Consider the following 56,981-nt stretch of genomic DNA (forward strand, 5'->3'; position numbering starts at 1 on the left):
CTTCAAACCCTGACCCGAAGGCCCTTGCCGAAGCGAGCCGCCTACTTTAGCAGGCTTTTCGTTTCCGTCAACACCTTTTTGAGGAGGTTGTTGCCGTCACTGTGGGCGGGGGTCACCGGAGTGGCCGGCGCCGTGCAGCGAGGGAGCGAATTCTAGACATCTTTGTGAAAAGCGCAATCGTTTTTTCCACTTCCCTGCGAAAACACCGCTTGCGGCCGCAATTGGCAAAGTCCAGGCCATTCCACATGCCGATACGAGACCTGTTGAAGGCTACCCGACCCACAGCCAGCCGCCGCGCGCCGTACACCTCCAGCCTTCAGGTGATGTCCGCAGGTGCCAGATGCAGGACGCGGGGAATACGGCCGGTTCGGGGCGCGCCACGTGCGCTTGCGGTCAGCCACAATGTGGATGGATCCCTTCCTGCCCGCCCGATGACCGATTCCTCTGCACGTTCCTTCTTCAAGGATCTCTCATTGCCGGCGGTGGTCGCCGGATTCATCACCGTCCTGGTGGGCTTTGCCAGTTCCGCGGTGATCGTGTTCCAGGCGGCGCAGACCATGGGCGCCGGGCAGGCCGAAATCGCATCATGGATGTGGGCACTGGGGCTCGGCATGGGCGTGACCTGCATCGGCCTGTCGTTGCGCTACCGGATGCCGGTGGTGACGGCCTGGTCGACGCCCGGCGCGGCGATGTTGGTGGTCAGTGCGGCAGCCCTGCCGCTGTCCGATGCGATCGGTGCATTTGTCATGGCGGCATTGCTGGCGGTGGTCGCCGGATTTTCCGGTGTCTTTGAACGGGCCATGCGGCGCATTCCGGTATCACTGGCTTCGGGCATGCTGGCCGGCGTGCTGCTGCGCTTCGGGCTGGACGTATTCGTGTCGGCGCAGACACAGCTGCCGCTGGTGCTGGCGATGTTCGCCACCTACCTGCTGGGGCGGCGGCTGTTGCCGCGCTATGCGGTGATCGCCACGTTGCTGGTGGGAATAGCAATGACCGCCGGCCAGGGATTGATGCAGCTGGAGCAGGTACAGCTGCAGTTGGCACGCCCGGTGTTCACGATGCCGACCCTGTCGTGGGCGGCGATGTTCGGCATCGCCCTGCCCTTGTTCATCGTGACCATGGCCTCGCAGAACGTGCCGGGCGTGGCGGTGCTGAAGGCTTCCGGCTATGCCGCGCCGGTGTCGCCGGTGGTCGGCTGGATCGGCACCGTCAATGTGCTGCTGGCGCCTTTTGGTGCGTATGCGCTGAACCTGGCGGCGATCACCGCGGCGATCTGCATGGGCCGTGATGTGGATGCGGACCCGGCGCGGCGTTACACCGCCGCGGTGAGCGCCGGCGTGTTCTATATCGTGATCGGCCTGTTCGGCGCGACGGTGGCGGCGGTCTTCGCCGCATTCCCGAAAGAACTGGTGGCCGCGCTGGCCGGTATCGCGCTGCTGGGCACCATCGGCAACAGTCTGGCGGTGGCGCTGAATGCGGAGGCCGAACGTGAGCCGGCACTGGTGACGTTCCTGGTCACCGCGTCGGGACTGTCGCTGGCCGGAATTGGATCTGCGTTCTGGGGGCTGGTGGCCGGTGTGCTGACCTTGCTGGTGCTGCGCCGCTGATGCTCTGGCGGTCAAGGCTGCGGCGCTGTTGAAGAGCTGCCGGTTCCGCCTGCCCGCTCCCCACCCCCTCTCCCGGCGGGAGAGGGGCTTCACGGCTTACAGCGGTTTGACCTCGAATACCTGCTTGAGGCTGTGACGGCCACCGGGCGCCAGTTCGATCACGTCCGGACCTGCGTTGGCCGCCTCCACGCAGACGTAGTTGCGCCACGCTGCACCGATGTCATCCATCTTCGCCGCGGCCACTTCACCGGCATTCCAGACCACGGCGGTGCGGCTGCCGCTGGTGCTGATGTCGATGGCGCGCTTGAAGCCCGGGTCACGCAGCACGTAATGGCCACCGGCCTGGGTGTAGAGACGGTCGCTTCGGCCCGGGTCACGCGGATCACGCAGGTTCCAGTCGCCCTGCTGCACGTGGGCTTTGCCGTTATCGAGCTTGTCCAGGTAGGTCAGGCCGTCCAGCCCGGTGACATCCACCTGCAACGCATCGCTGACATTGAAATAGTTGTGCAGCGCCTGGGTGAAGCTGACCGGCTGGCTGCCGGTGTTCTCGGTGACCAGCTCCTGCTCCAGCGTGCGGCCGATGCGCAGCACCATCTTCAACCGCAGGTCCAGGGTGTCGATCACCGGCGGCGCCAGCGTCAGCACCATGCTGCCATCGGCTTCGCGGCGGGCCTCGCGCAGCTCCCACGGCACGGTACGGACGAAGCCGTGCGCGGGCACCTCGTTGCTCTGCCCCTGCCTGGAGAAATACGGCCAGCACACCGGCGCGCCGCCGCGGATCGGCGTAGGCGGCTGCTTGGCACTGGGCGAGAGCCACATCACATCCTGTCCGCCGCTGGGTACGAACGACAGCAGCTGGCCACCGAACACGCTGATGGCGGCGGTGGAGAACGGGGTTTCCACCTTCCACGCGGTGAAGCCGTTGAAATCGCCTGTGCTCAGGCCCTGCACATCCTTCATTGAAACACTTCTCCGTACGATCGGTGACTGGACAAGTTGCGGGTAATCGACTGGCAGCCGGAACGCCGTCGGTACTGCCGGCCGGGCATCGCGCAACGCCTGCAGGATGCGGCGGCCGGCGCGGCCATCGGCGTCCTTCCAGCCCAGCCGCTGCTGTTCGAGCTGGATCGCGCGGCGGGTGGCGGTGCCGACCATGCCGTCGGCCGTGCCGATGGCGTGGCCGCGGGCCAGCAGCAGGGTCTGCAGTTCACGGCGCTCGTCACGACCGATGCCCGGGTCGTCGGTCGGCCAGGCGGCTTGCAGGCCGCTGCCGCCGCGCAGGTGGTCGGCCAGCGTGGCGATGGCCAGCGCGTAGCTCTCGGCGGCGTTGTAGGAATAGATCGCGTCGTAATTGCGGAACACCAGCAAGGCCGGCCCCTTGGCGCCGGCTGGCAGCAGCAGCGCGGCATTGGCCTCGTCGGCGATCGCCGGCACCTGCAGCGGCGTGCCATCGACGCCGGTGATGCCCAGCACGCGCCAGTCGGCCAGCGGCTTGCGCCTGGTGCGGCCGGCCAGCGCCGCATTGAAGCCGGCGGGGATGCGCACTTCCACGCCCCACGGCTGGCCCGTCCGCCAGCCGGCCTGCTTGAGGTAGTTGGCGGTGGAGGCCAGCGCATCGGGGATGCTGGCGACCAGGTCGCGGCGGCCATCGCCATCCCCATCCACGGCGATGCGCGCGTAGGTGGAGGGCATGAATTGGGTATGGCCGAACGCGCCGGCCCACGAGCCGGTCAGACCGTCAGCCTGCAGATCGCCCTTGTCGATCAGCTTGAGCAGGGCCAGCAGTTCGCTTTTGAAAAACGCCTGGCGGCGGCCGTTGCACGACAACGTGGCCAGCGACTGCAGCAGCGGGCGCTTGCCGAACACGCGGCCGTAGTCGCTCTCCACGCCCCATACCGCAACGATGGTGGCCGCATCGACACCGTACCGGGCCGAGACCTGCTCCAGCAGTGCGCGATGCGCGGCCAGGCGTGCGCGGCCATCGGCAATGCGCTGGTTGTCCACCAGCGCGGCCAGGTAATCCCAGATCGGCGTGCTGAACTCGGGTTGCGCATCGAGCAGCGGCAGCACGCTCATGTCCGGGGTGATGCCGGCGAACACCTGTTCCACCCGCTCGCCACCGATACCCTGCGCCAGTGCTGCGCTTTTCAGTCCCGCGCCGCAGCTGCCGAAATCGGTGATGGCCGCCGCGGCAGGTGTGGCCATCGCCCACACGCCCAGTCCCAGCACTACCGCAAACGCTCGCATCGCCACTTCCTGACAGGGGGGCTGCCGATGATAAACGCGACACGGCGGCGCCGCGGCTTCATTGCCATTGCAACAACCGCAGGCCGTAGCTGCAGGGCTGCGCGGTCCATTGCCCGGCCACGCGCAGGCCGGCAGCGGCGGCCAATGCAGCAAAGCCGGCGTCGGTGTACTTGTGGCTGTACTCGACCTGGATCGCCTCGCCTTCGGCGAAGTCGAACTCATGCCCGGCCACGCGTACCCGTTGCGCACACTGGCTGACCAGGTCGGTCTGGATGCGCTGGCGGGTGTTGTCGTAGACAGCGCGGTGGCGGAAGCGCTCCAGGTCGAAATCGCTGCCGATCTCGCGGTTGAGGCGTTCAAGCAGATTCAGGGTGAAAGCGGCGGTGATGCCGGCGGCATCGTTGTAGGCGGCCTCGATCAGTGCCGGCGCCTTGACCAGATCGATACCCACCAGCGCCAGCCCGGTCGCACCCATGGTGTGGCGCATGCCGCGCAGCAGCCGTACCGCCTCCGGCTCGGTGAAGTTGCCCAGGGTGGAGCCGGGGAAGAACAGCAGCGTGCGCCGGGCCGGGAATTGCGGCGGTGGCAGGGTTACCGCCTCGGTGAAGTCGGCGCACACCGGCAGCATTTCCACGCTGGGGAAATCCCCGGCCAAGGCGTGGATGCTGGCCACCAGCGCCGCGCGTGCGATTTCGACCGGGGTGTAGGCCACCACCTCGGGCAGCGCGGCCAGCAGCAGGCGGGTCTTGCGGCCACTGCCGCTGCCGTATTCGACCACCCGCGCCCGCGCGCCCACCTGCTGCGCGATGGCCGGCAGCTCCTGCTGCAGCAGTGCCAGTTCGGTACGGGTGAGGTAGTACTCCGGCTGCCGGGTGATCTGCTCGAACAGTGCCGAGCCGCGTGCGTCATAAAAGTATTTCGACGGCAGGGTCCGCGGTCGCTGGGCCAGCCCGGCCAGCACCTGCGCAGTGATCGTGGCGCGATCGGGCCTGCAGTCGGCCAGCGCGGCCAATGCCGCTTCGACGGTGCTCATGCCGCGTCCCGGGCCAGCCGCAGCCCGGCGAACTGCCAGCGTGCCGATGGGGCGAAGAAGTTGCGGTAGCTGGCGCGCACATGGCCACGTGGCGTGGCACAGCTGCCACCGCGCAGTACGTACTGGCCACACATGAACTTGCCGTTGTACTCGCCCAGGCTGCCCGGCAGCGGCTGGAATCCCGGATACGGCGCATAGGCACTGCTGGTCCACTCCCAGACATCGCCGAACAGCTGCGCCATCCCGCCCGCGGCTGCGGCGCCACAGGGATGCAGGTGGTCGTCATCGGCGAAGTGGCCATCCAGCGGCACGCCAGCGGTCGCGGCCTCCCATTCGAACTCGGTCGGCAGCCGCGCCCCGGCCCAGCGCGCATAGGCATCGGCCTCGTAATAGCCCAGGTGGCAGACCGGCGCATGCGGGTCCAGCGCGCGCCAGCCGCCGAGGGTGAACTCGCGCTGGCACTGCGCATCCCAGTACAGCGGCTGCCGCCAGCCTTCGGCCTGGCACAGCTCCCAGCCCTGGCTCAGCCACCAGCGCGGCTCACGGTAGCCACCGGCTTCGATGAAGCCGCGGTACTCGTGGTTGTTGACCGGGCGGTTGGCCAGCCGGTGCGCGGGAACCAGCACCCGGTGCCGCGGCGATTCGTTGTCGTAGGCGAACTGCGCATGCTGCGGCCACGCCCCGGCTCCCACCTCGACAATGCGTTCGGCGCTGTCGATCCAGCCCAGCGGCAGCGCCGTACTGGCCGGGACCTGCAGCTCACGGTAGGCCGGCTGCAGCGGATTGCACCACAGGGCATGCTTGATGTCGGTGAGCAGCAGTTCCTGGTGCTGCTGTTCATGCTGCAGGCCCAGAATCAGATGGCGACGCGCCTCGGCATCCATGGTCCCGGCCGCAAAGCGCGCGGCGATGCGTTCATCGACCGCGGCGCGGTAGTCGAGCACCTGCGCCAGCGACGGCCGTGACAGCAGTCCGCGCCGTGCCCGTGCGTGCGCCGGACCGACACTGGTGTAGTAACTGTTGAACAGCAACTGCCAGTCCGCGTGCAGCGGCCGGTAGCCGGGCTGCGGAGCCAGCACGAAATGCTCGAAAAACCAGCTGGTGTGCGCCAGATGCCATTTGGCCGGACTGGCGTCGGGCATGCTCTGCACCATCGCGTCTTCGGCCGACAACGGCGCGGCCAGCGCCACGCTGCGCGCGCGCACGGCGGAAAAACGCTGGGCGAGGCTGGCCGGAGCGGTGCGGGCGGTGGTCGATCGCAGCAGTGCGGCAGTGGAAATATGCATTCACCCGAGCATACGGATGCGCGGTTAGCACGGTGTCATCGCCGCCACTGCCGGCGCACAACGCTCAGCCCACCGCGTCCAGGTAGTACCAGCGCCCGTCGATGCGACGGAAGCGGCTGTGTTCGGCCATCTTCACCGCACTGCCACCGCCGACCTTGTAACGAGCGACGAACTGGACCTCGGCGCTGTCCTGCCCGGTGACCGCGTGGCGCTTCACGCTCAATCCCAGCCACTGCGTGCGCTGGCCCGGCGCGTCCTGCAGCGACAGCGTTTGCGGCCGCGTCTGCGGATCCCAGCTGGCCAGCAGGTAATCGGCGTCCTGCAACACATAGGCGCTGTAGCGCGAGCGCATCAGCGCTTCGGCATCGGGGGCGGGCTGGCCGGCGTGATAGCGGCCACAGCAGTGGCTGTAGGCGGGGCCGCGGCCGCACGGGCACGGCGTGGTCGGAGAGATCTGCATGCGGGGCATTTTCCCATCCGGCCACGGCCGGCTCCAGCGGCGCGTACCGGCCCGCACTGCGCGTATCCTGTCGCGCCGTGTCCAGGAAAAGCCATGCTGGAGTTGCTGCCGCCGGAGTTGCCATGGCTGCTGGTGATCGCTTTCACCGCCGGGCTGGTGGATGCGGCCGTTGGCGGCGGTGGCCTGATCCAGTTGCCGGGGCTGTTCACCGTCCTGCCGCAACACACCCCTGCCGCGTTGCTGGGGACCAACAAATTCAGTTCGATGTTCGGCACCGGCGCCGCCGCCTGGCGGTATGCCCGCTCGGTGCGGTTCCCGTGGCGTCCGGTGTTGCTGGCGGCAACGGCGGCATTCGCCTGTTCGTTCCTCGGCGCCACCGCGGTGAGCCTGTTGTCCAAGGAGGCGGTGCGGCCGCTGGTGCTGGCACTGCTGATCGTGATGCTGGGCTACACCCTGGTCAAGAAGGACTTCGGTGCGCTGCACCGGCCGCGGGTGATCGGTCGCAGGGAGCTGGCCATCGCCCTGCTGATGGGCGGGGTGATCGGCTTTTACGACGGCTTTTTCGGACCGGGGACCGGCAGCTTCCTGATTTTCCTGTTCATCCGTTTCTTCGGCCTGGATTTCCTGCGCGCCTCGGCCGCCTCCAAGGTAGTGAACCTGGCCACCAACGTGGCGGCACTGGTGTTCTTCGTGCCCAGCGGCAACGTGCTGCTGGCGCTGGCGGTGCCGATGGCCGCGGCCAATGTCGGCGGCGCGGTGGTGGGGACGCGGATGGCACTGCGCGGGCGGACGCCACTGATCCGCCGGTTTTTCCTGATCCTGGTGGTGGTGCTGATTTCGCGCATGGCCTGGGATACCTTCACAGGCGCATGAAGCCCGTTGCCCAAGACTGCGACTGCTAGCCGCACGCCCGCTCCCCCCTGCCCAAGGCGCTCTTTTGAACAGCCGCTACCGGATTGCCGCAGTGCTACTCCTGGCTGGCGCACTGCTGGCGTGCGTGCCGGTGCTGTATTCCCTGCACCGGGCACGCGAGCAGGCGATGCAGGAAAAGTTCGCCATGCTCGACGGACTGGCGATCAGCCTCGAGCAGCAGGTACAGGCGGCCATCAACCTGCTGGAGCAGCTGCGCACGGAAATGCGCAACAGCGGTGAGGACCCGTGCAGTCCCGCCGGTATCGCACGGCTGCAACGCTTCGGGGTCGGTTCGCAGATCGTGGAGGCATCGCTGTACCTGTCCGGGCGACGGGTGAAGTGCTCCTCCAGCGGCCTGCTGATGCGCAATCTGCTGCTTGGCCCTTCCCGCCCGCTGACGGAGGGCGGCACACGGGTATACACGCAGGTGGCAGTGCCCGGCATCCTCGACAAACAGTATGTGGTGATCGAAGGCGGCGGCTACGCGCTGCTGGTCTATCCCGACGGGCTGGTTTCGCCGTATGCGCGCGATGATGTGGCCCTGGGCCTGTTCGGCCAGTACAACCAGCGCTTTTCCGCCCGCCACGGTGAAGTCAGCAACAACTGGGCGCGTCCGTTCCCGGCAGGCCAGCGTTACGAGCGGTTCGTGGACCGCAAGGCCGGTTATCTGGTGGTGCGCCGTCTGGTGGCGGCCAGTGGCACCGGTGTGGTCGCCGCCACCCCGCTGGCAACCACCCACGCACGCATGAGCCAGTTCGCCCGGTGGTTCGTTCCACTGGGGGTACTGGCCAGTGTGGTGATCCTCGTGCTCACCCTGGTGTTGACCCGGCACCACTTCTCGACCCGCACACAACTGCTGCGGGCCCTGCATAAAGGCCAGTTCTTCCTCGTCTACCAGCCGATCATCGATCTGCACGATGGCACCTGCACCGGTGCCGAGGTGCTGCTGCGCTGGCGCCTTGAAGACGGCACGATGATCGCGCCGGACCGTTTCATTCCCTTTGCCGAGGACGCCGGACTGATCCCGCTGGTCACCCGCCGTGTACTGGAGCTGCTGGTACAGGACCTGCGCGGCTTCCTGCGCAGCAATCCGCAGTTCCACCTTGGCATCAACCTGTCCGCACACGACCTGGAATCACCGCAGATTCTCGAGCAGCTGCAACAGCTGCTGCAGGACATCGGCCCCGGCTGCGGCCAGCTGGTGATCGAGGTCACCGAGCGCAGCCTGCTGGAAGAAAGCAGTGCGATGGAAATGGTGCATGCCATCCACGCGATGGGGGTGATGGTCGCCATCGACGATTTCGGCACCGGTTATTCCAGCCTGGCCTCGCTGGCGACCTATCCCTACGACATCCTCAAGATCGACAAGAGTTTCACTTCCACCGCCTGTACCGACGAGGCCACCCGGCAGGTGGTGCTGCACATCATCGAACTGGCGCGCACGCTGAACATGAAAACCATCGTGGAAGGCATCGAGACGCCCGGGCAGGCCGAGCTGTTCCGCGACCAGGGCGTGATGTACGCCCAGGGCTTTCTGTACAGCCGACCGCTGTCGGCCGCGGAACTGCTGGCATTCGTGACGCTGCACGCGGCCCCGCCGCAACCCGGCCGCTGAACCGGCGGCCTGTTTTGATCCGGCTCAATGCACGCGCATGCGGCCGCGCGCACGCTGGAGGAATCGCGGAGGTTCCGCACAGTGGAGGGTTTGACCATGTCCCTGGATTTTTCCGGAAAGATCGCCGTCGTCACCGGTGCCGCCTCGGGTATCGGTGAGGCGGTGGTGCGGCAGCTGGCGCAGGCTGGTGCACAGGTGCTGGCAGCCGATATCGACGGTGATGCCGCCGCCGCGGTGGCCAGCGCGCTGGGCCCGCAGGTGCAGCCCTTCAGCGTGGATGTCAGCGATCCCGATGGCGTGCGCCACATGGTGCGGCACTGCGTGGAACACTTCGGCGGCCTGCATCTGGCGGTCAACAACGCCGGCATCGGCGGTGCCAGCCTGGAAACGGCCGACTATCCGCTGGACGAATGGCACCGCGTGCTCGGGGTCAACCTGCACGGCGTGTTCTATTCGATGAAGTACGAGATCCCGGCGATCCTCGCCGCCGGCGGCGGTGCCATCGTCAACATGGCCTCGATCCTGGGCAGCAACGGCTGGGCCGGCTCGGCCGCCTACGTCGCCGCCAAACACGCGCTGGTGGGCATGACCAAGAGCGCGGCGCTGGAATACTCCGCGCGGGGCCTGCGCATCAACGCGGTCGGCCCGGGCTTCATCGACACCCCACTGCTGGAGGGCATGGACCGCCAGGCCTACGACGGGCTGGTCGCGCTGCATCCGGCCGGACGCCTGGGTACGGCCGATGAAGTCGCCGCGCTGACCTGCTTCCTGCTGTCGGACAAAGCCTCGTTCATCACCGGCAGCTACCACCTGGTCGATGGCGGTTTCTCGGCCCGCTGATCGCCGCCGCCGCCTCAATTCACCTTTGTCATGGCCAAGTGATTGATATGGCGGAATTTCCACGGCCGACAGAACAACGCACGCAGAAGGCATGGCCACCCCTTGTCCACCGCTAACGGAACGTTTACAAGTGGCGCACGCCCGTCGTCCCGACCGGCGAGATAGTCCGGCTATCAGAGGAGCTTCCCGATGACGTCGTTATCGTTGCGCCCGCACCGCCTGACCCACGCAGTCCGTTTCTCCCTGCTGTGCCTGCTGCCCGCCGTCGCGCTGGCGCAGGAATCCCCGCCGGCCGGCCCGGCGCGCACCCTGGACACCATCCAGGTCACCGGTACCCGCATCAAGAAGGCCGACCTGGAGACCCAGGTGCCGGTGCAGGTGCTCACCCGCGAAGCCATCGACCGCACCGGTTACAGCTCGGTGGCTGACGTGGTGCAGCACCTGACCGCCAGCGGCGCCTCGCTTAGCACCAAGCTCAACTCCAGCGGCAACTTCGGTTTCCCGCCCGATGGTGGCGGCGTCGGTGCCGGTGCGGCCACGGTGGACCTGCGCCACCTCGGTCCCAAGCGCGTGCTGGTGCTGGTGGACGGCATCCGCTGGGTCAACGAGTCCTCCGGCTCCGGCGTCGGTTCCTCGGTGGACCTGAACACCATTCCGCTGGCGCTGGTGGACCGCATCGAGGTGCTCGAAGACGGCGCCTCCTCGATCTACGGCTCCGACGCGATCGCCGGCGTGGTCAACATCATCACCAAGAAGAACGTCGATGGCGGCCATGTCGAGGTGCAGTACGGCGACTACAACCTCAAGGGCGGCGACACCACCAGCGTGGATTTCAGCTTCGGCCGCAGCGGCGAGCGCGCGCAGTGGATTGTTGGTGGTTCGTGGTTCAAGCAGAAAGAGATCGGCTCGTCCGAATACCGCTGGGCCACCGAGCCGGTGCCCGGCACTGGCTTGGCCAACGGCAGCTCGGCCACGCCCGGCGGGCGCACCGTGTTCGCTCCGGTCGATGGCAACAACACCTACGGCGGGCTGTGTCCGCTGGCACGCGACGCCGATGGCACGCCTATCCCGGGCTCGGCCACCTGCAACCTCACCTTGCCCAACGATGCCAGCTTCGCCGGCGGCGCCCGTTTTCCCGACGATTTCATCCGCTTCGGTACTGCCAACCGCTTCAACTTCGCCCCGTACAACCTGCTGCTGACCCCGAACGAGCGCAAATCGGTGTTCGGCCAGGTGCGCTTCGAGTTCACCCCGGCCGTCAGCGCCTGGGCCCGCGGCCTGTACAGCGAGCGCGAATCGGCCAACCAGGCCGCGCCGGAGCCGATCTTCCTGGGCACCGATGCCGGCGTCTACAACGACTGGGCCGAGACGAAACTGGTGATCGCGGCCAACAACCCGTACAACCCGTTCGGTTTCGACCTGACCACGATGGGTGCCAACCCCAACCTGTTCCTGCTCGGCCGCCGACCGGTGGAAGGCGGCCCGCGCCGCTACGAGCAGGACGTGAAAACCTGGTATGCCGCGGCCGGCCTGGACGGCATCTTCGAGGTCAACCAGCGCACCTGGAACTGGGACATCAACGTGATGACCAGTGAAAGCAAGGCCACCCAGACCAATACCGGCAGCTACAACATCAAGCACATCAACCAGGCGCTGGGCGATCCGGCGGCCTGCGCGGCGATCGCCGGCTGCGTGCCGCTGAACCTGTTCGGCGGGCCGGGCACGATCACCCCGGAGATGCTGGCGTGGATCTCGCCGATCGTGCGCGACCGCAGCAAGAACACCCTGAGTCAGGCCTCGGCCAACCTCACCGGCGAGCTGTTCGACAACTGGGCCGGGCCGCTGTCCTTCGCCGCCGGTGCCGAGTGGCGCCGCTACAAGGGCGATTACCACCCCGACCCGATCACCATCGCCGGCGAGTACAACGGCGTGCCGTCGGGGGTGACCATCGGCAGCTATTCGGTGAAGGAGGCCTACGTCGAATTCGACGTGCCGCTGGCGCGCGGCGGGTTCTGGGGCAAGAGCCTGGACCTGAGTCTGGCCGGTCGCTATTCGGACTACTCCACCTTCGGCGGCACCGGCACCGGCAAGCTCGGCCTGCGCTGGCAGCCGGCCGATGAACTGCTGCTGCGCATGTCCTTCGCCCAGGGCTTCCGCGCGCCGTCCATCGGCGAGCTGTACGGCACGTTGAGCCGCTTTGACGCCACCATCGTCGACCCCTGCAACAACGCCGCCTCCACCACCCCCAAGTGCGTGGCCGACGGCGTGCCGCCGGGCTACGAGCAGGCCAATCCGCAGATCTCGGTGGTGACCTCGGGCAACCGCGACCTGGAACCGGAGGAGAGCCGTTCGTTCATGGCCGGCGCAGTGTGGAGCCCGGGCTGGGCCGAGGACAGCGGCTGGGCCAGCAAGCTCGACCTGGGGGTGACCTTCTACCGCCACACCATCGACAAGGCGATCCAGGCCCCGGACGCGCAGGCGATCATGGACCGCTGCATCGACAGCCGCGATCCGGTGGCCTGCGCCAGCTACACCCGCAACGACCGCGGCCAGATCATCCGCTTCGAGGACATCCTCGCCAACCTGGGCACGATCAATACCAGCGGCTGGGATTTCAGCGCGCACTGGCTGCTGCCGGAAACCGGCTGGGGTCAGCTCGGCTTCGACTGGAAGGCGACCTGGGTAACGCGCTACGAGTTGGTCAACGAATCCGGCCAGGCCGAGCCCAAGGGTCCGGGTGTGGAGACCAATGACAGTGCGATTCCGGAGTGGAGCTCGACCCTGGCCGCCAACTGGGACTTCCGCAACTGGAATGCCAGCTGGACGCTGCGCTACATCGACCGCCTGCGCGAAAGCTGCGCCGGCGCCAACGGCTTTGACATCTGTACCGACAGCGCCAACGACCAGCATTGGCTGGGCGCCACCACCTATCACGACGCCCAGCTGAGCTGGCGCACGGATGCGTGGATGAAGGGCGTGAAAGTCAGCCTCGGCGTCAACAACGTGTTCGACAAGAACCCGCCGATCTGCCTGAGCTGCACCCTCAACGGCTACGACCCGGGCACCTATGACCTGCCCGGCCGCTACACCTACGCCCGGCTCAGCCTGGATTTCTGAGTCGCCTTACCGGCAACAGAAAAGGGAGCCGCAAGGCTCCCTTTTCCATTCCACGCGCAGCCATCGACCGCGCAGATCAGCGGCGCTGTCCGGCGTCCAATGCGGCGCTTTCTTCCGGTGCGGCTTTGCCGAGCCCATCCACGCCGTCGCCGCGTACCGCACCGGCCAGCGCCATCAGCAGCAACGCCAGCACCGGCAGCATCGACAGGCCGAAACCCAGCGCGCGTCCGGACGGCGCCTTCACGTAGGCGCGCCAGTAGATGAAGCGGCCCAGCAGGTAGACCCCGCCCAGCCCGGCCACCCAGGTCGCCTGCCAGTAGCGCGCGGCCACGAACAGCGCCGGCAGCAGCATCACCATCAGCTCCAGCGTGTTCATCTGCACCCGGTAGATGCGCTCGAAGGTCTCGTTGCCACTGACCGCCGGCGCCTTCAGTCCGGTACGGACGCGCGCGCGGCCGACCAGCACGATGAAGAACAGGTACTGCACCACCACCAGCATCGCCACCAGCTCAACGTAATGCATGCCTTTCTCCTGGAAACGGGGACGGGAACAGCGGCTGTGGCCAGCGCCGGAACGCTGGCCGGTAGCGGCTCAGCGACGTGCCTGGCCTACTTCGATGAAGCGCAGGAACTCGGCGCGGGTGCGCGCATCGTCGTGGAAGCTGCCGCGCATGCGCGAGGTCACCATGCTCACGCCGCGCTTGTGGATGCCGCGGGTGGTCATGCACTCGTGCGCGCCTTCCACCACCACGCCCACGCCCAGCGGCTGCAGCACGTCCTGGATGCAGTCGGCGATCTGCGCGGTCATCTTCTCCTGCACCTGGAAGCGGCGCGCATAGGCCTCCACCACGCGTGCCAGCTTGGAGATGCCCACCACGCGGCCGTTGGGAATGTAGCCCACGTGCACACGGCCGATGATCGGCGCCATGTGGTGCTCGCAATGGCTTTCGTACTCGATGTCGCGCAGCACGATCATCTCGTCGTAGCCGGCCACTTCCTCGAAGGTCCGTTCCATATAGGCGCGCGGGTCCTCGCGGTAGCCGCTGAACCAGTCGCCATAGGCCTTGGCCACCCGTCGCGGGGTATCCAGCAGGCCTTCACGGTTGGGATCCTCGCCCGCCCACTCCAGCAGCGTGCGCACGGCCGCTTCAGCCTGGGCCTGGGTGACGGGGGATTTGCGGGACTCGGCCATGGGAAGGCGCCTGTATTACGGGGCCGATATGCTACCAGCCGGGTGCCGGGAGGGCATGAGGAAGCGCGGAACAGCCGGAACGAGCCGCCCGATCTCTCGACGGACACCAGTCATGCCCCCGGCGGCACTGCCCCCTGCTCCAGTCACGGGTACAGCCACCCGCACAACGCCATCGATCCACCGATGACAAGGCCCCCTGTCATCCGTTGAAGAACGGCCCCCTGCACCGTCCTTCAGCGATACAGATGGGCCTGGATGGCGAAGAACGCATTGCGGATATCGACAACCGGACCGAGCACCCGCTTGGCGTCATTGGTACCGCCATAGCGGATGCGCAGCAGATCCCCCAGTTTGGACGGAGCCAGTTCATCCACTCCGTGCCGCTCATAGGCACTGAGCACATGGCCCAGAAATTCCCGCATCTGCGGTTCGTACCCGGCCAGACCACTGCCACGAGCGGACTCGGCCCGCTCGCTACGCGCCACCGGCGCAAGGGTGAAACGGACATAGGCCAGCACATCGAAGATGTCGCTGTTGCCCGCATCGATCAGCCGCCGCATGTCCTCCAGGCGCTCACGGCCATAGCCCATGTCCGCCAGCCGCTGCAAAAACAGCTGCCGCCGCTCCGGGTCACTCCAGGTCGCCCGCAGCTGGTCCTCGTCGGCCACCAGGGTGTTCAGGTCGCCGAACAGCTGCTGCATGAACTCCTGCGCGGTGATCATCCGTCCATCGTTGGACCAGTACGTGGTCGCAGCCAGATAGCAGCGTTTACTGAGAGAACTGGAGCACGAAGGGCTTGTTTCCGTGGTCGGTAACGCGTCTGGAGGCGCTCGCTCCAGAGACTACAGGGTCGATCTGTTGGCCCTCCGCAAGCGTGCCGCAGATGACACGGACGTCAAATTGTCGCCCGTGTCGTGCGTGACGCCACTGCCCGTGTCGCCGAAGCGTCGCCCCCCTGTCGTGGGCGTCACCCGAACCACCAGCCATACCCACCAACCTGAACCACCACTACCCGACGAGCCGGCAATCGCAGCGATTGACTGGAGCTTTCTGCCACAGCTCGATGAGGAGCAAAGGTCGGTAGTAGTCAGATTGCTCAACGGCGTAGATCAAGCCAGCCACCAGGACCTGGTTGACGAGCTGGCAGGAGCACTCCGCGCAAGCGCGATCCGTGGCCCTTGGGGCGGATGGTTTGCAGCGGTGGCTTCACACCGCACCACGCATTGGCGGTCAGGAAGGAGAGAGGGACAAGGGCTCACTTGGAGGTCGAGCAGCGAGCGCGCCGCCTGGAACTCCTGCGACGGTAGGATCCTGAGGTGAAGGCCAAAGGTCAGGCGGCTATGCAGGCTGCGATTGCTGACATCACGAGCCTCTTCGCGCGGGGTGACACATGAGCAGATCGCTACGAGTCTCCAGCCGCCTGCCAGCGGGGCACGGCAGGCAGGAGTTCCAGGGTCCTAGCGTAATTCGCCGCAGCCTCGCGGCTGCGAAACGTCACAGGTCGAGGTGTAGCGGAGCTTGACGGGCGCAGCAGGCCTGGCGCTTCCAGAAGCTCACGTTCGAGCAATCTGGTGAAGCCCCGCCCCTCGACCAGCACGCCCCATCTTTGTCGCGTCCGACCCTTGCAGGCCGGACACGCTTCACGAAGCCCAGCAGGCGGACGAGCTGGGCGGCGGGGTGGCTGATCAGGCGGACTCGCATGGTGATCTCCTTCAGGCTGGAGCGACCAGCATCACTCAAGCCAGGCCGGAGCCTAAGTTGGCGGGAGATTGGTCAGCCGCAACGCGTTTTGGCGAGGTTTGACACATACATCAAACCCAGCCCAGTCTTGGTCGTTTCTTGATGGATACATCAAATGCAGACGCTCCTCGACCTCGGCCACGCCATCTCGGCGCGCCGCCGCAAGCTCGGCCTCAAGCAAGGCGATATTTCCCGTTAGGCTGGTCTTGCACAGGAGACGCTATCCAGGCTCGAACGTGGCTGCTGCGCCGAGTTCGGAACCCGCAAGCTGCTTGCGGTACTGTCCGTACTGGGGATGGAGCTGGCCTTCGCCGAAACCGTGCCGTCGGGGTCGCTGGTGACCTTCGGCGTGAGCGCGGCGGCCAGCAGGGGTTCGGAGCAGGGGAAGGATGATCGAGACAACGGATATCCAGGCGAAATACTTCGCTTGGGAACTCACGCGTCGCCGTCGCGGCGGTGATCTGGATCGCATTGGCCAGGCGCTGTTCGACGCAGCTGTCGACCTCAACCCGCACCAGATCGAAGCCGCGCTCTTCGCGCTGCAGAATCCGCTATCCAAGGGCGTGCTGCTGGCCGACGAAGTGGGCTTGGGCAAGACCATCGAGGCCGCACTGGTTCTCGGGCAGTACTGGGCCGAGAGGCGTCGCCGCCTGCTGGTGGTCTGTCCGGCATCCTTGCGCAAGCAATGGGCCGCGGAGCTGGCGGAGAAATTCCACCTGCCCACCCAGGTGCTCGACACCAGGACGATGGCACAGGCGCGCAGGGACGGCATCTACAACCCGCTCGACCAGGACGTGATCAGCATTGTGTCCTTCGGCTTCGCAGCGCGGATGGAGCGTGCCATTGGCGCCATTCGCTGGGATCTGGCGGTCATCGACGAAGCCCACAAGCTGCGCAACGCCTACCGCGAGAGCCACCGCACCGGCCAGGCCATCAAGCGCGGTCTGGCAGGCGTGCGCAAGGTGCTCCTGACCGCCACGCCGCTGCAGAACTCCCTGCTGGAGCTGTACGGGCTGTCGACGATCATCGACGACCACCTGTTCGGCGACCGCGTCAGCTTCCGCACCCGCTTCATGCGCGGCGATGCCGCCATTCCCGCCTGCGGGCGCGGCTTGAAGACTTCTCCAAGCGCACCCTGCGCCGCGACGTACTGGAGTACGTGCAGTACACCGAACGCAAGCCGCTGACCTTCCCCTTCACGCCGGGCGAAGACGAACAGCAGCTCTACGACCTTGTGTCCGGCTACCTCCTCCGCGATGACAGCTACGGCGTTCCCACGCGCCAGCGGCACCTGGTTGGGCTGATCCTGCGCAAGCTGCTGGCCTCTTCCACCGAGGCGGTCGTGGCCACGCTGGAGGTCATCCTGGCCCGTTTGCGTCGGCTCGAGGACAGTCAGGCCGGGCAGGACGACTGGATCTCCCGCCTGATCGAAGACGAAGAGCTCGATGCCGAGCTGCTCGATGAGGAGGAAGACGAGTGCGCTTCGGACGAAGACGCCGACCCCGATGTGGAAGCGCAGGTTGATCCTGCCAAGCTGCGTGCCGAAATCGTCGAGCTGGAGCAATACCTGCTGATCGCACGCGGCGTGCGCGAAGACCAGAAGTCACACGCCCTGCTGAAGGCGCTGGACAACGGCTTTGAACGCATGGCCGCGATCGGCGCTGCACGCAAGGCGGTCGTCTTCACCGAATCCGTCCGCACCCAGGACTACCTCGCCCGCTTCCTGGAAGCCCACGGGTACGCCGGCCGCGTAGTGAAGTTCAGCGGCCGGGCCACCGATCCCGGGCTGAATGGCATCTACCAGCGCTGGCTCGCCACCCACCAGGGCTCCGACCGGGTGACCGGCAGTCCCGCGATCGATCGTCGTACCGCCGTCATCGACCACTTCCGGTACCAGGCTGACATCCTGATCGCCACCGAGGCCGGTGCCGAGGGCATCAACCTGCAGTTCTGCTCACTGGTGGTGAATTACGACCTGCCCTGGAACCCGCAGCGGGTCGAGCAGCGCATCGGCCGCTGCCACCGCTACGGCCAGAAGCACGACGTGGTGGTGGTGAACTTCGCCAACCAGCGCAACGCCGCCGACCTGCGCGTGCTGGAGCTGCTGTCGGAGAAGTTCCACTTGTTCGACGGCGTATTCGGCGCCTCCGACGATATCCTGGGCCGCATCGAGTCGACCGTGGGCATCGAGCGCCAGATCGCGGAAATCTACGAGACCTGCCGGACACCGGCCGAGATCGATGCCGCCTTCGCCCGCCTGCGCAGTGGTCTGGAAGACCAGATTGCCGAGCGCATGCGTGAGACCGAGGAAGCCCTGTTGGCCAGGTTCGACGCCGGTGTGGTCGAGCGCCTGCGTCTGCATCGTGACGAGGCCATCGTCCAGCTCGATCGCATCAGTCGACTGTTCTGGCGCCTGACTCGGCACAAACTGGATGATGCCGCCGCGTTTGACGACCAGACGCTGTCCTTCGAACTGCGCGCGTCGCCCATCCCAGAAGCCGAAGCCGGACGTTATCACCTGATCCGCAAGGGCCAGCTGCTGCCCGAAGACGGCCACGTCTACCGCCTCAGCCACCCCCTGGGCGAGCACGTGCTGGATACCGGCAGGCGCCACGACACCCCGCTTGGAGAAGTCACCTTCACGCTCGCGGGCGCGCCACAGCGCATCGCCGTGCTGGAGCATTTGCCCAGCCGTTCGGGCTGGCTGGAACTGAATCTGCTGGAGCTGGAGAGTTTCCAGCTGGAAGAGCACCTGGTCTTCAGCGCCCAGGCCGACGACGGGCAATGGCTGGATGCCGAAGCATGCCAGCGGCTGCTGGAGCTGCCGGGTCGCGCCAACACGCGCCTGCCCGCTACGGACACCTTGCCGCCCAACTTCGACGCCAACGTCCGCCGCCAGATCGAAGCCGCCCTGGCCAGGGCGCTGGAAGAGAACAACGCCTACTTCCACGCCGAGCGCGAACGGCTCGACCAGTGGGCCGAAGACAGGCTGCTGTCCGCCGAACAGGCCATGCACGACACCAAGGCCCGCTTGAAGGACACCAAGCGCCGCGCACGGGCTGCGGCGACTGTGGAAGAACAGGCCGCCATCCAGGAGGAGATCAAGCTCCTGGAGCGCCAGCAGCGCCGCCAGCGGCAGGAAATCTTCGATGTCGAGGATGAAATCAAAGCCAGGCGGGACGCGCTGATTGCAGCCTTGGAGCAGCGCCTGAACCAGAGCAGCAGCAGCGTTCCGCTGTTCAGGATCCGGTGGCGGCTCACATAGTGGCGTTCACAATGTGAAATTACTTGCAGAATACTAATTTATGTGCAGAATAATCTCCAGATAGTTCCGAGCAGCGCCGTGTCCGCCCCGCTTCAGACCCGAACCTTGCGCAACTTGCGCAATACCCGTGACCTCAGGGCAGAGATCCTGTCGCTGGCCGCGGAGCTCGCCGCCGATCCGCAGGCCAAGGGTCGTTTACACGTGGTCGCCCCCGCCATTGCCGAAGCCACCATCCGCAAGGAGTGGGACAGCCTGCTGCCAGCCATCGCTGCCAAGGTCCGTGCGCGCATGACCCTGGCCGTTGATGAAACGCAGGCCGCATCCGGGAAAGCGAGGCGAGTGGCCGAAGGCAGCATGGTTCATCTGGACAAGCCGAATTACCGGTTCGAGGTCCTGCGCCTGCTGTTGGGCGCCAGCCTGGAGGACGACGGCCCACAGCCGGAGCTGGGGATCGCGGCACATATCGAAGGCACCCAGCTTGGCCTGGTCGATGCCCTGGGTGCCTCACCCACGCCGGTCCGCAGCGCCCTGGTCGCTTTGCGCGATGCCGGCCTGATCGACAGCCTGCGCTGTCTGGAGATCGCGCCTGAAGCGCTGTCGATGGAGCAGCTCAGCCGCATCGGCGCCTTGCCGCAAACGCTGCGCTTCCGCTTCGAGCGGGGCGCCCGGATCAAGGCACCTGCCGAACTGGTGCAGCGCGCAGTGCCACTGCTTGGACCCAAGGGTCCGAAGGGCTGGAAGCCGTTCTCGCTGTCCGGAACGCCGGTCGCACAAGCCGATGTACCGGCGTTGGATTTGATGGGCGCGCCGCGCCTGGATCTGGTGGCCAATATCCCTCGTAGCGACAAGACATTCGATCCCGCGGTGATGCGCCTGCTGGATGACGGCCTGGAGCCCGAACCGAATGTGCTGGCCCCGGCCCCGGTCGTGCTGACCCTGGTGCGCGCCGGCACCCGCTTTGATCGCGACGCAGGCATCGGCCAGGCGCGGTGCGCGCATCGCTGCGATGTGTTCCTGTCCCTGCTCGACATGGGGCTGCGGGACCAGGCCCTGCAGTACATAAAGGAGCGAGAATGAACGGAATCAAAGGCTTGCGCCCGCTGAACGGCCCCATCCCTCCGAACCAGCTTTCTGGGGCGGTTGTAGTTGCACTGCCCCCTGCTGGCGCTACAATCGGTATCAACAACACCCCCCACGCCTCTCGTCAGATCGGCGCACCATGGGGGGTTACTTTTTTCCGGCCTTCGCGATCGGCCGAGGGCATCCCGGAATTCGCAGCGCCAGGCCGCGACAGGGATGCAGGATGAAATACGACAAGCCGGCGCTTACGGTCGAGCGTCAGATCCAACAGCTCGCCTCACGCGGCATGGCCTTTGCGGACCCGGAGCGCGCAGCCCACTATTTGGCCGAGCTCAACTATTATCGCCTCAGCGGCTACTGGCTGCGGCACGAGGCCGATCACGCGTCCCACCGGTTCCTCCCCGGAACGTCCTTCGAGGCAGTGCTCGACGACTACTTGTTCGACCGAACTCTCAAGCTGCTGGTGCTGGACGCAGTCGAGCGGCTCGAAGTCTCCATCCGCACCCGCTGGGCCCATGTCGTCGGCCTGCGCCATGGCGCGCATGCGCACCTCGACAGTGCCCTGTTCAAACAGCGCAGCCAGACATGGAGCCACCCGACTGCCGTGGCCAAGCTGGTCAGCGGGGTCGAAGACAGTCGCGAGCGATTCATCCGCCATCTCCGCCAAACCTACGACGAACTCCTCCCACCCATCTGGGCCAGCGTAGAGGTCATGAGCCTGGGCCAGATCTCGCGCTGGTTCAGCAACCTGCGTCATGCCGCGGACCGCAACGCCATCGCCGAACCCTACGGTGTCGACGAGGTCCTGTTGGCGTCCTTCCTGCACCACATCAGCGTCGTGCGGAACATCTGTGCCCACCACGCACGCTTCTGGGATCGTGAGATGACGTTCAGGGCGCAGTTGCCGCGCAAGCATCCGGAGGCCCTGGTCGTCTCGCTCGACCACGCCAGTCCCGGCAGCGCCTACAACACGCTCACCCTGCTGGGCTGGCTGATCGGGCGCATCAGCCCGGGGCAGACGTGGGTCCAGCGAGTGGCCGAACACGTGACCCAGCATCCGCCTGCGGCAGGTGTGATGGGCTTTCCGACTGACTTCAGCCAGCGACCGATCTGGTAGCACACCACGGAAGACTGATTTCAATGACCGACACCAATCCCGCCAAGTTCACAAAGCTGGCCGATCCGGACGTCAGCCTGCGCAGCTACATCGTCTCGGGCACGTCCGCCGCGGAAATGGAGATGCACTGGAAGGTGATCCGCCAGAAGATGGCCGAACGGAACATCCTGTTCGACGAGGATGAGGGTTACGTGGCGCGATTGATCCGGGAGTCGGTGCCGGAGGCGTGATGGTCAGTTGCCTCTCTCTTGGACCTCAATTCCAGGAGATAACTAACTCTAAGGGGCGACCGGGTCGCTCCAGAGAGAGCGTTCGGCGGTAGCTGGGCGGCGTCCCGATGTAGCAGGGGGGGCCACACCCTAATATCTCTACGGAGCGACCCCGCGATTTATCCGCGGATTTCGTCGTGCTGATGCGGTCGGTAGCAACAGGGCAGACGCATGTCGCTGCAAAGCTTCGCACTGTGAAGATCGAGATTCACTTCGCCGTAACTGTCTGAATCTCAAGAGGAAATTGCCCCTTCTTGCCTGCCTTGGGTGTGCGGGACTGGATCCGGTCCAGTGACCTGCCCCCAGTAGCCATACCAGCGGTTGCTGAAGCCCAGGATGGAGGCGTCCGCCGGCATCAGGTCAAACCTCACCCCTGAGCTGCGATGTTGCCAACGGCAGATGACACCGGCGGGGCATCGCGCACAAAGCCGCGCTGCTCCAGCTGGGCTTCGATGCGGTAGTAGTGGGCCAGGCTATCCGCCTGGACGATGGCATCCACATCCAGGGTGGGACGCACGCTTTCAGCCAGAGGGTCGGTCAACAACAGGCCTGCGGTCGAACCGCCCACGAACACCACCTGCGCGCACAGTTCACCCAGTGCTTCGGCAATGGCCAATACCTGCGGCAGATTGGGATCAGGCCGGGCCATCATTGCCCCGCAGGAATTCACCCAGCAGGCGGGCGGCCAGTTCACGCTCGCGCACGCGGCCGATGCGCAGGCCATCCAACAACGCGAGCAGGCGATGCAAGGCCGGATCGACCAAGGCTGCTTGCGGGGCGGTGCGGTACATCGGCGAAATGGACGGCCCCCGGGCGCTACCCTCCGGGTGGGCCCAGACCGGCACGTCCCCGCTGTTCTGCAACTGGCTGGCCAGCGGCTCGGCACCGTAGGCGGTGGGTACCCCGCGCTTGACCGGCCCCAGTTGGGCCGGAAACGCATAGCGCGCGCCATGCACGAGAAATTCCAGCAATGCGGGGCGTATGGGCGACCAGTCACCCCGGCCGCGCTGGTTGACCAGGCCCGCGCCGGTGGCCCGTTTGACGCTGGCATGGACCTCGGCCGCGCTCATGGCCAGCTCCTGGGCAAGCGCGGCGAAGGTGTACTTCCGGTCTGGATGTGCACAGACCTTCAGCAACACCAGCAACTCTTGGGGTTTCAGACCCATGTCGATATTCGTTATTCGCGAATTGCGAATACTGGCCTATTGCCCCGCATCTGACAAGCTCACGCTGCGGGCCCCGATGGCATCCCCGACAGCCGCCACGCCAAGCCCGAGCAGCGGCTGGCGTGGCGCGCCAGGGCCGCTTCGATCACCTCGGCGCTGCCGGCCAGGTGCAGGCCGTGGCGGGCGCGGGTGATGCCGGTGTAGAGCAGCTCGCGGCTGAGCACACGGTTGTCGCGGCGGGGCAGTTGCAGCCACACCTGGTCGAATTCCGAGCCTTGGGCCTTGTGCACGGTCATCGCGAATGCGCTCTCGTGCGCCGGCAGTGCCGCCGGGTGGAAGCCGCGCGGATGGGTCGGGTCGTCACCGGGAAACCACGCGGTGATGCCGCCGCCGTCGGCTCCCGCTTCGCTTCGCAGGCAGATGCCGACATCGCCGTTGAACAGGCGGTGGCGGTAGCTGTTCTCAGTGATGAGCAGCAGGCGGCCGTGGAACCAGCCCGGGCCGCCACCGCGACGGGCGGGGCCGGTCAGCTGTTCCTCGATCCGCGCGTTGAGCCCGCGCGCGCCCTGCGGGCCTTCGCGCACGGCGGTGAGCAGGCGCATGCGCCCGGCCAGCGCCAGCGCGTCGGCCGGCGTGGCCGCCTCGGCCAGCGCCTGCCAGTACTGCTGCAGCGGCTCGCGCCAGGCCTGCAGCGGATCGACCTCGCCTTCATGGAAGCGCACGCCCGGCAGCTGGCCGGCACGCAGCAGCGCCAATGCCTGCCCGGCATCGCCGTCACGCATCGCCGCGGCCAGCGGCGCCAGCTGCAGTGCCTCGCTCTGCCGGTAGCCGCGCTGCAGCTGCACACGGGCGCCGGCAAAGGCGTTGGCGCGGGTTGCAACGGCCTCGGCCGGCAGCGCACCGAGCAGCGGCTGCAGCGCGGCGGCATCGTCAGCGGCGATGTGCGCACCGTCGCCGGCCGCGCGCAGGATCGCGCTGAGCACGTCGCCGGCCTCCACCGAGGGCAGCTGGTCCGGATCGCCCAGCAGGATCAGCCGGGTGCCGTCGGCGATGGCTTCGACCAGCTTGGCCATCAGCGGCAGGTCGATCATCGAGGCCTCATCGACCACCACCACGTCCCGCTCCAGCGGGTTGTCGGCGTGGTGACGGAAGCGCGGTGACTCGGGGATCACCCCGAGCAGACGGTGCAAGGTGGTGCCGGTGGTGGGCAGCTGCGCGCACAGCACCGGGTCGACCCCGACGGCGGGCAGCTGCTGCAACGCCTGGCGCAGGCTTTCGGCCATGCGCTCGGCGGCGCGGCCGGTGGGCGCGGCCAGGGCGATGCGTGGCGCCGGACGGCCGGCGGCCTGCGCCTGTGCGGCCAGCAGCACCAGCAAGCGGGTGATGGTGGTGGTTTTGCCGGTGCCGGGGCCGCCGGTGACCAGCAGCAGGTTGTGGCGCAGCGCGACCGCCGCCGCGCGCGCCTGCAGATCGTCCTGCCCGGCCGCGGCGGGGAACAGTTGCGCGAACAGCGGCGCCAGCGCGGCCGCATCGCCACCGGCCACCGGCGCACGGCCGATGCGCTGCAGGCCGGCGGCCAACCGCCGTTCGTATTCGCGGTAACGGCGCAGGTACAGCAGGCCGTTTTCCCAGACCAGCGGTGCCGGTCCGGCCGCGCTGCGGTCATCTTCCGGGGTGGCGATCCAGCGCGAGGTGGCCAGCTGCGCCTGCCAGCCGGTCGGATCGGGCCAATCGATCCCGGCTTCCAGCAGCCGCTGCGGCTGCACCGGATCGAAACCGGCGTGGCCCTGCGCCACTGCCAGCGAGGCCAGCGCGGCGGCGGCCAGCACCGCATCGGGGGTTTCCGGATCGAGCCGGCGCAGGCTCTGCGCCAGCGCGTGGTCGAGCGGGCGCAGCGCGCCAGTTTTGTTCAATGCGGCCAGCAGGCTCATGCCGTGCCTCCCAGTCGTGCCAGCAACGCCGTATGGCCGTCGCGGCCACCGGCAAACAGTTCATCCAGCGCATGCACCAGTTCCGGCGCGAAGGTGTGCGCGTACACCCCCGGACTGGCCGCCTGCGCGGCATCCAGCCCGCGGCAGAACAGGTAGCGGATACCGCCGAAATCACGCGCGTAGTCGTACCCCGGGCCGATACGGAAGCGCAGCCAGCGGTGCAGCGCCACGGTGTAGAGCAGCGCCTGCAGGTCGTACTCGCTGTGGCGCATGGCCGCCTCCAGCCGCGCGGTGCCGTAATCCGGCAGCCGGTTGGATTTGTAGTCCAGCACGTACCAGCGGCCATCGCGGACGTAGGTCAGGTCGATTTTGCCGGTCATCAGGCCTTCGAGCTGGCGGCGCAGGCCGAAGCCGTGGCGGCCGCGCACCACGCCGTGCCGGTGCAGCAGCTGCAGCAGCGCCGGCACGCGGGTCGGCTGCAGGGCGAAGTGGAATTCGATTTCGGCACGGCGCTCACCCTCGCCCAGCGAATGCAGTGCACCGCCTTCGGGCAGGGTGACGGTCAGGGTGTGGCCGATCAGCCGGGTCAGCAGGACCACGCCGTCGGCGATGTCGTCTTCGGCATAGCCGTCGTCACGCAGCGCCTTGGCGATGATCTCCGCCTGCCCTGCCGGGGCTTCCGCGCCGGTCTTCCAGTCCTGCCAGGCGCCGAAGTCGACGTGCTCCAGCGCCGCATGCAGCACGTTGCCGAAGCGGCTGCCGGCAAAGCGCGGATCGAAGGCGTCCAGCGGCGCCGGTGCGGCTTCCACGGCGTCATCGATCACGGCCTGCGCCGGTTCGTCGGCGGCACCACCGGCCTGCTCGGTGGCCGCCGCGGCGGTGTCCTGGCCCGCGTCGGCATGCGCCAGCTGGGTGAAGCTGTAGACCCACCAGTCGTGCGGCACCGCACGCCGCACCTCGCGTACCGGCGGCAGTGCCGGCTCCTGCTCGGGCGGCAACCAGCCCGGTGCCGGGCCGGCCTGGTCCTCCAGCACGCGGATATCGGCGTGCGCCGGCAGGTTCTCCAGCATCGGCCCCAGCCGCGAGGACGCCAGCCCGGTCAGGGCGCCACCGGCGATCCACAGCGCATGCTCGGCGCGGGTCAGGCCGACGTAGAGCAGCCGCGCGGTTTCAGCGGCTTCGTCGGCACTGATCTGCTTGCCGATGGCCTTCCAGGCCTCGTCGTCCTTGTCGGTCTTCCAGTGCAGCACGCGCTGTTGCCCGTCGTGCACGGTGCGGTGGTTGGCCGCATCCGGGGCGCTGGTAGCGATGCCCACGAACGGCAGGTACACCAGCGGGTACTCCAGGCCCTTGCTCTTGTGCAGGGTGATGATCTGCACCCGGCGCGCATCCGATTCCAGCCGCAGCAGCTGCGTCTCGTCGCCGTCATCGGCGTGGACGATCCGGGTCTGCAGCCAGTCCAGCAGGCCGTGCAGGCCGATGCTGCGCTGGCTGGCCTCCTGCAGCTGTTCGGCCAGCTGCAGGTAGTTGGTCAGCCGGCGCTCGCCATCGACCAACGCCAGCAGGCGCTCGGCCTGTTCGGCGCACAGCTCCGACAGCAGCGCCAGCACGCCGCCGCGCTGCCAGCGCTCGCGCCACTGCGCCAGCCGCTGCTGGTGCGCGCGCTGCGCCTCGCCTTCATGCTCCATCGCCGCGATCGCCGCCGCGCTTTCGCCCAGCAGCACCGTGGCCAGCGCCGCGCGCAGGCGACCGTCATCGGCCGGTTGCAGCAGGGCCAGCAACAGCAGCCGCAGCTCGTGCGCTTCGGTACTGGCGAACAGGCTCCGCTTGCCCGCCGCCACCGCCGGAATGCCCAGCGCCGCCAGCGCCTGCTGGATGCGCGCGGCCTCCTTGTGCGAGCGCACCAGCACGGCGATATCGCCCGGCTGCACCGGTTTGCCGTCAACCAGCGCGCGGCCTGCGCGTGCGGCGGACAGCACGTTGTGGATATCGGCCACGCAGGCAGCGGTGGCCGCATCGCGCGAATCATCGGCCTTCAGCGGCTTGCCCTCCTCGCCCGCAGCGATCAGTTGCAGGGTCAGCGCCGGCGCCGGCTCTCCATCGAACAGATAGTCGGCATCACTGCGCTTGCTGCCCGGCAGTACCGGCTCGAAGCGGATGCGCTCGTCCAGAAACGCCTGCGTGCCGGCGTTGTCATACAGCGCCTGGATCGCGCGCAGCACACCCGGGCGCGAGCGGAAGTTGTGCTGGAGTTTCGGTGCTTCCTCGGCGAGCGCCTTGGCCTGCAGATAGGTATGCACGTCGCCGCCACGGAAGCCGTAGATGGCCTGCTTGGGATCGCCGATCAGGAACAGCGCGGCCTCATCGCCATCGCGTCCCGGCCCGGCGAACACGCGGCGGAAGATGTCCCACTGGCGCGGGTCGGTGTCCTGGAACTCGTCCACCAGCGCGAAGCGGTACTGCGCACGCAGCCGCCCGGCCAGCGTGGCGCCGTGGTCGCCGGCCAGCGCATGGGCGACGTTGTCGATCAGATCGTCATAGGTCTGCACGCGGCGCTGCTGCTTGAGCTTGGCCAGGCGCTGGCGCACGTCCTCGCGCAGCTGGTGCAGCAAACCCACGCGCTGCTGTCTGAGCCATAACTGCTTTACATCATCGGCATCGAACCAGTCCTGCAAAGCACTGAAAACGACGGACTGCGGTGGATCTTTGCCGTCCTTGCAATAGTCTTCAAGCTGACGGGCCGCCAGCTTGTCCACATGCAGGGTCTTGTTATCGATCTTTCCTCGCGGCCACTGGCCCAGCTCCAGGCCCGCCTTCAGTTCACAGAACGCCTGTTCGAAGCTGGCTTGCCTGGCCCTCCTGCCATCGAACGTCTTGTTGCTGAAAGCCTGCGCAATCAGGGACTGCGCGGTATCCAGTTCCGTCTGGATCGCCTTCCTCAACGTGTCCGTTGCCGCATCCAGTGCCTGCTGCGGATTCACACAAGGCGCTTCAACCACGTCCGGAAGGAGCGGCAGGTCTGAGGAAAGAACGGACAGATCTTTCGCCAGCTCTTCCGGTGTTTTCCACAACCCGAGTAGCGCCTCCACCTGCTCCTCCTGCCCGGCAAGCAGGCGCCAGAGATCGGCGGCCAGCTCGGCATGCAGTTCGCGGGTGTTGGCCAGCAGTTCCGGCGTGGCGAAGCTGTGGCCGCTTTCCAGCGCGTATTCACCCAGCACGCGGGTGCAGAAGCCGTGGATGGTGAAGATCGCCGCCAGGTCGGTTTCCTCGGCGGCCACACGCAGCCGGCGACCCAGTTGCGCGGGACTCTCGCCGCCCTGCGCCAGATGCCGCTGCAGGATGGCGTGGGTCAATGCGGTTTCCGGAGCGTCATCGGTGTCCGGCGTTTCACCGACCAGCCGCGCGGCCAGATCCAGCCGTTCGCGGATGCGCTTGCGCAGCTCCTGGGTGGCCGCGTCGGTGAAGGTCACCGCCAGGATCTGGCCCATGCGCAGCCCCTGTTCCACCACCAGCCGGGTGAACAGCGTGGCCAGGGTGAAGGTCTTGCCGGTGCCGGCGCTGGCCTCGATCAGGCGCAGGCCATCGAGCGGCAACTGCAGATACGGGTCCTCGTTCATCTGTCCGGCATTCATGCCGCACCTCCGTTTGCGGCGTCCTGTTCGCCATCGAAATCCGGCAGCACGCGGCCCTCGTTCAACGCGGTGAATATCAACAGGCTGTTGTGGATAAATCTGTGTGCAGTGGTTTGTGAGGCGAACGGATCAACGCCACGCAGCGCCAGTTGCAGCGCCTCGCCGTCACGTTCACCCCAACTGCGTTCGCTGCCGTTCCATCTGTCACGGCCGGCCTTTTCGCGACGATCCTCATCGCTGCGGTAGATGTCCCAGCCGGTGTAGGGAGCGAACAGCAGCGGTGCCTGCAATCCGTCAGAACGTAGTCGCAGCAATGCTTTCAACGCTTTCTTCGCGGTTTCCGAATCCAGCGGCTGGCGCACATGCGGGCCGTAGTTGCCGCTGTCATCGTCGTGGAACTGCAGCAACGGCAGGCGCGGTTTGTCATCATCATTGGCGCTGACCAGCAGCCAGTCCAGACCATCACGCAGCATCTGCGTGGCGCCCGGAGTACCGGCATGCAGGCGCACCAGGCCCTGTGGATGGATTTGCCGGATGTGACCGTGCAGGCGCAGACCGTCCACCTCGGCCGCGTAGTGGTCGCCCTGCAACGGCTGGCCGTCATGCCAGGCCAGATACGCCTGTGCACACGGCCGCACCCGCGCCAGCAGCGCGCGGAACTGCTGTTGTCCCAGCGCACCGGAAGGCAGCAGCGCGCGGGCGCGCAGACGGTCATACAGGCCGGCCTCCGCCTCGCCTGCGAGCAGTGCATCGAGAACTTCGCTGTGCAGGATGGAAAGCTCGCGGCCGCCGCCGGGAACCACCAGCGGCTCGATGTCCTGGCTGTCGTCGATCTCGCCGGCCAGACGCAGGCCCAGCCGCTGATTCAGGAACTGCCCGGCCGGATCGGCGAAGAAGCGGCGCAGGCTGTCCAGCGGCAGCTGGGTGTCGGTGAGCGCCTCCGGCAGCGGCGCGCCGAGCGGACCGTCGATCCACGCCGGCAGGCGCTGGCGGTTGCCGCCCATCGCCCCGGCCGCGGGCCGCCACTGGCGCCGGTAGCTGAAACGGCGCGGCTCCTGCGCATCTCCGAATGCGGCCGGCGCGAACGGCTGCAGCGGATGCCGCACCACCAGCTGCTTGCGCGCGGCCGCCGGATCGGCGTGATAGGCCGCCGCCGCGTCGAGCAGTTCGCTGACCAGCACCGACGGCTCGCGCACGCTGCCATCGCGCGCATCAGCGCCGAGGTAGCTCAGATAGAACACGTCCTGCGCCGAGGCGAACAGCTGCAGGAACAGGAAGCGGTCGTCCTCGCGCAGCGAGCGGTCACCGTGACGGCGGCGTTCGGTACCCAGTTCGGCGGTCAACCGGCTCAGCCCGGCGGCCGGATCACGGCGCGGGAACTGGCCATCATCCAGCCCCAGCACGCAGATCACCCGGAACGGCAGCAGCCGCATCGGCACCATGCGCCCGAAGCTGATGCCGCCGGTGAGCAGCGGCGCGCGGGTATCGGCCTCGGCCAGCACTGCGGCGAAATGCGCGCGCAGCACCTCGGCCGGCACCGGCGCGTCGAACCCGGCGTTTTCCGCTTCCGCGGCGAATTCGGTGATCAGCTTGCGCAGCCGCTCAAGCGCGCGCAGCGCGGCCGGCTCGGTCGGCGTTTCCGGCAGCAGCGCGGCCAGCAGGCCGAGCAGGCGCTCGCGCCACTGCGCCGGCGCCAACGCATCGGCCAGCGTCTTCTGGTGGCGGGCCAGCACCCGCAGCAGACGGATCAGCGCATCCAGCGCGGCCAGCGCACTGCCTTCCAGTTCCGGCCACGGCGCCACGCCGGCGATGTCCTCGTCGCTGCCACTGGCATGGCCAAGCAGCAGCCGGTCCAGCGCAAACTGCCAGGTGTAGGCATCGTCCAGCGGTGCCTGATGCTGCTGGCGGTGGGCGGCATCCAGCCCCCAGCGCACGCCGGCGGCCTGCAGCCAGCCTTGCAGGCGTTCGAACGCGGCCGCATCCAGCCCGGCGGCCTGGGCCAGCGGCGCGCTTTGCAGCAGGTCGAGGATCTCGTTCAGGCCGAAACGTGACACCGGCAGGCCCAGCAGCTGCACGAACACCTCGGCCAGCGGCTCGCCCTGCAGCGGGCTGGCATCGGCCAACGCCCACGGGATGTGGTCCGCGCTGCTGCCACGGCCACCGAACACCGATTCCAGGTACGGCACGTAAGGGTCGATATCCGGCGCCAGCACCGCGATCTGGCGCGGCTGCAGCGGCGGATCGAAACGCGGATCTTCCAGCAGCGCGCGCAGCTGGTCGTGCAGTACCTGCATCTCGCGCAGGCGGGTGTGGCAAGCGTGGATCTGGAGGCTGGGATCGTCCAGCCGCAAGGCGGCACGCAACGGCGGCGACGGCAGAGCGCGGCGGTGGAACAGGTCGGCCTGCAGCCGCTGCAGCAGGCTGTCGGCCAGCCCGCCGTCATCCAGCCCGGCGCCGGATTCGGCTTCCGGATCGACATAGGCGGCGATCTCGCCGGTCGGGTGCACCACCTCGTAGCTGCCCAGCACCGCCATGAAATCGCGCCCGGCCGCGCCCCAGGCCTGCAGCAACGGGTTCTCGCCGGCGGCACTGCCGAACGGATCGTCAGCACCGCTGCGCAGCTTTTCGCCCAGCGTCTGCAGGTCGCCCCAATATGACTGCGTGGGCGTGGGCATGTAGAAGTGCAGCGTGCCGACCCGCGCCTGGGTGGCGATCACCCGCAGCACATCGGGGGAGACGTTGAGCGTGGCGAAGGCGAACAGGCGCGGTGGCAGGCCCTGCGGCAACGGCTGGGCGGCGTCTTCGAAGCGCGCCAGATAGTCGTGGATGCGGCGCGCGCGGTAATGCCGGCCGGCGGCGATATGCCGCCACAGGATGGCCTGCGGGTCGTCCGCCTCGGCCCCGTCTTCCCAGCGCAGCAGCCAGTCGCGGCGCCAGGCCTGGTACTTCTCGAACACCCCGCCCAGCTCGGCGGCCAGCGCCCATGGCTTCAGCGGATCGCCCCCTGCGAGGTAGGACTTCAGCCCGGCCAGCGCCGGAGTTTGCATCAGCGCGCTGTCAGTCAATGCCGCGTACAGACGCCAGTGAAATCCGACCGCACCCAGATCATCACGCTCACCGCCGATATTGGCCTTCAGTGCCTTGGCGACGAATTCGCCGGGGGTGAGGAACTCCAGGTTGGCGGCGATGCCGTATTCGGCCGCCAGCGTGGACTGCAGCCAGCGGCGCATCGCCACCTGCGGAATCAGCACGATGTAGGCCGCCAGCAAGGGTTGCCCTGCTGCGGGCTCGCGCAGTGCGTGCGCCAGCAGCGAGGCCAGCACGTCGAGCGAATTGGAGTGGTACAGGCGGAAATCGGGTGCTTTATGCATGGCCATATTGTGGATGAGGGCCCCTTCCCCGGGCGCCATTGGAAAACAGCGCTGCCGCGCCGGCGTCATTCCCGGTCAACCGCCGCGCCCTGCACCACACGTACCGCCACTTCCCCCAGCTCCCGCCGCTGGTCACCGAGCACCACACAGGCATCGTCGCCATAGGGGCCGCCCAGTGCGATCTCCAGCCGCAGGCCAGGCGGTTCCACACCGGCCTCGATATGCGCCCTGGTATGCAGCCGCGCGAACTGCCGCAGCAATTCGCACTGCGCGTCGCTCAACTCGATGGTCATCATCATTCTGCCCCTGTCCATTGATCAGGACAGAGCATCCCGCGGCCGTGTCTCACCGGTCGAGATGGGCGGCGCACGCATCCTGCCCCGACAGTGCGACAATACTGCACGGCCCAGTACGCTTTTGTTCAGGCGTGGCTGGCAATCCTGCAACGTTGTTTTTCCGTTAAAGGCCTTCATGCCCGCTCCCCGGACACCCCTGGTGCAGTTGTCGAACGTGCGTATCGATCGCGGCGGACGCACGATCCTGCGCGATGTCTCGCTGCAGGTGCCACGCGGCAGCATCACCGCGGTGCTGGGCCCCTCGGGCAGTGGCAAGTCCACGCTGCTGGCGGCGCTGACCGGCGAACTGCGCCCGGTGCAGGGCAGCGTGCAGCTGTTCGGCAAGGACATCCCGCACAGCAACCGCGCGTTGCTGGAGATGCGCAAGCATGTCGGCGTGCTGCTGCAGGGCAACGGCCTGCTGACCGACCTGAGCGTGGCCGACAACGTCGCCCTGCCGCTGCTCGCGCACACCCGGCTGCCGGAACCGGTGGTGCGCCGGCTGGTGCAGATGAAGCTGCATGCGGTCGGCCTGCTGGCCGCGGCCGAGGCCTGGCCGCGCGAACTGTCCGGCGGCATGGCGCGACGCGTGGCGCTGGCCCGTGCGCTGGCGCTGGATCCGCCGCTGATGATCTACGACGAGCCGCTGACCGGGCTGGACCCGATCGCCTCGGGCGTGATCATGAGCCTGATCCACCAGCTCAACCGCAGCCTGGGCCTGACCAGCATCATCGTCAGCCACCACGTCCATGAAACCCTGCCGATCTGCGACCAGGCGGTGGTGATCGCCAATGGCGGCATCGTCTTTGCCGGCACGCCTGACGAGCTGCAGGCCAGCAGCGATCCGCTGGTGCGCCAGTTCCTGCACGGCGATCCCGATGGCCCGATCCCGTTCGACGCCGCCCCGCGCGCAAGGACCGCCTGATGCCGTTCGCTTCCTCGATCCGCTCGCTGGGCCGTGCCGGCCTGTTTTCGCTGACCGTGCTGCGCGGCTCGCTGCCGACCCGCGATTTCCTCGCCGAGCTGGTGCGTGAGATCTACAAGATCGGCGCCCGCTCGCTGCCCATCATCGCCGTCGGTGGCGCCTTTGTCGGGCTGGTGCTGACCCTGCAGGGCTACCGCACGCTGACCACCTTCGGCGCGGCCGATGCGCTGTCCACCCTGCTGGGGCTGTCGCTGTACCGCGAGCTGGCCCCGGTGCTGACCGCGCTGCTGTTCATCGGCCGTGCCGGCAGTTCGATTGCCGCCGAACTCGGCCTGATGCGCGCCACCGACCAGATCAAGGCGCTGGAGCTGATGGCCATCGACCCCATCGCCAAGGCGGTGGCGCCGCGTTTCTGGGCGGCGGTGCTGACCGTGCCACTGCTGACCGGCGTGTTCTGCTCGCTGGCCATTGCCGGCGGCTGGTTCGAGGCGGTGCAGGTGCTGGGCCAGGACAACGGCACGTTCTGGTCGGGGCTGCGTGGCAGCGTCGATTTCTGGGACGACTTCGCCGTGGCCCTGCTCAAGTCGGCGATCTTCGGCGGCACCGCGGCGCTGGTGGCGGCCTACGTCGGCTTCCACGCCGAGCCGACCATCGAAGGCACCTCGGTGGCCACCACCCGCGCGGTGGTCAACGCCTCGCTGCTGGTGCTGATGTTCAACTTCGTACTGTCGGCACTGCTGTTCCAATAACGCGAGTCCCTCGCACAAGCCCGTACCACCCGGTGCGGGGACCAGACAAACAACCGAACCACCCGCTTCGCCAGGCGAAGCCCCTGCTGGATCAGGAGTGAGACAACAACATGGCCATCCGTGGACCCAGACTCGAATTTTCCGTCGGCGCGTTCCTGCTGCTGGCGCTGGCCTCGCTGCTGGTGCTGGCGGTGGCTTCCACCAACCAGCGCTTCGGCATCGGCGGTGGCGACTACGTGCTGACCGCCCGTTTCAGCCAGATTGGCCAGCTGCGCAAACAGGCGCCAGTGAAGGTCGGCGGGGTGACCATCGGCCAAGTGGCTGATATTCAGCTGGACCCGGTTAAATACGACTCCATCGTCACCCTGGCGCTGGATGGCAAGTTCAAGGACCTGCCCGCCGATACCTCGGCCGGCATCTTCACCAGCGGCCTGCTGGGCGAAAGCTATATCGGCCTGCAGCCGGGCGGCGATCCGGACGTGCTCCAGTCCGGCGACGAGATCGTCTTCACCCAGCCGGCGGTGGACCTGATCCAGCTGGTCGGCAAGTACATGTTCAGCGGCGGCGGTGCAGCCTCCGGCGCCAGCGACAACGACTCCACAGGCGCCGACGCGCCCGCAACGGAACCGCAACCATGAAAGTGAAACTGCTTACCGCCGTGCTCGCTTCGGCCCTGCTGGCCACCACGCCGTCCGAGCTGATGGCACAGGCGCGACCGGCCGCGAGCGCCGCGCAGCCATCGGCCGCCGCCCGCACCGTGCTGGATTCGAGCACCCGCATCCTGACCACGCTGGAAAGCCGTCGCGCCGAGTTCCGCGCCAATCCGGCGGCACTGCGCGGTTTCATCGACAGCGAGCTCAGCCGGGGCTTCGACCGCAACTACGCCGCGCGGCTGGTGCTGGGCGTGCATGGCCGGGGTGCGGCCGATGCCGATGTGCAGCTGTTCGCCGACGCGATGGCCGACAACCTGATGGCGCGTTACGGTTCCACCCTGCTGGATATCCAGGGCAAGCCGCGCTTCCGCTACAAGAGCGAGAGCGCGCTGCCGGGCAACCGCGGCGTCAAGGTCTCCACCGAGCTGGTGCGCGCCGGCAGCGAGCCGACTCCGGTCGAATACCTGATGCGCAATATCGACGGCCAGTGGAAGATCTTCGACGTGATGATCGAAGGCATCTCCTACGTGCAGACCTTCAAGAACCAGTTCGACACCCCGCTGCGGCAGAAGTCGATCAAGCAGGTCGCCGCGGACCTGCGCAGCGGCAATCTGCAGCCTGCCGCCGGACCGGTTCCCGATGGCAAGTGATGCCACCTCCCGCATCGAGAACGGCACCCTGCATCTGGCCGGCGTGCTCGACCGCGATGCGGTGGTAGCGCTGTGGCCGCAGCTGGCAAAAAGCCTCGGCCCCTTGCGCCAGCTCGACCTGCAGGCGCTGGAGCGTGTCGACAGCGCCGGCCTGGCGCTGCTGGCCGAGGTCGCCGCGCGGCTGCGCGCCAACGGCGGTGGTGACATCCTCGGTGACCCCGCCGATCTGGCGGAGCTGCGCGCGGCCTACCGGCTGGCACCGGACCTGGATTTCAACACTTCACCGGCCGAGTCCTGACATGAACCCGCTACGCCTCCTCACCCTCCTGGCCTGCTGCGCGATCCTCGCCGGCTGTGCCGGCAAGAACGCACGCGTCGAGGCCCCGGCCACCGTTGCCGTGGTGCCACCGGCCGCGAGCGCGCCGCAGCTGCCGGATACGGTCGAGGAACACACGCCCGCCGTCACTTCCCCGGAAGCCACCGCAGTCCAGGTTCCCACGGACGCCAGCGACAGCGACGCAGCCGTACCCACCGACGCCGAAGATGATTTCGCCGCACTGTACGGCGGCACGGTCCCCACTGCCGACGGGGATACCGGCAACCCGGCAACGGGCCACGACCCGTGGGAGAAGTACAACCGCCGCGTGCACAGCTTCAACATGGCGGTGGACCGCGCCGTGGCGCGGCCGATCGCCACCGCCTACGTCAACGTGGTGCCGCGGTTCGCCCGCACCGGGGTGAGCAACTTCTTCAGCAACCTGCGCTCGCCGTTGACCCTGGTCAACCAGCTGCTGCAGGGCCATGCCGACGATGCCTGGGACACGCTCGGGCGCTTCCTGATGAACTCCACCTTCGGCATCGGCGGCCTGTTCGACCCGGCCAGCAAGGCGATGGTGCCCAAGCGCAACGAGGACTTCGGCCAGACCCTGGGCGTATGGGGCTGGCGCCGCTCGCGCTATGTCGAACTGCCGTTCTTCGGCCCGCGCACCGTGCGCGACGTGTTCGGCCTGGCCGGCGACATCCCGCTGTCTCCGGTCCGCACGATCGAGTCGGACAAGGTCCGCATCGGCCTGCAGGGGCTGCAGCTGGTGGACATGCGTGCGCAGCTGCTGGCGTTGGATTCGCTGCGCGACAGCGCCGTCGACGAATACTCGCTCACCCGTGATGCGTGGCTGCAGCGGCGCACCTACCAGATCGAACGGGACCTGCGTCGCGACCGCCGGGATGACGGGGAAGACGAGCAGCCGACGATCCCGGTCGATGCGATGCCGATGCCCGACTGGGGCGGTTGAGCCTGCCGCTGTTGCAATGCAAAAGCCCGGGAAATCCCGGGCTTTTGTCTGTTCCGCGAAAGCCTTCCCCGCCGGACAGCACGGAGCTGACCGGATCACCACAAGGACCGGACACCCCGCAACGTTCCGCATCGCCGCTTGCGCTGCGGCGGGCGGAACCGTGTGGACTCAGGCTGCCAGTGCGGCATCGATCGCCGCCCGCAGGCCGGCATCGTCGGCAGCGGTATCCGGTGCGAAACGGGCGATGACGGTGCCGTCCTTGCCGATCAGGAACTTCTCGAAATTCCACAGGATGGCCGGCGCCGGGTTGGTCGGGATGTTGAAGCCGGCCAGCTTCTCGCGCATCGGGCCTTCACCGGTGGCCACCGGCTGCGCGGCGGTGAGCTGCCGGTACAGCGGATGGATGTCGTCGCCGGCCACGCTGATCTTGGTGAACATCGGAAAGCTCACGTCGTAGGTCAACGTGCAGAACTGCTTGATCTCCTCCTCGCTGCCCGGCTCCTGGCCGTTGAAGTTGTTGGCCGGGAAGCCCAGCACCTCCAGGCCGGCGGCGTTCTTTTCGCAGTAGAGCTTCTGCAGACCTTCGTACTGCGGGGTCAGGCCGCACTTGGAGGCGGTATTGACCACCAGCAGCACCTTGCCGCGGTAGTCGCCCAGCGAAGCCGGAGCGCCGTCGATGGTGGTCAGCGGGATGTCATACACGGAAGCGGTCATGGCGGTTCCTGATCGGGGGAAGGGAGCGCAAGCATAAACCGGCAGTTGCCGGCTCAGACATCGCTGGTTTCAAGGGAATCTTCCGCGCCGTTATCCACGCATGACCCTATCCGCTCCAGCACGATCGGGCGATGCACAAACGCTGCTCAGCCAGCCGGTTGTCCGCTTTCGTCAGCCAGACCGCGGATGGTGTCTGGCTGCAGTTCCGGCGGTAGCGCCTTTTTAGCCTTGGCACCCAGTTCGGCCAGACGCCGAGCCCGGCTGGACAGCGATTGCGGGGAATCGGTGAGCCGGTTGCGGGCCTTGCCGAAGGATTGATGGGCCTCGTCGAGCTTTTTACCGACCGCTTCGAAATCGACCAGAAAAGCAGCCATTGCATCCAGCACCTTGCCACCGGTATCGCTGATCTCCAGCGCCTGACGTTGTACCTTGTCGCGTGTCCAGAGGCGCTCGGTTACCCGCAGCAGCGCCATCAGTGTGTTGGGAGACGCAAACACCACCCGGCGGTCGAAGGCAAAAGACTGCAGATCCATATCTGCCCCCAGTGCCGCGGACAACGCACCTTCGATCGGAACAAAGGCGATGGTTACATCCAGCGCATCACCGCCCAGCGCTTTGGGGTAGTTTTTGTCACCCAGGTCCTTGACGTGCTGGCGCAGTGCCACAGCGTGGCGACGCAATGCATCTTCCTGCTGCTCTGGTGAACTTGAGTTCATCGCCTCCTGCCACGCGATAAGGTTGACCTTGCTGTCGATGACGACACTGCGCTGGTCCGGGAAACGCACCACCACGTCAGGACGCAGGCTGTCACCATCGTCATTGGTAACGTGGGTCTGCCTCTCGTAGTGCACGCCCTCTTCCAGACCCGAGCCACGCAACACGTTGTCGAGCATCAGCTCACCCCAATCACCGCGTACCTTTGCACTGCCCTTGAGCGCGCTGGTCAGCGCGGCGGCCTGCTGCGCCATGTCCTGGTTCAAGGTCTTCAGCTCGCCCACCGCACCAAGCAGGCTGGCACGATCACGTGCTTCGTCGTTGTACAACGTGTCCACACGCTGACGAAACTCGCCGAGCTTTTCCGAGAACGGCTTGAGCATGGCTTCAAGATCAACGCGCGATTGCCCCGTGGCCATACGCACGTTTTTTTCAAACTGCTGACCGCGCTCCTCGAACACCTTGCCAGCCAGTTCGGTGAACGCGCTGGAAAGGTTTTCCTTTGCCGAACCCACCCAGCTACGCAGTTCCTCCTGTGCATGGCGCGCATGCAGCAGCTCGGCATGTAGACGCGAGTTCTCGGTCTGCACTTTCTGCAGCTCATCTCGTTGCTGCTCCGAAGTTGCTATCAAGTCCGCATTTTTGCGGCGCACCTCGGCAAGCGCCTGGTCGCGTTCAAACAGCTTGGCCTCCAGCTCCGCCACCGATACAGCTTCGCGCTCGATGCGTTGGTTCAGTGCCAACAGAAAGCGTTGCTGCTCGGCCTGCTGGCTGCGCTCGTGATCGAGCTCGGAGACCAGCGACTCCAAGCGACCACGCAACTGTCCGGCTTCCACGGCTGCTGCGGTCGTGCGTTGGCGCTCGACCTCCAGTTCGCGATTGAGGGCATCTGTTTGTCCTGCACCGCCGCTACGGCGGAACAGAAGCACCAGAAGGGCGATAACGGCGGCCAGCGTCAGCGCGGCCAGGATCAGGATTTCGGTTTGCATGGCGCAAAGTGTAGCCATGCCGGTCTCAGTGGCTGCGCCGCATCTGCGATCATGTGCGCCCCCACCCGCTGTATCCCGCCATGAAGTCGTTGTCGCTTCTGTTGTCCGGCCTGCTGGCCGTGTGCCCGTTCACCACGATCGCCGCCCCGTCGCAGACCATCACCTCGCCCGCGCCGGTTCCCGCCGGCGACACCCGGCTGAAGGTGTTCCTGGCCGGCAGCATCGAGATGGGCAAAGCCGGCGACTGGCAGCAGCAGGTACAGGCCGCGCTGGCCGAGGAAGGCGTGCTGCTGCTCAACCCGCGCCGCGCCGACTGGGACCCGGCCTGGCGCGCCGAGGCCGACGAGCCCGGGTTCCGCCGCCAGGTGGAATGGGAGCTGGCGGCGCTGGAGCGGGCCGACATCGTGCTGATGTACTTCGCGCCGGGCACGCAGAGCCCGATCACGCTGCTGGAGTTCGGCCTGTACGCGCGCTCGGGCAAGCTGCTGGTGGCCGCGCCGGGCGGCTTCTGGCGCAAGGACAACCTGGACATAACCGCCGATCATTACGGGGTGCCGCGCCATGACGACCTGGCGGCGCTGATCTCCATGGTGAAACAGCGCATCGCCGCACCGCGCGCACCCTGACCCCAGCCCGGAATAACCGCCATGCCGTGGATGGGCATCACCGACCTGGGCACCTTCGTGGTGGCCGTCATCCTGTTCCTGATGCTGCCCGGTCCGGGCACCTTCACCCTGCTCACCGCCAGCGCGCGCGGCGGTGTGCGGGCCGGCTACGCGACGCTGGCCGGGCTGATGCTGGGCGACCAGATCCTGATCGCGATCGCCGCCACCGGTGTGGCCGCGCTGCTGCAGGCGCATCCGCTGCTGTTCGCCGGCCTGCGCTATGTCGGTGCGGCCTATCTGGTGTGGGTGGGCATCAACCTGCTGCGCGAGCCGGGCGCAGGCAGCCACGGCAGCGGCACCGTGCAGTACGGCCGCCGCTGGTTCCGGCAGGCGCTGCTGGTGGGCGTGCTGAATCCGAAGGCGATCCTGTTCTACATGGCCTTCTTCCCCCTGTTCATCGATCCGGCGCGGCAGCGCGGCGCACTGACCCTGATGACGATGGCGGGGCTGATCGCGCTGTTGAGCATCGGCTGGTGCTCGGTGCTGATCTTCGCTGGCCAGTTCATCGCCCGGCGACTGGCAGGCTACCCGCGCGTGGGCGTGTGGCTGCGTCGCATGGTGGGCGTATGCTTGATCGTGTTCGGTGTCCGGCTGGGCCTGGAAGGCTGAGCCTGCCGGCATCCTCGAGGGAGGCGGCGACATGCGGATCCACTGCAAGCGGGCGTATCAACCGGCCGATACCGGCGACGGCCGGCGTTTCCTGGTCGACCAGCTGTGGCCTCGCGGCGTCAGCCATGAACAGCTGCAGGCGCAATGGCTCAAGGAGGTGGCGCCCAGCAACGAGCTGCGGCGGTGGTTCGACCACCGCGCCGAGCGCTGGGACGAATTCCGCCAGCGCTATTGGCAGGAGCTGGCCGCGCAGCCGCAGGTGCTGGCGCCGCTGCGTGACGCCCTGGACAGCGGCACGGTGACGCTGGTGTACGGCGCGCGCGATACCGCACACAACCAGGCACTGGCACTGCGCGAATACCTGCTGGCGCATCCGCGGCGCAGGCACTGAGCGCCCCCCGGATACAGCACGGGACACTGCCGCGCGGCAGCTGTCGCCAGTGTTGTGCCGGATCCGGCAGCTGCAACAACCCCTGCCGCCAAACACCTGCGCCACCAGGGTTTGTTCTGGCTTTGCTGCGCTGCGTTCGGCGACACTCGGCGCCTTTCCCGAATCTCCTGACCCGTGAGGTCCGCATGCAGTCCTGGCTCCGGCGCAAATCCATCGACCAGCTCACCGAACACGAGGAAGGCCGCCGGCTGATCCCGAGCCTGAGCTGGCCCCACCTGATCGCGCTGGGCATTGGTGCCATCGTCGGCACCGGCATCTACACCCTGATCGGCGTGGGCGCGGACAAGGCCGGCCCGGCGGTGCTGCTGTCCTTCATCATCGCCGGCATGATCTGCGCCTGCGCGGCGCTGGCCTATGCCGAACTGTCGACGATGATGCCCGCCGCCGGCAGCGCCTACACCTACAGCTACAGCGCGCTGGGCGAGACCATTGCCTGGGTGGTGGGCTGGAGCCTGATCCTGGAATATTCGCTGGTGGTGAGTACCGTCGCGGTCGGCTGGTCCGGCTATTTCGTCGGCTTCCTGGAGTGGCTGCACACCACCTTCGGCTGGAACGTGATGCTGCCGCAGGTGCTGGCCGCCGGCCCGCACGTGGAAGGCGGTTTCCTCAATGTGCCGGCCATCGTCATCACCTTCCTGGTGGCCGGCATGCTGATCGCCGGCACCCGTGAAAGCGCCACCCTCAACGCGGTGCTGGTGGTGCTCAAGCTGGTGGCGCTGGGGGTGTTCGTGGCCGTGGCGTTGCCGGCGTTCAACCTCGAGAACCTGCAACCGTTCATGCCCTACGGTTTTCCCAAATCGCTCAGTGCCGATGGCGTCGAGCGCGGGGTGATGGCGGCGGCGGCGATCATCTTCTTCGCCTTCTACGGTTTCGACGCGATCTCCACCGCCGCCGAGGAAACCAAGAACCCCAAGCGCGACCTGTCCATCGGCATCGTCGGCTCGATGGTCGGCTGCACCATCATCTACCTGCTAGTGGCGCTGGCCGCCGTCGGTGCGATGAGCTACACGGTGTTCGGCAAAAGCCCCGAGCCGCTGGCGCTGATCATGCGCGAACTGGGTCACGGCACTGCGGCGCTGGTGATCGGCGTGGTCGCCATCATCGCGTTGCCGACCGTGCTGCTGGCGTTCTTCTATGGCCAGAGCCGCATCTTCTTCGTGATGTCGCGCGATGGCCTGCTGCCGCGCAGTCTGTCGCTGGTGAACAAGCGTACCGGCACCCCGGTGACCATCACCCTGTTCACCGCGGTGCTGGTGGCGGCAATGGCCGGCGTGGCGCGGCTGGATGAAATCGCGGCGCTGGCCAATGCCGGCACGCTGGCCGCGTTCACCGCGGTGGGCCTGTGCCTGCTGGTGCTGCGCAAGCGTGAGCCGGCGCGCGAGCGCAAGTTCCGCGCACCGCTGGCCTGGCTCATCGGCCCGGTCGCGATCGGCGGCTGCATCTACCTGTTCTTCAGCCTGCCCAGCAGCACCCAGTTGTGGTTCCTGCTGTGGAACCTGTTCGGGCTGGTGGTCTATGTGCTCTACAGCCGCCGCAACGCGGTACTGGGAAAGCAGTAATCCGCAGCGTTTGTGGACAACAGAAAAGGCGGGCATCAAGCCCGCCTTTTCTGTTGCTGCGTCTGCCACCTGCGCGGGATCGGGTAGTGCCCGCGCCTGATAGGTTATTTGCCGCTGCTGCTGGCCGCGTAGTCCTGCACCTGACGCATCACCCGCAGCACGTTGCCGCTCCAGATATTGGCGATCTGCGCATCGCTCAGGCCACGGCGCTGCAGCCATGCGGTGATCTTCGGCAGGTCGCTGGCATCCTCCATCCCGGCCACGCCGCCACCGCCGTCCCAGTCCATGCCGATGCCGACATGTTCCGGGCCGACCACATCGAGCAGATGGCCCAGGTGTGCGAAGAAGTCCTCCAGCGTCGCCTTGCGCTGCGGATACTGGCTGTCCAGCGCGGCCAGGCCCTTGGCCAGTTCCACACCGTTGGCGATGCTCATGTTGTCCCAGCCGCCGAGCCGCGCCTCCAGCGCCTCCTCGGCCTGCTGGCGCTCGGCGCTCTTGCCCTCGTCGACCAGATAGCCGCCATAGGCATTGGCCTGGATCACCCCGCCCTTGGTCGCCAGTTGGCGCAGGCGCGCATCATCGAGGTTGCGCGGATGGTCGTAGATCGCCTTGGCCGAGCTGTGCGAGAGCACGAACGGCACCGGCAGCATCTGGACCAGGTCATCGAACACGGCGTCGGAAGCGTGCGACTGGTCGATGACGATGCCCAGCCGTACCGCATCCTCGACCAAGGCCTTGCCGGCCGCACTCAGTCCGTTCCATTCGGCACCCTTCGGGTCGGTGCCCGAATCGGCGAATTCGTTGTTGGCGAAATGCACCGGCGACAGCATCCGCAGGCCGGCCCGGTGGTAGAAGCTCAACAGCGACGGATCGGCCACCAGCGGGCTGGCGTTCTCCATGCTGATGTAGACCACGCGCTTGCCGGCGGCCTTGATCCGCGCCGCATCATCGGCGGTCAGTGCCAGCGCGAATTTTTCCGGGTTGGCGGCCAGCATTTGATGGATTTCCATCAGCCGCTGCAGGCCGTGGTCACGCTCGAAGAGGTGGGCGGCCGGGCTGCGGTCGCCCTGGTCGGTGTAGATGGCGAAAAATCCGCCATCGAGCGCACCTTCGACCATGCGTGGATAGTCCACCTGTGACAGCGCGTTGTGCTCATGGCGCTGCATGATGTCGAAACCGGCGCGGCCGAAATTGGCCGGCGTGTCCAGGTGCGAATCCAGTGCCAGCAGTTTCTGCTGCAGCGCCGCGGCCTTGGCCATTTCGGCCGCATTGAACTCCACCGCCGACGCCGCCAACGGCCAGCACAGCGACAAGGACACCAGCAGGGACAGGGGACGCAGGGTCATGGGGCCTCACCTTGAACGGAAAGGCCCGACCTTAACGCCGCGGCACCGCCGGCAGCCAGTGACAGACGGCACAGGACGCACGACGCTACGCGGACACCTGTGCCAACCGGCGGCAGCCACGCCGCCGGGGCAAGCGCGGCTCAGTCCAGCACGCGGCAGAACACCGCCTTGAGGTAACGCGATTCCTGCACGTGGGCCATGAACGGATGGTCCGGGCCGGCACCGGCTACCTTCAGGATCTGGATGGTGCGGCCGGAGAAGTACGCGGCACGGCGCAGCATGTCGAGGAACTGGTCCTCGGCCACCAGGCCGGTGCAGGAGAAGGTGGCGAACAGGCCGCCAGGCTTGACCACGCCCAAGGCCAGCTTGTTCATGTCCAGGTACTTCTTCAGCGCGGTGATCACCTGGTCGCGGTCGCGGGTCATCTTGGCCGGGTCCAGGATCACCACGTCGTACTGGTCGCCACGGTTGGCCGCATCACGCAGCCACGGGAAGATGTCGGCCTGCACGAACTTGGGCTTGGCGTTGTTCAAACGCGCATTGCCCTTGGCAATGTGGATCACGTCCTGGTCGATGTCCACGCCCAGCACCTCGGCGGCACCGCGCGCTGCGGCATACACCGCGAAGCCACCGGTGTTGCAGCACAGGTCGAGCACGCTCTTGCCTTCCACCTGCTGGCTCAACCACTCACGGTTCTCGCGCTGGTCGGCGAAGAAACCGGTCTTGTGCGCGCCGGCCGGGTCGGCGCGGAACTTGATGCCGTACTCGGTGATCACGGCCGGTTCGGTGGTGGTGTTGCCGTGGAAATCGAAGCTTTCCTGCTTCTGCACGTGTTCGTCGGCGAAGCTGTGGAAGCGGCAGCCCGGGAACAGGTCACGCAGCGCCTCGTAGATCCATTCGCGGTGGCGGAACATGCCGGCGGCGAAGAATTCCACCACCAGCAGGTCGTCATAGCGGTCCACCACCAGGCCGGACAGGCCGTCGCCTTCGCTGTGGACAACGCGCCAGGCATTGGAGATGGCGTCCAGCTTCAGCACGTCACGACGCAGCGACACCGCCTGCGCCAGCTTCTGCGCGAACCAGGCCTGGTCCACCGCCACGTCCGGGTTGGTTTCCAGGATGCGCACGGCGATGCGCGAGTGGCCGTTGTAGAAGCCGCGGCCAATCCACTCGCCGTCCACGCCGACCACATCGACGATGGTGCCGGACTTGGGCTTGACGGTCGGCTTTTCGACCAGTTTCTGGAAAATCCACGGGTGGCTGGAGCGCCACGCGTTCTTCAGGCGTACGACGGGGAGTGGGGTATTCATGGCCGCTATTGTAGCCGGGCGCTGCCCCCTGCCTGCAGCGTATTCATTGACTGTAATGGGCACAGGCCGCACTATTCGCCCCAGAAGGGGAGTAGCTCCCAGACGTTGTCGCCGTCAATTCGAGTCGCAAGACTCCGGTGCAACGGCAGTCCCGCCCATCGGGACTGTGAGCAAGACCTTCGCCGCATTGGCGAAGCTCTGTCCCCGGTCTCCCCGATTCCGTGTCCAGCTCTTGGCCTTTGTGGTTCCGAGATACCCCCGTTCACGACCGGAATTTCATCATGATGCAGACAATTGGTAATCCTTGGCTGTGGGGCGGCTTCATCGTCGTCGTCATTGCCGCGCTGTTGATCGACCTGGTGCTGATGCGCCACGGTGGTCCGCACAAAGTCACCTTCAAGGAGGCCATCTACTGGTCACTGGGCTGGGTGGCGCTGGCCTTGGCCTTCAATGCCGGCCTCTGGTACTACCTGCATGAGACCGCAGGCGCGGCCGTTGCCAATGAAGTGGGTCTGCAATTCCTGACCGGCTACCTGATCGAGAAGGCGCTGGCGGTCGACAATATCTTCGTGTTCCTGCTGATCATGGGCTACTTCGCGGTGCCCGAGACGCAGCGCCAGCGTGTACTGATCATCGGCATTCTGGGCGCGATCGTGCTGCGTACGATCATGATCTTCGCCGGTTCCGTGCTGGTTACCCAGTTCCATTGGCTGCTCTACGTGTTCGGCGCCTTCCTGCTCTACACCGGCTGGAAGATGTGGTTCGCCGCCAGCGAGGAGCCCAGCCTGGATAACAACCCGGCGCTGAAGTTCATGCGCAAGCACCTGCGTATCACCCACGAGTACAACGGCAACCGCCTGGTCGCCGAGAAGGACGGCGTGCGCTGGTTCACCCCGATGTTCGTGGTGCTGATCCTGATCGCGGTCACTGACGTGATCTTCGCGGTGGACTCGATCCCGGCCATCTTCGCCATTACCACCGACCCGTTCATCGTGCTGACCTCGAACGTGTTCGCGGTGCTGGGCCTGCGCGCGATGTTCTTCCTGCTGGCCGGCATGGCCGACCGTTTCCACCTGTTGCCCTACGGCCTGGCCGTCATCCTGGCCTTCATCGGTACCAAGATGCTGCTGATCGACATCTTCAAGATCCCGGTCCCGGTTTCGCTGGGTGTGGTGGCCGCGATCCTGGTGGCCACGGTGATCCTGAGCCTGAAGATCCCGCCGAAGGGCGGACACAAGGCCTGATGTCAGCACCACCGGCGGGATTGTCCCGCCGGTGGCACGCCAGATCCCAAGCGCGGCGCCCTTGGCTTTCGCCCAAGGCGCCGCAATCCCTTGAACATGGACACGCCAACTCTGCCCGATACCGGCGACACGCCGGCCACCGTCGCCCGCAACGACCGCAGCCGGGTGCTGCGCGCGTTCAACATCAGCCTGGGCTTCGTCCTGCTGCTGGTGGCGATGTTCGCCCTGCAGAGCAGCGGCTGGGATTGGCGGCCGTGGGCGGTAGCGCCGCTGGAAGCCAGCGGTCTGGCCGGCCTGCTTGGCGCGCCCCTGCTGCATGGGTCGATCGAACACCTGGGCGCCAACGCGGTCGCCCTGCTTATTCTTGGTACGTTGGCTGGCAGTGTTTATCCCAAAGCCACCCTGCGTGCCCTGCCCTTGCTGTGGATAGGTTCCGGCCTGGGCGCGTGGATGCTGGGCGAGGCCGGCAGCCGCCATCTCGGTGCCAGCGGCCTGACCCACGGCCTGATGTTCCTGGTGTTCGTGCTCGGCCTGCTGCGGCGCGACCGGCCGGCAATTGCCGCCAGCCTGATCGGCTTCCTGTTCTACGGCAGCATGCTGATCACCATCCTGCCGCATGAGCCGGGCGTGTCCTGGCAGTCACATATGGGCGGTGCCGCCGCCGGCGTGATCGCCGCGCTGCTGTTCCGCAACGCCGACCCGCGCGCTGAGCGCAAGCGCTACAGCTGGGAAGACGAGGAAGACGCCGAGCAGCTGGCCGAAGCCGACAACGAACTGGAACCGCCCGCACCGGGCCAGGTGCCGGTGCTGTGGCAGCCGCGCGAAGGCCGTGACTATGAGGTAGTGGTGCCGCTGCGACGCCGGGATTCGAACGAACCGTCCTAAGAGCAGAAGCGGTAGTGCCGAGCCATGCTCGGCAGAGGCTCTACCAGCAATCCATCAACCTGCTGGGCCGGCATCAGCCGCGAAGCTGCCGATGCTTGAAAGGCCTAAAAGCCAACCCCTCCCCAGCCCTCCCCTTGGCTACGCCAAAGGGAGGGGGCGGTTCTTGGCGACTGACAGCATGCAAGGCAGCCGCTTGGCTCCCTCCCTTTGGCGCAGCCAAGGGGGTGAAGAAGGCCTGCTTGCGCGCCATTGGCGCGCGGCCTGATGAACGACCGAAGGCTGTGCCTTCGGGCCGGACGGGTTGGGGAGGGGTCGCTCTTCAGCTTTTAAGAACCGCCATCCACCGCCCGTCGTCCCAGCGCCGGATCATCGGTGAAGAACGCATCAATACCCGCCTGCAGATAGGCGCGGATCTCGGCCACCGAGGCTTCCGGATTGCGCGCATTCTCCGCCCCTTGGCGCAATGCCGGTGGCAGGAACGGGTTTTCCGGGCGGAAGCTGTAGGCCACTACCTGTAGGCCGGCGGCATGCGCGTCGCCGATCAGAGCGGTGGGTGCGGCCAACTTGCCCTGCGCGTCCAGCGGCACCAGCGCGCGCCGTTCTACGCCGATTGCGTCGGCATAGCCGGCGATATCGCGCAGGCCGGCTGGCGTCATCATCTGTGCATAAGTCAGGCTGCCACCGGCCAAGGCAATGTCAGCCGGCTTCTCGTCGCTGGAATCGAGCAACTGCAGCAGGCGGATATTGCTGTCCTTGCCGAGCTTGCTGCGGATCTGGCGCAGGTTGGCCGTCTCGAAGGACTGCAGCAGGATCGGCGCGACCTTGGTGTAGCTGTTGCCCTGCAGACTGGCCAGCAGCTTGTCTTCCATCGGCAGGCCGATGCTCTTGAAGTAGCTGCCGTGCTTGATCTCCGGCGCCAGGCCGATACCGCGGTTGGCACGCCCGGCCTGCTGCACCAGGAAGCTGATGATCTCGTCCAGGGTGGCAATGCGGAACTGTCCGTCGAAGGCGGTGCCGCGGATCTGCGGCAGGCGCTCACGCGCGTACAGCGTCTTCAGCTCGGCGACGGTGAAGTCTTCGGTGAACCAGCCTTCGACCTGCTGGCCGTCGATCAGCTTGCGGGTGCGGCGGCTGGCGAACTCGGGGTGGCTGGCGACATCGGTGGTCGAGCCAATCTCGTTCTCGTGCCGGGCCAGCATCACCCCGTCCTTGCTCATCACCAGGTCCGGCTCGATGTAATCGGCGCCGTCGCTGATGGCCTGTGCATAAGCGGCCAGGGTGTGCTCGGGCAGCAGTGCGCTGGCACCACGGTGCGCGTACACCGAAACCTGGGGATAAGTCTGCGCGGCTGAGCTGTCCATTGCCCAACAGCATGCCACGCCAACCCCCACCGCCATCAACCAGGCCCAGCTTCGCACCGTCACTACTCCAATCGAAAACAAGGCGCGCAGCATGACGGCTGCATGTGACGCGCGTAAGAACACCGCGTCACTGATTGCGTTGCCACTGCCAGCCATCCGCGTCGGCCTGCAGGCGCGCGGTGATGCCGATGGCCTGCAGCAGTGCCTCGTCATGCGAGACCAGCAACAGGCTGCCCTGGTATTGGCGCAACAGGTCTTCCAGAGCCGCCAGCGCATCCAGGTCCAGGTGATTGCCGGGTTCGTCCAGCAACAGCAGCTGTGCCGGTGGATCGGCATACAGCGCGCAGGCCAGGCCGGCTTTCAGTCGCTGCCCGCCGCTGAGCAGGCCAGAAGGCATCTGTACGTGGTTTGCATCCAGGCCAAGCAGGGCCAGCCGGCCACGCAACTCGCCCTCGGCCATGGCTGGATTACGCAGACGCAAGGCGTCCAGCACGCTGCTGTGCGCGGGTAGCAGCTGCAGCTGCTGATCCAGCAAGGCAGCAGGTACCTGCACGCTCACCTTGCCAGCCCGCACTGGCAGCTGTCCTGCCAACACCTTCAGCAATGTCGACTTACCCACACCGTTGGCACCGGTGATGGCAACGCGTTCGCCACGGCGCAGGTTGAAGTCCAGCGCGCGCAGCGCCGGTGCCACATGCGGCAGCTGCAGTCCGCTGGAACGCACCACCCACTCCGGCCCGCTGGTTTGCACATTTGGGACCAGCAACACCGGGGCGGCGGCTTCGCTGTCGGCCTGTGCCTCGCGCACGGCGTCGTGCAGCTGCACCTGCCGCTGATCCAGCTGCGCGCGTGCCTTGCCGAGGCTGGCTTCGGCACGTTGCCGCTGCAAGCCAAGCAGGATCGGCGCCTGATTGGCGTTGGCGGCCTCGCGGTTGCCGCGCGCGCTGCGTTGTTCCAACCGCTGCCGTTGATCGCGCAGAACCTGCTCGCCCTTGCGCCGCTCATGCCGGCGTTGCTGCAACAAAGCTTCGGCTGCGGCACGTTCGCCAGCGCGCGCCTGTGCATAAAAGGCATGGTTGCCGCCGTAGCTGCGCAGCCCCTGCGGCGACAGTTCGACGATGCGCTCCACCTGTTGCAACAGCAGCCGGTCATGGCTGACCAGGATCAGGCCCTGCTTTCTCGCGCGCAGCTGCTCGGCCAACCAGTGCCGGCCTGCGTGATCGAGATGATTGCTGGGTTCGTCGAGGATCAGCCACTCCACCGGCTGCAGCAACGCACCCACCAAAGCGACGCGCATGCATTGCCCGCCACTGAGCTTATCCACAGGTGTATCGGCATCAACGCCGTGCAAGCCAGCATCAGCCAAGGCCTGCTGCAGGGTTTCGCACAGGCTCCATTGCTCGCCAATCGCGTCGAAATCCGCTTGCTGCGTGCTTCCGGCTTCAATCCTGCGCAATGCATCCACACGCTTATCCACAGCCGCGAGTTCGGCTACACGCTGTCCTGCTCGTGGCTGTACCTGCTGTGCGAGGTAGTAGGCCTCACCGATGCGACGGCAATGCCCGGCACTGGGCTGACGCAATCCAGCCAGTATCTGCGCGAGTACGGATTTGCCCACGCCGTTGCGGCCGACCAGACCGGTGGGCCGGTCATCGAACTGTGCGGTGAGGTTGGAGAACAGGCTGCGCCCATCGGGCGTGTGCCACGCGACGCCATCCAGCGTCACGGAAATTGAGTTGGTCATGCGGTATTCCATCGATGCCCGAAGCACCCGGCCGCCAGCGGCAGCAGGGACTGGTAGGGACCGTCATCAAGACGGTGGCATCAATGGCGCATTGGACTGACTCCGTTGGCGGGGGGATCCCGTAACAGGGCCTAGCCTAACGGCGGCAAACAGAACTGTCAGTAACCGGCGGCGCGTAGTGGTCCGCGCCGCCGCTGTGGGGAAAGCTGATGCTCAGGCCTGGGCCGCACGGTGCGTGGCACACAGCTTGTTACCGGCCGGATCGCGCAGATACGCGAGGTAGAGTGGGCCGAATGGGCTTTGCCGCGGTCCCGGCGGGTCTTCCACGCTCACACCACCGTTGCCAACACCTGCCGCATGCCAGGCCTCGACCACCTCCGGCGAGGCGCAGCTGAAGCCGATGGTGCCGCCATTGGCGTGCGTTGCGGGCTCGCCGTTGCGCGGATGGCCGACGATCAGCAGCGCGCCGCCATGGCGGTACACCACGTTGCCCTTGGGATCGACGAAACCCGGCTTTGCGCCGAGCGTGGACAGCAGCGCGTCATAGAACGCCTTGGATGCCTCGATGTCATTTGCCCCCACCACGATGTGCGAAAACATCAACTACCTCCTGACTATTGCGTTGGCTGGCCCCTGCGGGCCGATGGCTCCACAGCGGCATTATTTGCCGATGCAGAAGCTCGAGAAAATCCTGCCCAGCAGGTCGTCGGCGGTCATGCGGCCGGTGATTTCGCCGAGCGCATCATGCGCCAGCCGCAGTTCCTCGGCGGCCAGTTCCAGCTGGTCGTAGTGCAATTGCCCATCGGCCGCGTCGAGGTGTTCGCTGGCCAGGGCCAGCGCTTCGACATGGCGCAGGCGCGCGGAGAACTCGCCCTGCATGCCCTCGCCTGCGCCATCGCTGGCGATATCGCGCAGGCGCGCATGCAGCTGCTCCAGGCCCACACCATTGGCGGCGGACAGGGCGATGCTGTCGGCGTCCAGCGCCTGCGGCCAGTCCGGCAGCAGATCGCATTTGTTGTAGATCCACAGCTGGCGGGCAGCCTGTGCTGCGGCATCGCCAATCGCGGCCCTGCCCGCCTCCGGATCGCGGGCATCGAGCACGACGATGGCCAGGTCGGCGCGCTGCATCTCGGCGCGGGCGCGGCGCATGCCTTCGCGTTCGATGGCGTCACCGCCTTCGCGCAGGCCGGCGGTGTCGACCAGCTCCAGCTCCAGGCCGTCGATGCGGATGGTCTCACGCAAGGTGTCGCGGGTGGTGCCGGCGATATCGGTGACGATGGCGCGCTCGCTGCCGGCCAAGGCATTGAGCAGCGAGCTCTTGCCGGCATTGGGGGGGCCGATCAGCACCGCGTGCAGGCCATCGCGCAGCTTGCGGCCGCGTTCGGCGTCGATGCGCAGCTGGGCCAGCAAGGCCTTGGCCTGCTCGATGCCGGCGCGCACCTGCGCACCGCCCAGCGTGTCCAGCGGCTCGTCGGCGAAGTCGATGGCCGCTTCGACGTGGATGCGCAGCCGCACCAGTTGCTCGCCCACCTCTTCCACCCGGCGTGAGAACACGCCGTCCAGCGAACGCCGCGCGGCACGCGCGGCGCGTACGTCGCCAGCGGCGATCAGGTCGGCGATGGCTTCGGCCTGGGCCAGGTCGAGCTTGCCGTTGAGGAAGGCGCGCTCGCTGAACTCACCAGCGCGGGCCTGGCGCGCGCCCAGTTCGATGCAGCGGGCCAGCAATTGCCGCAGCACCACCGGGCTGCCGTGACCCTGCAGTTCCACCACGTCCTCGCCGGTAAAACTGCGCGGGCCGGGGAAATACAGAGCGATGCCGTCATCGATCACCTCGCCATCGTCAGCGTGGAATTTCGCGTAGTGCGCGTGCCTCGGTTCCAGTTGTGGACACCCCAGCCCAACGGCAATGCGCCGCGACTGCGGGCCGGAAATCCGCAACATGCCCACACCGCCGGCAGCAGCACCGCTGGCGATGGCAACAATGGTTTCGCGGGTATTCGTAGGACTCATGGCGATCTGTACAGGGGAAGGCTGCGGTACTGGCGGGAAAGGCGGTGGCGGGAATTCTAGCGGCCGATACGAAAAGCCCGCCTTGCGGCGGGCTTTTGAGGTTTACTTGGCCTCGATCGTCTTGGCCGGGGTGTCCTGGCCATGCTTCTGGATCATCCACCACTGCTGGGCCAGACTCAGGCCGGCGTTGACCACCCAGTACAGCACCAGACCGGACGGCATGAAGGCCGTCATCACGCCGAACACCAGCGGCATCAGCTGCATCATCTTCTGCTGCATCGGGTCCATGCCCACGGCCGGGGTCAGCTTCTGCGTGAACCACATCACCGCCATGTTCAGCACCGGCAGGATGAAGTACGGGTCACGCGCGGTCAGGTCCTGGATCCAGCCCATCCACGGCGCCTGGCGCAGCTCCACCGATTCCACCAGCACCCAGTACAGCGCGAAGAAGATCGGCATCTGGATCAGCAGCGGCAGGCAGCCGCCCAGCGGATTGATCTTCTCCTTCTTGTACAGCTCCATCATGGCGACCTGGAACTTCTGCTTGTCGTCGCCGTAGCGCTCCTTCAGCTGGGCGATGCGCGGCTGGAACTTGCGCATCTTGGCCTGCGACTTGAACTGCGCGTTGGCCAGCGGGAACAGCGCCAGCTTGAGCAGGATCACCAGGCCGATGATCGCCCAGCCCCAGTTGCCGACCACCTTGTGCACCTGGTTCATCACCCAGAACAGGCCCTGGCCGATGATCGCCATCAGCGAGAAACGGCTGTAGTCGACCACGCGGTCCAGGCCCTTCACGTCTTCCTTGGCGATCTGGTTGACCAGCTTCGGCCCGACCCACAGGCGTGCCTCGGTGCTGACCTTCTGCCCCGGTGCCACAGTGAAGCCCGGTCCACGGGTTTCCACGCTGTTGCGCGGCCCGTTCTGCGCCAGCAGGTACAGCGCCGACTGGTCGGCCTGCGGGATCCATGCGGTGAAGAAATGGTGCTGCAGCATCGCCGCCCAGCCACCGGTGATGGTCTGGTTGAGATTGCCATCCTCCAGATAGTCGTCGAACGCGCGACGCTGGTAGCCGTTTTCCGGGCTGTACCAGGTGGCGCCGTTGAAACTGAAGGAATCCGGGTTGGTCATGCCGCGACTGATCACCGGCGGCACGCGATCCAGCTTGCGGAACACATAGGCCTGCCACGGCGCGCTGCCGGCGTTGCTGACCTCATCCTTCACACTGATGGCGTAATCGCCGCGCTTGAAGGTGTAGGTGCGGTTGATGCTGATGCCATCGGGGCCATTCCACACGAACGGCACCTGCACCTGGTCCTGACCCTCGGCCAGCACGACGTCGGTCACCGCGGTGGCCGGCTGGAACCCGCTGGCACCGGGAACCGCGGAGTTGCCCTGGCTGACCCAGCCGGCGGTAGCGCTGTACGGGTGTGCGGGATCTTCGGTCAGCAGCTGCACCGGCGGGCTGCCGGCGGCCTTGGTCTGCGGGAACTGCAGCAGGTCCGCGTCCAGCACGCTGCGGCCATCGAGCACCAGCTTGAGCACGTCGGTGGTGACGGTCACGCGCGGCGCGGCCGGTGCACCTTCGCTGGTCACCGCGGACGTCATCGCCGGCGCGGCCCCTGGCACACTGGCCTGCGGCACATTGCCGGCCACCGGCGTTGCCAGATCGGCATCATCGGCCACCGGCACCGCCGGCTGGGTTGCCGCCACGGCAGCCGGATCCGGCGCCGCCTTCTCGCGACCCCATTCCATCCACAGCAGCACGGCCACCATCAGCCAGGCGAAAATCAGGAATACACGGGTCTGGTTCATCAGCAGGCAGGCTCAGCTCAGCCGGAAGGTGCTTCCGGCGCGTTCAAAGGAAGGGCGACAGCACCCTTGTGCGGCGGCATTGTGCCGTTCGCGTCCACCGGGGGCAATGCGCCGGCACGGCGCAGCAGGCGCTCGAACGCCTCCTGGACCTGTTGATTGCTGGCGGCTTTGGCCGCCGAACGGGCGACGATCACGTAATCGCCACCGGCCAGGCACGGCAAAAGGTGGCGTGTTGCATTGCGCAACACACGCTTGATGCGGTTACGGCCGACCGCCCGCGTATCGACCTTGCGTGACACCGCCATGCCCAGCCGCGCGGGGGTAGCCGCTTTCAGCCAGTGCAGCGTCATCAGAGGGTCGGATACACGGCGGGCGCCGTTGAAGACCGATGTATATTCGGCGCGCGTGCGAACCCGCGCAGAGCGAGGAAATCGCTTGCGCGGGAATTCGGTGCTGATCATCGGTGTTGCATTTGCCGCCTCAGGCGGCAACGCAATCAAGCGCTGAGGACTTTGCGGCCCTTGGCACGACGACGCGACAGGATCTTGCGACCGTCGGCGGTCTTCATACGAGCACGGAAGCCGTGGTCGCGCTTGCGCTTGAGGTTGCTGGGTTGGAACGTGCGCTTGGTGGCCATGGGGGCACCTGTATGAATGAGACGGAAAGAACCGGAAATTCTATAGAGCCCGCCCCCCGTACGTCAACTCCCGGCAACAGCGGACGTTCACAGGCCGGTGCACATCCTGTGGATGGAGCTGTGAATAAATACGCGGCAAGCATTCCCGCGCAGGTCCCGCAGTGGTAGTCTGCCGGCTCCACTTCCCCCCTTTCCGGCCTGTGGTCCGGCGCCTTCCCGCGCCCGGCCTGCAAGCCTTTGACGGTTATTTTTGATGGATGCCTGGTCCCTTTGTCTTGAACGTCTGGAGGCGGAATTCCCGCCGGAAGATGTCCACACCTGGTTGAAGCCGCTGCAGGCCGACCAGCGTGCCGACAGCCTTGTGCTGTACGCCCCCAATGCCTTCATTGTCGACCAGGTGCGCGAGCGCTACCTGGCCCGCATCATCGAACTGCTGACCTATTTCGCCGGTTTTGGCGATGTGGTGCTGGAGATCGGTTCACGCCCGCGCGCGCCGGAACCGGCGCCGGTCGTCCCCTCTGCCGGTGCAGTGGCTCCGGCCGCGCCGGTGGTGCCGTTCAACGGCAACATGGATTCGCACTACACCTTCGCCAATTTCGTCGAAGGCCGCAGCAACCAGCTCGGGCTGGCCGCCGCCTTCCAGGCCGCGCAGAAGCCGGGCGACCGCGCGCACAACCCGCTGCTGCTGTACGGCGGCACTGGCCTGGGCAAGACCCACCTGATGTTTGCCGCCGGCAACGCGATGCGCCAGGCCAATCCGGCCGCCAAGGTGCTGTACCTGCGTTCGGAACAGTTCTTCAGCGCGATGATCCGGGCGCTTCAGGAAAAAACCATGGACCAGTTCAAGCGCCAGTTCCAGCAGGTGGACGCGCTGCTGATCGATGACATCCAGTTCTTCGCCGGCAAGGACCGCACCCAGGAGGAGTTCTTCCACACCTTCAATGCGCTGTTCGACGGCAAGCAGCAGATCATCCTGACCTGCGACCGCTATCCGCGCGAGGTCGAAGGGCTGGAGGCGAGGCTGAAATCCCGCCTGGCGTGGGGCCTGTCGGTGGCGATCGAGCCACCCGACTTCGAGACCCGTGCCGCGATCGTGCTGGCAAAAGCTCGCGAACGTGGTGCAGAAATCCCTGATGATGTCGCTTTCCTGATCGCCAAGAAGATGCGCTCCAACGTCCGTGATCTGGAAGGTGCGCTCAACACCCTCACCGCCCGTGCCAACTTCACCGGCCGCGCTATCACCACCGATTTTGCCCAGGAAACCCTGCGCGACCTGCTGCGTGCCCAGCAGCAGGCGATCAGCATTCCCAACATCCAGAAAGTGGTCGGCGACTACTACGGGCTGCAGATGAAAGATCTGCTGTCCAAGCGCCGCACCCGCTCGCTGGCGCGGCCGCGGCAGGTGGCGATGGCGCTGACCAAGGAGCTGACCGAGCACAGCCTGCCGGAGATCGGCGATGCCTTTGCCGGCCGTGACCACACCACGGTGTTGCACGCGGTCCGCCAGATCAAGCATCTGATGGAAACCGACGGCAAGCTGCGCGAGGACTGGGACAAGCTCATCCGCAAGCTCAGCGAGTAGACCGGCGGCAGAAAGCGCAGGCGCCCTGCCTGCGCTGGTCGAGCAGCTGTTTCATCGCGGGTCCCTGCCCTCATGCCGTTGCTGGAAGTGTGGCCATGATGCCCCGAGACAGTGGAGGCGTCATCGCACAAAACGGTGCATCATTCGGGGGTAAGCGCGGGAAAGTCTGTGGATAGAATCGCCGGTTGTCCGGGCCTGAAATCTATCCACAGGTTCATCCCCCAGTTCGGGGTCAGTAATGCAGAGGGTTTCATTCAACAAAAACCCTTCAATAACAAACACTTAGGTGTGTTTTAAACGAAATCTGGCTCTACCAGCACCACCAAGCTTTTGATTTAAACCACATCTTTAAAGCATAGGGGCACGAAACCACATGCGTTTCACATTGCAGCGCGAAGCCTTTCTCAAGCCGTTGACCCAGGTCGTCAACGTGGTCGAACGCCGCCAGACATTACCGGTTCTGGCCAATTTCCTGGTCCAGGTGCAGGACGGCCAGCTGGCGTTGACCGGCACCGATCTGGAAGTGGAAATGGTCTCCCGTATCGCGGTTGACGATGCGCAGGACGGAGAAACCACGATTCCGGCACGCAAACTGTTCGAGATCATCCGTGCCCTGCCCGATGGCAGCCGCATTACCGTCTCGCAGACGGGCGAGAAGATCACCGTCCAGGCCGGGCGCAGCCGCTTCACCCTGGCCACCCTGCCGGCCAACGACTTTCCGTCCGTGGATGAAGTCGAAGCCACCGAGCGTGTCGCCGTTCCGGAAGCGGCCCTGAAGGAATTGATCGAGCGCACCGCATTCGCGATGGCACAGCAGGACGTGCGTTATTACCTCAACGGTCTGCTGTTCGACCTGCGCGACAAG

Annotated in this window: 47 protein-coding genes and 1 pseudogene (1 of these 48 running past the window's edge); 24 read left to right on the top strand and 24 right to left on the bottom strand. The window is 66.6% G+C overall.

Annotated elements, in window-relative coordinates; translation table 11 throughout:
* The first annotated feature begins 431 nt into the window (after positions 1-431).
* Positions 432-1,607, top strand: coding sequence for a benzoate/H(+) symporter BenE family transporter (locus tag ACSBPQ_RS15390; protein WP_442682940.1), 1,176 nt, complete (start codon positions 432-434; stop codon positions 1,605-1,607).
* A gap of 96 nt (positions 1,608-1,703) precedes the next feature.
* On the opposite strand, the gene ACSBPQ_RS15395 is transcribed toward ACSBPQ_RS15390, so the two are convergent.
* The 4 genes from ACSBPQ_RS15395 to ACSBPQ_RS15410 all read right to left on the bottom strand — a co-directional run bounded on the left by ACSBPQ_RS15395 (position 1,704) and on the right by ACSBPQ_RS15410 (position 6,633).
* Positions 1,704-3,854, bottom strand: coding sequence for a lytic murein transglycosylase (locus ACSBPQ_RS15395; protein ID WP_442682941.1), 2,151 nt, complete (start codon positions 3,852-3,854; stop codon positions 1,704-1,706).
* Between the two features lie 58 nt (positions 3,855-3,912).
* Positions 3,913-4,887, bottom strand: a complete 975-nt coding sequence (gene egtD / locus ACSBPQ_RS15400; RefSeq protein WP_442682942.1) for an L-histidine N(alpha)-methyltransferase — start codon at positions 4,885-4,887, stop codon at positions 3,913-3,915.
* Positions 4,884-6,173, bottom strand: a complete 1,290-nt coding sequence (gene egtB, locus ACSBPQ_RS15405) for an ergothioneine biosynthesis protein EgtB (protein ID WP_442682943.1) — start codon at positions 6,171-6,173, stop codon at positions 4,884-4,886. Before egtB ends, egtD begins: the two co-directional genes overlap by 4 nt.
* Before the next feature lie 64 nt (positions 6,174-6,237).
* The gene (locus ACSBPQ_RS15410) at positions 6,238-6,633 is read right to left on the bottom strand and encodes a YchJ family metal-binding protein (protein WP_442682944.1); all 396 of its coding nucleotides are present in this window, start codon (positions 6,631-6,633) and stop codon (positions 6,238-6,240) included.
* A 93-nt stretch (positions 6,634-6,726) separates the two neighbouring features.
* Between ACSBPQ_RS15410 and ACSBPQ_RS15415 the strand changes: the two genes are divergently transcribed.
* The 4 genes from ACSBPQ_RS15415 (at position 6,727) to ACSBPQ_RS15430 (ending at position 13,117) form a co-directional block, all read left to right on the top strand.
* Positions 6,727-7,506, top strand: a complete 780-nt coding sequence (locus tag ACSBPQ_RS15415) for a sulfite exporter TauE/SafE family protein (protein ID WP_442682945.1) — start codon at positions 6,727-6,729, stop codon at positions 7,504-7,506.
* A 91-nt stretch (positions 7,507-7,597) separates the two neighbouring features.
* Positions 7,598-9,160, top strand: coding sequence for an EAL domain-containing protein (locus ACSBPQ_RS15420; protein WP_442682946.1), 1,563 nt, complete (start codon positions 7,598-7,600; stop codon positions 9,158-9,160).
* A 96-nt stretch (positions 9,161-9,256) separates the two neighbouring features.
* Positions 9,257-10,000 (top strand): SDR family NAD(P)-dependent oxidoreductase, encoded by a 744-nt coding sequence (locus ACSBPQ_RS15425; RefSeq protein ID WP_442682947.1) that lies wholly within the window; start codon positions 9,257-9,259, stop codon positions 9,998-10,000.
* 189 nt (positions 10,001-10,189) lie between these two features.
* Positions 10,190-13,117, top strand: coding sequence for a TonB-dependent receptor (locus ACSBPQ_RS15430; protein ID WP_442682948.1), 2,928 nt, complete (start codon positions 10,190-10,192; stop codon positions 13,115-13,117).
* A gap of 76 nt (positions 13,118-13,193) precedes the next feature.
* Here the strand turns inward: ACSBPQ_RS15430 and ACSBPQ_RS15435 are convergent, their stop codons facing one another.
* The 3 genes and pseudogenes from ACSBPQ_RS15435 to ACSBPQ_RS15445 form a co-directional block, all read right to left on the bottom strand.
* Positions 13,194-13,640 carry an MAPEG family protein gene (locus tag ACSBPQ_RS15435; RefSeq protein WP_442682949.1) on the bottom strand — a complete coding sequence of 149 codons (447 nt, stop codon included), beginning with the start codon at positions 13,638-13,640 and terminating at the stop codon, positions 13,194-13,196.
* A 69-nt stretch (positions 13,641-13,709) separates the two neighbouring features.
* Positions 13,710-14,309, bottom strand: coding sequence for a GTP cyclohydrolase I FolE (gene folE, locus ACSBPQ_RS15440; RefSeq protein ID WP_442682950.1), 600 nt, complete (start codon positions 14,307-14,309; stop codon positions 13,710-13,712).
* A gap of 233 nt (positions 14,310-14,542) precedes the next feature.
* Positions 14,543-15,070, bottom strand: a pseudogene (locus ACSBPQ_RS15445) (type I restriction-modification enzyme R subunit C-terminal domain-containing protein); the annotation flags it as partial.
* A 1,368-nt stretch (positions 15,071-16,438) separates the two neighbouring features.
* On the opposite strand from ACSBPQ_RS15445, the gene ACSBPQ_RS15450 reads away from it, so the two are divergent.
* From ACSBPQ_RS15450 to ACSBPQ_RS15470, 5 genes are all read left to right on the top strand, one after another.
* Positions 16,439-17,236 carry a DEAD/DEAH box helicase gene (locus ACSBPQ_RS15450; RefSeq protein ID WP_442682951.1) on the top strand — a complete coding sequence of 266 codons (798 nt, stop codon included), beginning with the start codon at positions 16,439-16,441 and terminating at the stop codon, positions 17,234-17,236.
* Positions 17,209-19,314 (top strand): helicase-related protein, encoded by a 2,106-nt coding sequence (locus tag ACSBPQ_RS15455; protein ID WP_442682952.1) that lies wholly within the window; start codon positions 17,209-17,211, stop codon positions 19,312-19,314. The genes ACSBPQ_RS15450 and ACSBPQ_RS15455 overlap by 28 nt, the downstream gene beginning before the upstream one ends.
* A 114-nt stretch (positions 19,315-19,428) precedes the next feature.
* A complete protein-coding gene (locus ACSBPQ_RS15460; protein ID WP_442682953.1) occupies positions 19,429-20,391 on the top strand; it encodes a hypothetical protein in 963 nt (320 codons plus the stop codon).
* 226 nt (positions 20,392-20,617) lie between these two features.
* Complete coding sequence (locus ACSBPQ_RS15465) at positions 20,618-21,511, top strand: Abi family protein (protein ID WP_442682954.1); 894 nt, start codon at positions 20,618-20,620, stop codon at positions 21,509-21,511.
* Between the two features lie 23 nt (positions 21,512-21,534).
* Positions 21,535-21,741, top strand: coding sequence for a hypothetical protein (locus tag ACSBPQ_RS15470; RefSeq protein ID WP_442682955.1), 207 nt, complete (start codon positions 21,535-21,537; stop codon positions 21,739-21,741).
* 406 nt (positions 21,742-22,147) lie between these two features.
* Here ACSBPQ_RS15470 and ACSBPQ_RS15475 read toward each other — a convergent pair whose 3' ends face one another.
* The 6 genes from ACSBPQ_RS15475 to ACSBPQ_RS15500 all read right to left on the bottom strand — a co-directional run bounded on the left by ACSBPQ_RS15475 (position 22,148) and on the right by ACSBPQ_RS15500 (position 32,173).
* The gene (locus tag ACSBPQ_RS15475) at positions 22,148-22,429 is read right to left on the bottom strand and encodes a hypothetical protein (protein WP_442682956.1); all 282 of its coding nucleotides are present in this window, start codon (positions 22,427-22,429) and stop codon (positions 22,148-22,150) included.
* The gene (locus ACSBPQ_RS15480) at positions 22,416-22,946 is read right to left on the bottom strand and encodes a MarR family transcriptional regulator (protein ID WP_442682957.1); all 531 of its coding nucleotides are present in this window, start codon (positions 22,944-22,946) and stop codon (positions 22,416-22,418) included. Before ACSBPQ_RS15480 ends, ACSBPQ_RS15475 begins: the two co-directional genes overlap by 14 nt.
* 59 nt (positions 22,947-23,005) lie before the next feature.
* A complete protein-coding gene (gene recD / locus ACSBPQ_RS15485; protein ID WP_442682958.1) occupies positions 23,006-24,877 on the bottom strand; it encodes an exodeoxyribonuclease V subunit alpha in 1,872 nt (623 codons plus the stop codon).
* Positions 24,874-28,509, bottom strand: a complete 3,636-nt coding sequence (locus tag ACSBPQ_RS15490) for a UvrD-helicase domain-containing protein (RefSeq protein ID WP_442682959.1) — start codon at positions 28,507-28,509, stop codon at positions 24,874-24,876. Before ACSBPQ_RS15490 ends, recD begins: the two co-directional genes overlap by 4 nt.
* Positions 28,506-31,880 carry an exodeoxyribonuclease V subunit gamma gene (gene recC / locus ACSBPQ_RS15495; RefSeq protein WP_442682960.1) on the bottom strand — a complete coding sequence of 1,125 codons (3,375 nt, stop codon included), beginning with the start codon at positions 31,878-31,880 and terminating at the stop codon, positions 28,506-28,508. Before recC ends, ACSBPQ_RS15490 begins: the two co-directional genes overlap by 4 nt.
* A gap of 65 nt (positions 31,881-31,945) precedes the next feature.
* Complete coding sequence (locus ACSBPQ_RS15500; protein WP_442682961.1) at positions 31,946-32,173, bottom strand: hypothetical protein; 228 nt, start codon at positions 32,171-32,173, stop codon at positions 31,946-31,948.
* Between the two features lie 178 nt (positions 32,174-32,351).
* Between ACSBPQ_RS15500 and ACSBPQ_RS15505 the strand changes: the two genes are divergently transcribed.
* From ACSBPQ_RS15505 to ACSBPQ_RS15530, 6 genes are all read left to right on the top strand, one after another.
* The gene (locus ACSBPQ_RS15505; protein WP_442682962.1) at positions 32,352-33,140 is read left to right on the top strand and encodes an ABC transporter ATP-binding protein; all 789 of its coding nucleotides are present in this window, start codon (positions 32,352-32,354) and stop codon (positions 33,138-33,140) included.
* Positions 33,140-33,889: an MlaE family lipid ABC transporter permease subunit gene (locus tag ACSBPQ_RS15510; protein ID WP_442682963.1), complete on the top strand. Its 750-nt coding sequence runs from the start codon at positions 33,140-33,142 to the stop codon at positions 33,887-33,889. The genes ACSBPQ_RS15505 and ACSBPQ_RS15510 overlap by 1 nt, the downstream gene beginning before the upstream one ends.
* Positions 33,890-33,999: 110 nt before the next feature.
* Positions 34,000-34,527 (top strand): outer membrane lipid asymmetry maintenance protein MlaD, encoded by a 528-nt coding sequence (mlaD, locus tag ACSBPQ_RS15515; RefSeq protein ID WP_442682964.1) that lies wholly within the window; start codon positions 34,000-34,002, stop codon positions 34,525-34,527.
* The gene (locus ACSBPQ_RS15520; protein ID WP_442682965.1) at positions 34,524-35,192 is read left to right on the top strand and encodes an MlaC/ttg2D family ABC transporter substrate-binding protein; all 669 of its coding nucleotides are present in this window, start codon (positions 34,524-34,526) and stop codon (positions 35,190-35,192) included. Before mlaD ends, ACSBPQ_RS15520 begins: the two co-directional genes overlap by 4 nt.
* On the top strand, positions 35,182-35,490 hold the full coding sequence (locus ACSBPQ_RS15525; RefSeq protein ID WP_442682966.1) for an STAS domain-containing protein: 309 nt from the start codon (positions 35,182-35,184) through the stop codon (positions 35,488-35,490). The genes ACSBPQ_RS15520 and ACSBPQ_RS15525 overlap by 11 nt, the downstream gene beginning before the upstream one ends.
* 1 nt (position 35,491) lies before the next feature.
* Positions 35,492-36,484 (top strand): MlaA family lipoprotein, encoded by a 993-nt coding sequence (locus ACSBPQ_RS15530; RefSeq protein ID WP_442682967.1) that lies wholly within the window; start codon positions 35,492-35,494, stop codon positions 36,482-36,484.
* A 168-nt stretch (positions 36,485-36,652) separates the two neighbouring features.
* Here the strand turns inward: ACSBPQ_RS15530 and ACSBPQ_RS15535 are convergent, their stop codons facing one another.
* Together ACSBPQ_RS15535 and rmuC are read right to left on the bottom strand one after the other, a co-directional pair.
* Entirely contained in the window at positions 36,653-37,198 is a 546-nt protein-coding gene (locus ACSBPQ_RS15535) for a glutathione peroxidase (RefSeq protein WP_442682968.1), read from the bottom strand.
* Positions 37,199-37,344: 146 nt separating this feature from the next.
* A complete protein-coding gene (rmuC, locus tag ACSBPQ_RS15540; protein ID WP_442682969.1) occupies positions 37,345-38,901 on the bottom strand; it encodes a DNA recombination protein RmuC in 1,557 nt (518 codons plus the stop codon).
* A gap of 80 nt (positions 38,902-38,981) precedes the next feature.
* On the opposite strand from rmuC, the gene ACSBPQ_RS15545 reads away from it, so the two are divergent.
* From ACSBPQ_RS15545 to ACSBPQ_RS15560, 4 genes are all read left to right on the top strand, one after another.
* The gene (locus tag ACSBPQ_RS15545; protein WP_442682970.1) at positions 38,982-39,527 is read left to right on the top strand and encodes a nucleoside 2-deoxyribosyltransferase domain-containing protein; all 546 of its coding nucleotides are present in this window, start codon (positions 38,982-38,984) and stop codon (positions 39,525-39,527) included.
* Between the two features lie 21 nt (positions 39,528-39,548).
* Positions 39,549-40,175, top strand: a complete 627-nt coding sequence (leuE, locus tag ACSBPQ_RS15550) for a leucine efflux protein LeuE (protein WP_442682971.1) — start codon at positions 39,549-39,551, stop codon at positions 40,173-40,175.
* A 31-nt stretch (positions 40,176-40,206) separates the two neighbouring features.
* Positions 40,207-40,566, top strand: a complete 360-nt coding sequence (locus ACSBPQ_RS15555; RefSeq protein ID WP_442682972.1) for a DUF488 domain-containing protein — start codon at positions 40,207-40,209, stop codon at positions 40,564-40,566.
* 185 nt (positions 40,567-40,751) lie between these two features.
* Positions 40,752-42,185 (top strand): amino acid permease, encoded by a 1,434-nt coding sequence (locus tag ACSBPQ_RS15560; RefSeq protein WP_442682973.1) that lies wholly within the window; start codon positions 40,752-40,754, stop codon positions 42,183-42,185.
* Positions 42,186-42,289: 104 nt separating this feature from the next.
* Here the strand turns inward: ACSBPQ_RS15560 and ACSBPQ_RS15565 are convergent, their stop codons facing one another.
* Together ACSBPQ_RS15565 and ACSBPQ_RS15570 are read right to left on the bottom strand one after the other, a co-directional pair.
* Positions 42,290-43,531, bottom strand: a complete 1,242-nt coding sequence (locus ACSBPQ_RS15565; protein WP_442682974.1) for a dipeptidase — start codon at positions 43,529-43,531, stop codon at positions 42,290-42,292.
* Positions 43,532-43,671: 140 nt separating this feature from the next.
* On the bottom strand, positions 43,672-44,841 hold the full coding sequence (locus ACSBPQ_RS15570; RefSeq protein ID WP_313173723.1) for a class I SAM-dependent rRNA methyltransferase: 1,170 nt from the start codon (positions 44,839-44,841) through the stop codon (positions 43,672-43,674).
* A gap of 284 nt (positions 44,842-45,125) precedes the next feature.
* Between ACSBPQ_RS15570 and ACSBPQ_RS15575 the strand changes: the two genes are divergently transcribed.
* Both ACSBPQ_RS15575 and ACSBPQ_RS15580 read left to right on the top strand, forming a co-directional pair.
* The gene (locus ACSBPQ_RS15575) at positions 45,126-46,085 is read left to right on the top strand and encodes a TerC family protein (protein ID WP_313173754.1); all 960 of its coding nucleotides are present in this window, start codon (positions 45,126-45,128) and stop codon (positions 46,083-46,085) included.
* Between the two features lie 96 nt (positions 46,086-46,181).
* A complete protein-coding gene (locus ACSBPQ_RS15580) occupies positions 46,182-46,970 on the top strand; it encodes a rhomboid family intramembrane serine protease (RefSeq protein WP_313173724.1) in 789 nt (262 codons plus the stop codon).
* A gap of 326 nt (positions 46,971-47,296) precedes the next feature.
* Here ACSBPQ_RS15580 and ACSBPQ_RS15585 read toward each other — a convergent pair whose 3' ends face one another.
* The 7 genes from ACSBPQ_RS15585 to rpmH all read right to left on the bottom strand — a co-directional run bounded on the left by ACSBPQ_RS15585 (position 47,297) and on the right by rpmH (position 54,534).
* Positions 47,297-48,331 carry a glycerophosphodiester phosphodiesterase gene (locus tag ACSBPQ_RS15585; RefSeq protein WP_313495444.1) on the bottom strand — a complete coding sequence of 345 codons (1,035 nt, stop codon included), beginning with the start codon at positions 48,329-48,331 and terminating at the stop codon, positions 47,297-47,299.
* A gap of 127 nt (positions 48,332-48,458) precedes the next feature.
* Positions 48,459-50,075 (bottom strand): ATP-binding cassette domain-containing protein, encoded by a 1,617-nt coding sequence (locus ACSBPQ_RS15590; protein WP_313495442.1) that lies wholly within the window; start codon positions 50,073-50,075, stop codon positions 48,459-48,461.
* Positions 50,076-50,288: 213 nt separating this feature from the next.
* On the bottom strand, positions 50,289-50,675 hold the full coding sequence (locus tag ACSBPQ_RS15595; RefSeq protein ID WP_313173727.1) for a VOC family protein: 387 nt from the start codon (positions 50,673-50,675) through the stop codon (positions 50,289-50,291).
* Between the two features lie 60 nt (positions 50,676-50,735).
* Complete coding sequence (gene mnmE, locus ACSBPQ_RS15600) at positions 50,736-52,085, bottom strand: tRNA uridine-5-carboxymethylaminomethyl(34) synthesis GTPase MnmE (protein WP_442682975.1); 1,350 nt, start codon at positions 52,083-52,085, stop codon at positions 50,736-50,738.
* 102 nt (positions 52,086-52,187) lie between these two features.
* The gene (yidC, locus tag ACSBPQ_RS15605) at positions 52,188-53,897 is read right to left on the bottom strand and encodes a membrane protein insertase YidC (RefSeq protein WP_442682976.1); all 1,710 of its coding nucleotides are present in this window, start codon (positions 53,895-53,897) and stop codon (positions 52,188-52,190) included.
* Between the two features lie 17 nt (positions 53,898-53,914).
* Positions 53,915-54,358 carry a ribonuclease P protein component gene (rnpA, locus tag ACSBPQ_RS15610; protein WP_442682977.1) on the bottom strand — a complete coding sequence of 148 codons (444 nt, stop codon included), beginning with the start codon at positions 54,356-54,358 and terminating at the stop codon, positions 53,915-53,917.
* A 35-nt stretch (positions 54,359-54,393) separates the two neighbouring features.
* A complete protein-coding gene (rpmH, locus tag ACSBPQ_RS15615; RefSeq protein ID WP_006404565.1) occupies positions 54,394-54,534 on the bottom strand; it encodes a 50S ribosomal protein L34 in 141 nt (46 codons plus the stop codon).
* A 253-nt stretch (positions 54,535-54,787) separates the two neighbouring features.
* Between rpmH and dnaA the strand changes: the two genes are divergently transcribed.
* On the top strand, positions 54,788-56,116 hold the full coding sequence (dnaA, locus tag ACSBPQ_RS15620) for a chromosomal replication initiator protein DnaA (RefSeq protein ID WP_442682978.1): 1,329 nt from the start codon (positions 54,788-54,790) through the stop codon (positions 56,114-56,116).
* A 373-nt stretch (positions 56,117-56,489) separates the two neighbouring features.
* Positions 56,490-56,981, top strand: the start of a protein-coding gene (gene dnaN, locus ACSBPQ_RS15625) for a DNA polymerase III subunit beta (protein WP_442682979.1). Its footprint extends 609 nt past the window's final position; only the first 492 of its 1,101 coding nucleotides appear in the window; its start codon is at positions 56,490-56,492; the stop codon falls past the right edge of the window.

It is taken from the genome of Stenotrophomonas sp. JC08 (genome assembly GCF_052180205.1).
Lineage (GTDB): Bacteria > Pseudomonadota > Gammaproteobacteria > Xanthomonadales > Xanthomonadaceae > Stenotrophomonas.

Excerpts from the sequence above, each read along its gene's own strand:
- ACSBPQ_RS15390 (WP_442682940.1), top strand. The coding sequence starts at position 432 with ATGACCGATTCCTCTGCACGTTCCTTCTTCAAGGATCTCTCATTGCCG.
- ACSBPQ_RS15395 (WP_442682941.1), bottom strand. The coding sequence starts at position 3,854 with ATGCGAGCGTTTGCGGTAGTGCTGGGACTGGGCGTGTGGGCGATGGCC.
- egtD (WP_442682942.1), bottom strand. The coding sequence starts at position 4,887 with ATGAGCACCGTCGAAGCGGCATTGGCCGCGCTGGCCGACTGCAGGCCC.
- egtB (WP_442682943.1), bottom strand. The coding sequence starts at position 6,173 with ATGCATATTTCCACTGCCGCACTGCTGCGATCGACCACCGCCCGCACC.
- ACSBPQ_RS15410 (WP_442682944.1), bottom strand. The coding sequence starts at position 6,633 with ATGCAGATCTCTCCGACCACGCCGTGCCCGTGCGGCCGCGGCCCCGCC.
- ACSBPQ_RS15415 (WP_442682945.1), top strand. The coding sequence starts at position 6,727 with ATGCTGGAGTTGCTGCCGCCGGAGTTGCCATGGCTGCTGGTGATCGCT.
- ACSBPQ_RS15425 (WP_442682947.1), top strand. The coding sequence starts at position 9,257 with ATGTCCCTGGATTTTTCCGGAAAGATCGCCGTCGTCACCGGTGCCGCC.
- ACSBPQ_RS15430 (WP_442682948.1), top strand. The coding sequence starts at position 10,190 with ATGACGTCGTTATCGTTGCGCCCGCACCGCCTGACCCACGCAGTCCGT.
- ACSBPQ_RS15435 (WP_442682949.1), bottom strand. The coding sequence starts at position 13,640 with ATGCATTACGTTGAGCTGGTGGCGATGCTGGTGGTGGTGCAGTACCTG.
- folE (WP_442682950.1), bottom strand. The coding sequence starts at position 14,309 with ATGGCCGAGTCCCGCAAATCCCCCGTCACCCAGGCCCAGGCTGAAGCG.
- ACSBPQ_RS15450 (WP_442682951.1), top strand. The coding sequence starts at position 16,439 with ATGATCGAGACAACGGATATCCAGGCGAAATACTTCGCTTGGGAACTC.
- ACSBPQ_RS15465 (WP_442682954.1), top strand. The coding sequence starts at position 20,618 with ATGAAATACGACAAGCCGGCGCTTACGGTCGAGCGTCAGATCCAACAG.
- ACSBPQ_RS15470 (WP_442682955.1), top strand. The coding sequence starts at position 21,535 with ATGACCGACACCAATCCCGCCAAGTTCACAAAGCTGGCCGATCCGGAC.
- ACSBPQ_RS15475 (WP_442682956.1), bottom strand. The coding sequence starts at position 22,429 with ATGGCCCGGCCTGATCCCAATCTGCCGCAGGTATTGGCCATTGCCGAA.
- ACSBPQ_RS15480 (WP_442682957.1), bottom strand. The coding sequence starts at position 22,946 with ATGGGTCTGAAACCCCAAGAGTTGCTGGTGTTGCTGAAGGTCTGTGCA.
- recD (WP_442682958.1), bottom strand. The coding sequence starts at position 24,877 with ATGAGCCTGCTGGCCGCATTGAACAAAACTGGCGCGCTGCGCCCGCTC.
- ACSBPQ_RS15490 (WP_442682959.1), bottom strand. The coding sequence starts at position 28,509 with ATGAATGCCGGACAGATGAACGAGGACCCGTATCTGCAGTTGCCGCTC.
- recC (WP_442682960.1), bottom strand. The coding sequence starts at position 31,880 with ATGCATAAAGCACCCGATTTCCGCCTGTACCACTCCAATTCGCTCGAC.
- ACSBPQ_RS15500 (WP_442682961.1), bottom strand. The coding sequence starts at position 32,173 with ATGACCATCGAGTTGAGCGACGCGCAGTGCGAATTGCTGCGGCAGTTC.
- ACSBPQ_RS15505 (WP_442682962.1), top strand. The coding sequence starts at position 32,352 with ATGCCCGCTCCCCGGACACCCCTGGTGCAGTTGTCGAACGTGCGTATC.
- ACSBPQ_RS15510 (WP_442682963.1), top strand. The coding sequence starts at position 33,140 with ATGCCGTTCGCTTCCTCGATCCGCTCGCTGGGCCGTGCCGGCCTGTTT.
- mlaD (WP_442682964.1), top strand. The coding sequence starts at position 34,000 with ATGGCCATCCGTGGACCCAGACTCGAATTTTCCGTCGGCGCGTTCCTG.
- ACSBPQ_RS15520 (WP_442682965.1), top strand. The coding sequence starts at position 34,524 with ATGAAAGTGAAACTGCTTACCGCCGTGCTCGCTTCGGCCCTGCTGGCC.
- ACSBPQ_RS15525 (WP_442682966.1), top strand. The coding sequence starts at position 35,182 with ATGGCAAGTGATGCCACCTCCCGCATCGAGAACGGCACCCTGCATCTG.
- ACSBPQ_RS15530 (WP_442682967.1), top strand. The coding sequence starts at position 35,492 with ATGAACCCGCTACGCCTCCTCACCCTCCTGGCCTGCTGCGCGATCCTC.
- ACSBPQ_RS15535 (WP_442682968.1), bottom strand. The coding sequence starts at position 37,198 with ATGACCGCTTCCGTGTATGACATCCCGCTGACCACCATCGACGGCGCT.
- rmuC (WP_442682969.1), bottom strand. The coding sequence starts at position 38,901 with ATGCAAACCGAAATCCTGATCCTGGCCGCGCTGACGCTGGCCGCCGTT.
- ACSBPQ_RS15545 (WP_442682970.1), top strand. The coding sequence starts at position 38,982 with ATGAAGTCGTTGTCGCTTCTGTTGTCCGGCCTGCTGGCCGTGTGCCCG.
- leuE (WP_442682971.1), top strand. The coding sequence starts at position 39,549 with ATGCCGTGGATGGGCATCACCGACCTGGGCACCTTCGTGGTGGCCGTC.
- ACSBPQ_RS15555 (WP_442682972.1), top strand. The coding sequence starts at position 40,207 with ATGCGGATCCACTGCAAGCGGGCGTATCAACCGGCCGATACCGGCGAC.
- ACSBPQ_RS15560 (WP_442682973.1), top strand. The coding sequence starts at position 40,752 with ATGCAGTCCTGGCTCCGGCGCAAATCCATCGACCAGCTCACCGAACAC.
- ACSBPQ_RS15565 (WP_442682974.1), bottom strand. The coding sequence starts at position 43,531 with ATGACCCTGCGTCCCCTGTCCCTGCTGGTGTCCTTGTCGCTGTGCTGG.
- ACSBPQ_RS15570 (WP_313173723.1), bottom strand. The coding sequence starts at position 44,841 with ATGAATACCCCACTCCCCGTCGTACGCCTGAAGAACGCGTGGCGCTCC.
- ACSBPQ_RS15575 (WP_313173754.1), top strand. The coding sequence starts at position 45,126 with ATGCAGACAATTGGTAATCCTTGGCTGTGGGGCGGCTTCATCGTCGTC.
- ACSBPQ_RS15580 (WP_313173724.1), top strand. The coding sequence starts at position 46,182 with ATGGACACGCCAACTCTGCCCGATACCGGCGACACGCCGGCCACCGTC.
- ACSBPQ_RS15585 (WP_313495444.1), bottom strand. The coding sequence starts at position 48,331 with ATGGACAGCTCAGCCGCGCAGACTTATCCCCAGGTTTCGGTGTACGCG.
- ACSBPQ_RS15590 (WP_313495442.1), bottom strand. The coding sequence starts at position 50,075 with ATGACCAACTCAATTTCCGTGACGCTGGATGGCGTCGCGTGGCACACG.
- ACSBPQ_RS15595 (WP_313173727.1), bottom strand. The coding sequence starts at position 50,675 with ATGTTTTCGCACATCGTGGTGGGGGCAAATGACATCGAGGCATCCAAG.
- mnmE (WP_442682975.1), bottom strand. The coding sequence starts at position 52,085 with ATGAGTCCTACGAATACCCGCGAAACCATTGTTGCCATCGCCAGCGGT.
- yidC (WP_442682976.1), bottom strand. The coding sequence starts at position 53,897 with ATGAACCAGACCCGTGTATTCCTGATTTTCGCCTGGCTGATGGTGGCC.
- rnpA (WP_442682977.1), bottom strand. The coding sequence starts at position 54,358 with ATGATCAGCACCGAATTCCCGCGCAAGCGATTTCCTCGCTCTGCGCGG.
- rpmH (WP_006404565.1), bottom strand. The coding sequence starts at position 54,534 with ATGGCCACCAAGCGCACGTTCCAACCCAGCAACCTCAAGCGCAAGCGC.
- dnaA (WP_442682978.1), top strand. The coding sequence starts at position 54,788 with ATGGATGCCTGGTCCCTTTGTCTTGAACGTCTGGAGGCGGAATTCCCG.